Genomic DNA, 55688 nt, shown 5'->3' on the forward strand with positions numbered 1-55688 from the left:
TTTGCTCTACACCACTCAAGCCGGCCGGTAGGCCGCTGTGTTCTTGATCTGCTGTTGATCTTGATCTTAGGCGCCCCGTTAAACCACGCTGGCCGAACGCAGGTAGTACGGAGCGGGTAAACCGGCAGGACGCCGGTTTAGCCGCGACGGGGCAGGGACGCCCCGTCGCGGCGGCCCGCGTAGTACTACCGGAGCTGAGGGCACACCGAGCCCAGGCGAGGTGCCGAGTGGTGGGGCAAGAGCGTTTTGCTTACTTTTGCGCTGTTCAAAAGTGAGCCGCTGTAAGAGCGGAACCCATATCAGCCATAACAAAAACAACGGATATGCACCCAACCCATCTCAGCAGCGACGCAGATCATTTATAATCACACTGCAACTTCCCCCCCACCTTCTATCTGAACAAACTCTGAACCAGTAACAAATTAAGTCATTAAAAGTTGACATCAGACAACTGCCTGAGTAAATTCCCCGTGCCTGCAACTCAGGGCCATTTTTTAACCTCACAAAAGAAGCCAATGGACACAGTATCTAGTCGCTGTCCGATCACCGTGAATGCGGCGAATCGGGCGCAAAACCCAGAGAACATGACGGGACTCGCCTTTCCGGCCGAGTAAGCTGCGCTAGAGCCTGACGCTCCAACGTAACTGCCTCACCGGATGCCAGTCCGGTCCCGAGGTGTGTTATGACCTTTCAACTGATTGCTTTGCCTGATCTGCGTACGCTGGCCGCCGCCTTGCGTGCCAAATTGTGCCGCGAGCCCGTAGGCTTTTCGCCAACCCGCAGCGCCTTTGTTACCTCCTCCCCCCGCGTGTGCCCGGCTCCTCTGGCGCACTGGCGTATCTGCCCCACCACCGGCCACCTGGTCCAGCAATGGGACCACGCCGACCCTCAAGACCCACAGAGACGGGACGTTTCCAGCCTGGTCGCACAAGCGAGCCTGATGCTGAGCCTCTACGTGGACGCTCGCGCGGCGTAAGCCGGCTGGAAACAGCAACTTCCTGATTATCCGTTAATTGATTAGCTGGAGTTCTCTATGGACGAAGCCAGTAGTAGCCCGCTGCGCGCTAGTTAACTAACGCGCTGTTAGCGGGCCTCTAGAAAGTTACTCACACTTTATTTAAACCGATCGCGAAGTCAGCGACTCGGCATGCTTTCGCTCGCCTGTCATCAGGTAAGTACCGGGTATGTTTTGTCGAAAAATTGGCGACAGGAGTACACACAATGAGCGCAGTAAAAAACCCGAAACTGCACAAGAAAAACGGCACCGACACCAAGCTGTCGATGCGTGCCGCCCGTGAAGCCCAAAACGGCCTCTCGGCAACCCTCGCCAATGTACGGGCAACCAAGGATGGCCTGACCGAGCTGGATGCCTCTGCTCGCCTGCAACGTGAAGGCTACAACGAGGTGGCCCACGACAAGCCGCCTCACGCCATCGTGCAATTCCTCCAGGCCCTGAACAACCCGTTCATCTACGTGCTGCTGACCCTGGGCGCCATCAGCTTCTTCACTGACTATTGGCTGCCGCTGCAGGCCGGTGAAGAAGCCGACCTGACCAAAGTCATCATTATCATGACCATGGTCATGCTCAGCAGCCTGCTGCGGTTCTGGCAGGAGCACCGCTCGGCCAAGTCAGCCGAAGCCTTGAAGGCCATGGTGCGCACCACCGCAACGGTGCTGCGCCGTGAGCAAGTGGGCGCCAAGCCGACCTTGCGGGAAGTGCCGATGCGCGACCTGGTGGCCGGCGACATCGTGCAACTGTCTGCCGGCGACATGATCCCGGCCGACATCCGCCTGATCGAGTCCCGCGACCTGTTCATCAGCCAGGCCGTGCTGACCGGCGAAGCCTTGCCGGTGGAGAAGTACGACACCCTGGGCGATGTCACGCAAAAATCCGCCACCTCCACGGCAGCAGACCAGGGCAACCTGCTGGACTTGCCGAACATCTGCTTCATGGGCACCAACGTGGTCAGCGGCCGGGCGCAAGCCGTGGTGGTTGCCACCGGCCCGCGCACCTACTTTGGCTCCCTGGCCAAGGCAATTGTCGGCTCCCGGGTGCAAACCGCGTTTGACCGTGGGGTGAACAGTGTCAGTTGGCTGTTGATCCGCTTCATGCTGGTGATGACGCCGATCGTGTTCTTCCTCAACGGCTTCTCCAAGGGTGACTGGAGCGATGCCCTGCTGTTCGCCCTGGCGGTTGCGGTGGGCCTGACCCCGGAAATGCTGCCGATGATCGTCAGCGCCAACCTGGCCAAGGGCGCTACCGCCATGGCCAAGCGCAAGGTGGTGGTCAAGCGCCTCAACGCAATCCAGAACTTCGGTTCGATGGACATACTGTGCACCGACAAGACCGGCACCCTGACCCAGGACAAGATCATCCTCGAACACCACGTCAACGCCTTTGGCAACCGTGATGACTCGGTGCTGACCCTGGCCTGGCTCAACAGCCATCACCAAAGCGGCATGAAAAACCTGATGGATCAGGCGGTCGTACAGTTCTCGGAGCAGAATCCGAAGTTCCAGGTGCCGTTCGCCTACAGCAAGGTGGATGAACTGCCGTTCGACTTTATCCGCCGTCGCCTGTCGATTGTGGTCAAGGACGCGCAAAACGATCACTTGCTGGTGTGCAAGGGCGCGGTCGAGGAGATGCTGAGCATTTCCACCCACGTGATGGAAGGCGACGTTGCCGTCGAGCTGGATGATCGTCGTCGCAACGAGTTGCTGGCGATTGCCCAGGACTACAACGAAGACGGTTTCCGGGTGCTGGTGCTGGCCACCCGCAACATTCCCAAGGCTGTCGCACGCAAGCAGTACACCACGACCGATGAACGCAACCTGGTGATCCGTGGCTTCCTGACCTTCCTTGATCCACCAAAGGAAACCGCGGGCCCGGCGATTGCGGCCCTGCGCGAGATCGGTGTAGCGGTCAAAGTGCTCACCGGCGACAACGCCATCGTTACCAGCAAGATCTGCCGCCAGGTCGGCCTGGAACCCGGTGTACCGTTGCTGGGTGTGGAAATCGAAGCGATGGACGACGCCACCCTCAAGCTACGGGTTGAGGAACGCACAGTCTTCGCCAAACTGACGCCGCTGCAGAAGTCCCGTGTGCTCAAGACCTTGCAGTCCAACGGCCACACCGTGGGTTTCCTCGGCGACGGCATCAACGATGCGCCGGCCCTGCGGGATGCCGACGTGGGTATCTCGGTGGACAGCGCGACGGACATTGCCAAGGAGTCCGCCGACATCATCCTGCTGGAAAAGAGCCTGATGGTGCTGGAAGAAGGCGTGCTGAAAGGCCGCGAGACCTTCGGCAATATCATGAAGTACCTGAACATGACCGCCAGCTCCAACTTCGGCAACGTGTTCTCGGTGCTGGTGGCCAGTGCGTTCATCCCGTTCCTGCCGATGCTGTCGATCCACTTGCTGCTGCAAAACCTGATGTACGACATCTCCCAGTTGGCCTTGCCGTGGGACAAGATGGACAAGGAATACCTGGCCAAGCCACGCAAGTGGGATGCGAAAAACATTGGCCGCTTCATGATCTGGATCGGGCCGACCTCGTCGATCTTCGACATGACCACCTTTGCCCTGATGTGGTACGTGTTCTCGGCCAACAGTGTGGAAATGCAGACCCTGTTCCAGTCCGGCTGGTTCATCGAGGGGCTGCTCTCGCAAACCCTGGTGGTGCACATGCTGCGCACCCGCAAGATCCCGTTCTTCCAGAGCAACGCCGCATGGCCGGTGATGATGATGACCTGCATCGTGATCGCGCTGGGCATCTACGTGCCGTTCTCGCCGCTGGGCGCGATGGTGGGCCTGGAGCCGCTGCCACTGGCGTACTTCCCATGGCTGGTGGGCACCCTGGTCGCCTACTGCTGCGTGGCCCAACTGATGAAAACCATCTACATCCGCCGCTTCAAGCAGTGGTACTGACCGGTTTTCTGTAGGAGCGAGCTTGCTTGCGAAGGTCGTTAACGATAACGCGGGCGTCCTGGCTAAACGCAGTGCTCTCGGGTTTTTCGCGAGCAAGCTCGCTCCTACAGTGACTGCAGCCTTTGATGGAGAGAGGCGATGAACACACTCATGAGCTACCTCGACAACGCCGCACGCGCGGTGCTGGTATTCGCCCTCGCCCAAGCCGCCAAGACGGTGATGGTGCTGGGCGTGCGGCTTTACGCGCGCAACGTGCTCAGCGCCGTGGAAATGCGCTTCATGCTGGGCTTTTCCAGCACCTTGAACAGCACGTGCATCCGCTTGCTGCGCCCACGTCGATAAATGGAAATACGCACCACAAGGAAACATCACCATGCGCGTCTTGATCTGTGCAGGTCGTCATTACGCCGATGCAAAAATGTCCCGCCAGGTGCTGGACGCCTATCACCGCCTGCGCCCGGTGCAGGTGTTGATCCACGGCGGCAGTCAGTTCCTGGGCAGCGACGTGGAGGACTGGGCCCGGGAAACCGGGGTGGACGTGGTGCGTTACCCACCCAACTGGCAACGCCATGGCAAGCACGCCGAGCGCCATCGCAACCAGTTCATGCTCACCGACAGCCGCCCCGACGTGATCATCGCGCTGCCCGGTGGCGACGACACCTCGGAACTGGTGAGCCAGGCCAAGGCCTGCGGCATCCACGTACTGACCGTAGACAACTGAATCAACCCTTATTGGAGCATCCAGGCATGAACGAAGAACCCAGTTGTAGCGGCACCCCGTTGCACATCACTTTTTATTTGAATCACGGCGCGTCCCTGCCAAGTCCGGTCGGGACACGCCTCAGGCTGTTGATCGAGGTTCACCATGTACAAGAAACACACCCCTGACGGTTTCGCCAAATACCGTAACCGCACCACTCACTTCACCTTCCATCCCCTGCCCGCCTCCAAGCTACGCGCGGTGCGGCGCAACCTGATTTTCGTCGGCGTGACGGCGGGCATCGTGCTGGTACTCAGCCTGATGTCGAATGCCTACGCGGCCGGCGGCTCCTACGTGGTCGACGACGGCGCGATCAATGCCCCAGGCGAATGCAATGTCGACGCCTGGTTCACCGCCAATCGACACGACGGCTCAACCCACAGTGAAACCCTGGCGCCGGCTTGCACCTCCACCGCGATTCCCTGGTTGCAGTGGACCGCCGCTGTGTCGCGTGCCAACCATGACGGTGATGGGGAAACTCAGGTTAATCCGCAGCTCAAGGCGCAGTTGTGGACGCGGGAGGACCTGGGCCTGGAATTGGCCGCCTCTGCCGGCGTGCATTACGCCCTGAATCGTCAGCACTCGTTTGATGGCGCGGACTTTAACGTGCCGTTTACCTGGCAACCCATGGAGGCCCTGCGGCTGAACTTCAACGCGGGCTGGAGCCACGCCTATAACGACGGCGACCAAACCCATCGGCCGACCTGGGGCACCGGGTTTGAATACAACCTGGCGGACTCGCTGACGCTGATTGCCGAACGCTACGGCCAGCAGGGTGGCGACCAGGCCTGGCAAGCCGGACCCAGGGTGCATATCGGCAAGAATGTGGATGTGGACCTGGTGGTGGGGCGCAGTTTGATCGGGGATCGAAATCAGTGGCTGACAACCGGTGCAACGCTGCGGTTCTAGCCCCCAGACGATGATCACTTGTGGCGAGGGAGCTTGCTCCCGTTGGGGCGCAAAGCGGCCCTAAAACCTTCGACTGATTCCTGCCTGAAAGCACACGGTCGATTGTTTTAGGACTGCTGCGCAGCCCAACGGGAGCAAGCTCCCTCGCCACAGGTTTAGTAGTGTTTTAAACCTGCCCCTTGGCCTGCTGCTCCAGATGCACCTGCAACGCCGGATCAATCTTCAACTGCCCCGCCAGCTCATCCAGATAACTACGCTCCGCATCCTGCTGGTCATCCACCAGCATCACACTCACCAGATACACCTCGGACGCCACCGCCGGGTCCCCGGCAAACTCGGCAAAATCGGCCGCATTCAGCGGCTTGGCCACCTCGGCATCGAGCCACGCCTGCAATTGCGGATCATCCGTGTGCTTGCCGATCTCGGCCGAGATCATCTGCTGCTCCCGCTCATCAATCTCACCATCCGCTTTCGCTGCCGCAATCAATGCGCGCAGCACCGCGTGGCTATGCGCTTCGACTTGCGCGCCAGACAATTGATCAACCGTCTGCAACGCCTGCTGCGGCGCCGACGCCTGCTGCCGCTGCCAGGCCTGATACGCCTGGAACGCCATCATCCCCAGGGACGCCAATGCCGCATAGTGGGTGCCGCCTGAACGCCCTTGAGGTGCCGCACGGCTTCCACCGAGCATGCCGCCCAGGCCACCGAGCAAACCACCCAGGCCACCACCGCCGGAAGCCGAAGCACCGCCGCCGCCCAGCAAACCGCCGAGCAACCCGCCCAAACCACCGAGCCCGCCCTGAGACGCCGGTGCAGAGCCGCCCTGCTGGCTCGTCGAGCCTTGGCCCGCCCGCAGCAATTGTTCCAGTAGATCGCCGGTATTCATGGTGTCACCCTCCCAGGGCGCAGAGTTCCAGATCAACAACAATAGACCCGCTGCGCCAGAACACCATGACCGCCGGGCAGGCGCGCTTTATGATGGCGCGACACCCCCATCAAGGAAGTACCCACGTGACCCGTACCGAGCAGATTGCCTTGATGGCGACCTACAACCAGTGGATGAACCGCAAGGTGTACGAGGCTGCCGGCGGTTTGAGCGATGAGGAGTTGAGTGCCGACCGTGGCGCGTTCTTCGGCTCGATCCTGGGCACGCTGAATCACCTCGCCCTGGGTGACCGCGTCTGGCTCAAGCGCTTTGCCGAGCATCCAGCCCGGTTTACAGCGCTGGCACCGTTAAGCGCTGTGGAATTGCCGCCACGCCTGGACCAACTGGCATTCGCCAACCTCCGCGAACTGTCGGCTCATCGCGCCTGGCTCGACCAGATCATCATCGAGTGGGCGCAATCGATCAGTGAGCCGGAGCTGGACCAGCCACTGGCCTACCGCAATATGGCAGGCACGGCCATGAGCAAGAATTTTTATGCGCTGCTGGTGCACTTCTTCAATCACCAGACCCACCACCGGGGCCAGGTGACGACGCTGCTGACACAGGCCGGGCGCGACGTGGGCGACACCGACCTGCTGGCGCTGATGGACTAGTTCAACCGGCGCTGAACTCGGCGTACGCCTGTATCAGCGCGGGGAAATCCTCCCGCTCCGGGAGCTGCGCAAAGCTATGCTGCGCCGGGGTGGACGCCCATGGCAGCTTTTCACTGGTCCAGGTTTCAATGAACGGCACATAGCCGCTGACGTCATCAAACAGGGTTGGCCGCAGGTTGATCAAGTCCTCGACGCCATTGGGCCGGGAAAACATCCAACTCATGCAGTGCGGGCAGCAATAATGGCGGTCTACGCCATGCAGCCCGCCGATCACCGGGTTGCCCTGGGTGATGGTAAATCCGCTGCTGGGGATCAGCGCGCTCAGGGAGAACGCGCTGGACGACATCTTCTGGCAGCCCGTGCAGTGGCACGCCATGGTGATCAGCGGTTTTTCGCTGACAGTAAAACGCACCCGATCACAACGGCAGCCGCCTTCCTGGGACTCTTGATTGCTCATCTTCCACTCCATCTTCACATTGTGTGTGTCCCGGGAGAGTAAACGAGCGGGTGCGTCACGAACAGCGATGCCAACCTGCGCAAACGAACGCCCGGGTCAGCGAACTGTCATAAAAGACAGAGCGGTGAAATCAGCCAATGGCTGCCCGCCCTGCCCGCGCGCATCAGCAGATTACCGATGCGACGCATCCCCCAAGAAGGAGACGCTTACATGGTCATTCACTTCAAGGTCGCCGGGCATCTAGCCTGCGGTCATCACGGCAACAACCTCCCTTCCAGCACCGAGCTGAAGCGGGTCAAATGCCGTACCTGCCGTAACACCGAAGCCTACAAGGAAGCCCGCCGCACCCAACGCAACGCCGCCCGGCGCGCCGCGCGCAGATCCAAGGCGGCACATGTTGCCGGTGACTGGCGCAGCGCCTGGACACAGCGCCTGACCGACCTGCCAGGCCGTCAGCGCCTGCCGCGCGGGTTCAGCGGCCAGCCATTCGTCTAGGCTGTGCAGGCCACACTATGGCGAGGGAGCTTGCTCCCGCTGGGCTGCGTAGCGGCCCCAAGATCCGGGGAGCGCTTCGCACTCCAGCGCGAGCAAGCGCCCTCGCCACAGGTATGCATTACCCAATCACCTCCCAATAAAAAGCCTCGGACTGACCGAGGCTGTTAAGGGGTCAAGCTTGATTGGCAGCAGACCTCGACCGCGACTTGTACCCCGGCAGCGCAGCGGCATACGCCAGTGCCTGCTCGCGGGAGCCGAAGGATGCCAGGCGATCAGCTTTGGTACAGACCCGCCACGGGCCGCTGTTGACCTGCACGATGTCGTAGCCGTTGAGATGCAGCTTATTCAGCATGGGAGTGCTCATAGTCACCTCTCTCTCCAGAGATAATCCAGGTGTTTGCCCGACCTACCATACACCCGGGTAAAGCGGTGTAACCTACCGGACGTCGCACAGGCGCGCACTTCATGGAGCAGGGAAGATGATCACTATCAAACAGGCGTCGGTCAGCGATGTAGCGGTGCTGCGCGACATCGGTATCGAGACCTACACCGAGCATTTCTCGGCCATCTGGAGCCCGGCGGGCATGCAGGGTTTCCTGGACAAGGACTTCTCCGCCCAATCGCTGCAAGACACCCTTGAGCGTCCGCAAGCACATTGCTGGTTACTCGCCATGGATGAGCAGGCGCGCGCCGTCGGTTTCGCCAAGGTCAACTGGAACCGGGCAATCCCGGGCAGCGACGAAACCGGCGCAGAGCTGCAAAAAATCTACTTCCTGAAGTCCGAGGCCGGTAATGGGTACGGTCAGCAGTTGCTGGACCATATACATCAACTCGCACGTACCCGCCTGCAACCGGTGTTATGGCTCGAAGTACTCAAGACCAACGAAAGCGCCCAGCGCTTTTATCAGCGTTACGGGTTTGTACGCCTGGCAGAAATCCCTTTCAGTACTGACATCGCTGCGATCCCAATGGTGGTCATGTCTCACCGCCTGGCCCGGTAAAGGCTCATCCCACCGAACGTACCGGCAGCCCCCACGCCTGCAAGTCAAACGCCTCCAGGCTCAGCAGCCGACCATCTGCATGCAGGAACTTTTCCTGCGGCATCGCCGGGTCGGGGATTGCCACGGCATACATCCCCGCAGCCTTCGCCGCCGTAATGCCAAACGGCGAATCCTCGAATACCAGGCAGTCGGCGGGCGCCACGCCCAGCCGTTCGGCGGCCACCAGGAAGATGTCCGGCGCCGGTTTGGCGGCGCCCACCTGCGGGTCATCCGCCGTAACGATGGCGTCGAACAAGGCGAACCATTCGCGGTGCAAGGTGGTTTTCAGCTCGAAATAGTGCCGCGAAGAGCTGGTGCCCACTGCAATCGGAATACCGTGAGCCGACAAATGCCGCACCAGTACCTGGGCCCCAGCCATGGCCGCCGCTTGCGCAAACCGCGCATTCATCAACGGCGTGCGCGCCTGTAAAAACGCCTCGGGGGTCATCGGCAATCCCACGGCCTGCACGATGTAGCTGGCCAGTTCATAAGCCCCCAAGCCGATGGTGTTCTGCTTCATGCTCCAGTCAAACGTGCGGCCGTAACGGTCGGCGATCAACTGGGTGACTTCGGTGTAGATGCCTTCGGTGTCGAGCAGCAGGCCATCCATGTCGAAGATCACGGCCTTGATCGGCGCGGTTAGCGGTGCATTCATCAAGGCGTCCTCAGGTACGGCCAGCATAATGGTCGATCAAGCGGTTGAGCAAAATCGCCAGCACGATGATCACCCCAGTGATCGCCATCTGGTAGAACGAACCCAGCCCCAACAGGTTGAAGATATTGCGCAACACCTGCAGCAGCATCACCGCCACCGCCGTGCCCACCACGCTGCCGCGCCCGCCGAACAAACTGGTACCACCCAGCACCACGGCGGCAATCGCATCCAGTTCCAGGCCCTGGGCGGCGGTCGGTTGGCCGACGTGCAGGCGTGAGGTCATCAACAAGCCGGCAAACGCCGCCAGGCCGCCGCAGATGGCGAACACCGCAATCGTCACCGCACGCACCGGCACCCCGGACAGCCGCGCAGCCTCCAGGTTGCCGCCGGTAGCCAGCACATACTCGCCAAACACCGTGTAGCGCAGCACCAGCCAGGCAACGACGGTGATCAGGATAAAGATCAGCCCCAGCACCGGAAACACAATCCCGGCGCTGGGCCAGATGTCGATCATGGCCGAACCGAACGCCGTGAAGCTGGCCGGCAGCCCGCCAATCGGTGCACCGTCAGACGCCAGGAAGGTGGCCCCGCGCAGTGAAACCAGCCCGGCCAGGGTGATGATAAAACTCGGCACTTTGCCAAACACCGTCAGGCTGCCCATCAGCGTGCCAATGGCCAGGCCCACCAGCAAGGTGGCCGGCACCGCAAGCCAGCCGCTGACCTGCTGTTGCAACAGCACAGCCACCAGAATCCCGCCGAAGGCACACAGGCTGCCCACCGACAGGTCGATATTGGCCGTAAGGATGACAAAGGTCATGCCGATGGCGACGATCCCGACAATCGCCCCCTGCTGGAACAGGTTGGCGATGTTACCGAAGGTCAGGAAGTCGTCCGACAGGAACGTCGCCACCACCACGGCAAACAGGAAAATGAACACGAAGTTGTAGCGCATCACCCACTCCAGCACCGCACTGCGACGGCGGCTTGTGAGGGCGACGGGCTTATCGAAAACCGGGCTTGGATTGCTCGCAATAGTCATGGTTCTACACTCGTTTTACCGATAAGGATGGCCTGGTCGATCTGGTCGCGGCTGGCAGTCAAGGGGTCGAAGCACACTGCATTTCGTCCCTCGTGCATCACCCAGATGCGGTCGCAATTGACGTACAACTCGTCCAGCTCGCTGCTGGCAACCAGCACCGCAGCGCCTTCCTGCGCCAGGCTGCGGGCCAGGGCGTAGAGGTCGGCCTTGGCGCCGACATCCAGGCCACGGCTGGGCTCGTCGAGCAGCAACAGGCGCGCGCCGTCGATCACCCACTTGGCCATGACCACTTTCTGTTGATTGCCACCGGAGAGCTGGCGCACCGGTTGCTCCAGGTTGTCGAGCTTGGTCTGCAAGCGTTGCAGCACAGGGCCGGCGCGGTCCTTGGCCTGGCGATGGGAAAACCAGTTCAAATGCCGGGTGTGCACCAGGCAGGCGTTGCGGTAGATCGGCGCGTCCAGCAGCAGGCCTTCGGTCTTGCGGTTTTCCGGCACCAGCCCGACGCCCTGGCGGATGGCCTGGCGTGAGGTTTGCGGGTGATAAGGCTGGCCAAACAGTTCGACATCGCTGTCGTTGCGGCCCACGCCAAACAAGGCCTTGAGCAAGGTGCTGCGTCCTGCTCCGTTAAGCCCGGCAAGCCCGACAATTTCGCCCTGGCGCACTTGCAGGGCCTGCACGTCCAGGCCCTGCGGCCCTCGCAAGCGGCGAATGTTCAGCGCGAGGTTTTCCCGGGGCGCCAGACGCGAGCTGCGCTCCAGCAGGTCGCGGTGTTCGCCGACCACGGCGGCGATCAGCGCCTGGTCATCGATTTGCGCCAGGTCATGGGTTTGCAGGGTTCGCCCGGCACGCAGCACGGTAACCCGGTCGCCGATCTCGCGAATTTCATTCAAGCGGTGGCTCACATACAGCACCGCCACCCCGGCCGCCGTGATCTCACGAATCACCTGGAACACCCGCCTGAGTTCGGTCTCATTCAGCGCCGCGGAAGGCTCGTCCATCACCACCAGCCGGGCTTCACACGTCAGTGCCCGGGCAATGGCCGCCAGTTGTTGATTGGCAATCGACAGGCTGCCCACCCGGTCGGTACTCGAAAAATTCGCCCCCACCCGCAACAGCGCGGCCTTGGCCAATGCGCTGCGCTTGCCCCGGGAAATAATCCCGAAACGCTGCGGCGTGTAGCCGAGCATCAGGTTCTCTTCAACGGTCATCTGCGGGATCAGGTCGAGTTCCTGATAGATCATCGCAATCCCGGCCTGGCGCGCCTGCTGCGGGTTCTTCAATTCCACCCGCCGACCCGCCACCGACATCTCGCCGCCATCCGGGCGATGGGCGCCGGCGACGATTTTCAACAGGGTACTTTTGCCTGCGCCGTTGGCCCCTAGCAGGCAATGCACCTCCCCCGGCCGAACGTCGAGGGACGCGTCGGTCAGCGCCACCACGTTGGGCGGAAAGCGCTTGCTGACATGACGAATATCCAGGGCCAACTCACTCATGATCCTGCTCCAGCAAATAGCGGGCGGTCGCCGCGTCAGTGGCCAGCACATTCACGTAGCCGGCCTTGACGCTGGCGTGGACGATGCGGTGCTTCTGCGCGCCGACACACACGGCGATGGACCAGGCCTTGTCGCGTAATGCGGCCAATGGCAGGCCCAGGGTGCGTGCGTCGAGTTCGGGCATTACCGGCTCGCCGTCCATGCCGATAAAGCGGCCCATGATGTCGCCGACGGCTCCAAGGCGCTCCAGCTCTTCGAGCATAGGGCGGTCGATGTAACCCGACTCCATCAACACCGAATGATCAGACAACTCACCCAGGCTGAAACACGCCACCGGCGCCTGTTGGCCGAGGCGCAGTACCTGAGCGATCACCGGGTCCTGCTCCAGTGCTTCGCGGGTGTGGGCATGCCCGAGAATCGCCGGCACCGGCAGCAACGTGGCCTGGCCACGGGCAGCCTGGGCGAAGCGTTCAGCGACGTTATGGCTAGGCTCGCCCATCGAGCGCGTATTGATCGCGCCATTCAGCAGCACCACATTGACGCCCTCATTCCAACGCGGTACCAGCCACTGGGCCATTTTGGTCAGGGTGCGGCCCCACGACACGCCGATCAGGGCCGGCATCGGCTGCAGATTGCACAGGTAGCGGGCGGCGGCCTGGGTCACGACGTTCAAGGCGGTGTCGGCGTCTTCTACATCCAACACCAGCGCTTCACGCAGGCCGAAGCGCCGTTGCAACGCCACTTCCAGCTGCGGCAGGCGCGCCGAGCGGGCGACGATATCGATGCGCACCACCCCGCAATCCCGCGCCTCGCGCAGCAGGCGGCTGACTTGCCAGCGCGTCAGGCCGGTTTCCCGGGAGATATCGCTTTGGGTCTTTTCCAGGTCGTAATACAGCTTGGCCACCTGGACCATCAGGTCGTCGCGCTGGGAGTCTGCCGATATCCGCGTGGCAAACGATTCTTCAGGATGGGCACTCATGCTGCCGGCCTTACGCCGAGCGTGCGGTTCGCCGGCGGCTTGCAACTGATAGGCGCGACGCTGTCGGTGGCGGCGCGGTAACGGCCCAGCAACTCGATGTATTGCTCGTGGGCGTAAGGATCCGGCTCGATCAGCCGGCCGAGGGTGGTGAAGTCGGTCGCGGCTTCCTGCAAGTTGCCGAACTCGCCCAGGGCACAAGCTGCAGCGGCTGCGGTGCCGATCAGGGTGAGGTTGTCGTGGGGCACCATTTCGAACGGCACGCCAGTGGCATCCACTGTGGCCTGCAACCACAACGGGTTTTTCTGGAAACCACCTGCTGCGACCACACGGGTGATCTCGATGCCTTCGCAGCGCCAGGTATGAAAGATATTCGCCGAGCCCAGGGCAATCGCTTCCACCGAGGCGCGGTACAGGTCATGCCGGTCGTGGTTCAGCGACAGGCCCATGATCGCCCCGCGCATGTCCGGCGAGCGGTACGGCGTGCGGTTGCCCATCCAGTAATCGAGCACCAGCAAGCCGGTGGAGCCTGGTTTGAGTTCTGCGGCCTGGCGGATCAGCCGTTGGTGCCCGGCATCGTCGAGGCCGAACATTTTTTGCGCCAGCCAGTTGAGGATCGATCCGGCGGAAACTTGCCCGCCTTCCATCAACCATTGGCCATCGAGCAAGGCACCGGGGTACGGCCCCCAGATGCCGGGTACGTCGATACGTTGTGGGGTGTGCATCAGTTGCACCACCGAGGTACCGCCGATGAATAACAGCTCGCCGGCGCCGGTGGTGCCGGCACTGAGCATTGCCATGTGGGCATCGATTCCGCCCTGGGCCACCAGGGTGTCGCGGGTCAGTCCCAAATGGCTGGCTGCGTCGGCGCTCAATGGGCCGATGCGGCCACCGACCTTGATCACTTCCTGCGGGAGTTTTTGCGCCAGTTCCGGCACGCCCAGCTCGGCGTACAGCTCCACCGGAAAACGCTGCGCCAACGTGTCGTAATTCCACTTGCAACTGGCATTCAACTGGGAGGCGACCCAGCGCCCGGTCAACTGAAAGTTGATCCAGTCCACTGCCTCGCAAATCCGCTCGGCGCGCTGGTAAACCTGGGGCTCGTGCTCGGCCAGCCACATCGCCTTGGGCACCAGCCATTCCACCGCGTCACCGCCCTGGTTCATCATCGGGTGGCTGACGTGGGCCGTGCGCGCCGACTCGGCTGCGGCGCGGCAATCCATCCATAACAACGCCGGGGCCAGGGGTTGGCCGTCCGCCTGGGCGACCACCACTGTGGAGGCCGTGGTGGCGACACACACCGCCGCCACCTGCGGGTGCCCGGCCAGGGCCATCAACTGCCGGCAGGCCTTGCCCAGTGCCGACCACCAATCTGCCGGCGCCTGCTCGGCCCAGCCCAACTGCGGGTATTGCGTGGCGTACGGCGCCTCGGCGACGTGCACCAGTTTGTGGCTGTGCAGGTCATACAACCCGGCTCGCACCCCACCTGTTCCGAAATCCAGTCCCAACAACAAGGTCATCGGTAGTCCTCCTGCGTCTTGTTACGACGACGCTTTTTGTTTTAAGCCCGGCAACGCTCAGCGCTGTCGGGCTTGGCGACACACAACTAACAGCGTGGCTCAGGGACGGAAAATCACCTTGGCCGCCACTTCACTGCGATCGGCATACCGCTTGAACATCGCCGGCAATTCATCCAGCGGCAAGTCGTGGGTAATCATGAACTGCCACTGCAATTCACCGGAAGCCAACTTGTCGATGGAAGCCGTCCATTCGTCACCCGGGAACGGTGCCGAGAAGGAGTTCCAGGCGCCGTGCAGGGAGATTTCCTGGCGCAGGAAGTGCGAGAACGTCGCGGTGCTGAGGGCGACTTCGCTGGTAGGAATGCCGATAAACACCACGTGCCCGCCGGCCTTGGTCAGTTGCACGGCCTGATTGATCGAGCTTGGGTGGCCGGCGGCTTCAATCACCAGTTGGCAGCGTGGCAACTCGGCATCCGCCGCGCCGCTGAGCAGGGTGTGAGTGGCGCCGGCTTCGCGGGCCATGGCGAGCTTTTCTTCGGCGATGTCGATGGCCACAATATCTTTAGCACCCATGACCCGCAGCCATTGAATCGCAAACAGGCCGATCGGCCCGCACCCCACCACCGCCCCGATCTGCCCGGCCTTGAAGTCGGCTTTCCAGATCGCATGCAGGGCAATCGCCGCCGGGTCCACCAGGGACGCGGCAATCGGGTCCATGCCTTGGGGCACCTTGATCAAGTTACTCAGCGGCACGTTGACGTACTCGGCATACGCGCCGTCGCGGCGGCTGCCGAAGTAGTCGTAGCGCTCCGAGCGGGACGGAAAGCCACGGGCATATTGGTCGCTGCTGACGTCCGGAATCATCGGCGGCACGGTCACCAGCTCACCGATGGCATAACCTTCGACACCGCTGCCGATTTCTTCGATGAAGCCCGCGAATTCATGGCCGCAAATCAGCGGCATCACGTGGGCGCCCTTGCTCAGCATGCGCGGGATATCCGAGCCGCACACGCCGCAGGCCGCGACCCGGACCAGCGCGTGGCCGGCCTTGACCGCAGGTTTGGGAACATCTTCGACCCGGATATCGCCCGGTTGGTACATGACGGCAGCTTTCACAGTGAATTCCTCTGTTGAGTGACGAGTGCGTTCGAACGGGCACCTCCCGCAAGAGGTGCCAGCAAAAATCCATAGCGTGGCGGCGCAGAACCGTTAGAGCGCGCCGGGGCGGTATTCGCCGAAGGTAGAGTCATGCTTGACCTCGGCCGCGTTGGCCTTGGTCACCACCTGGGTGCCGGCATCGACAAAGTTCGGCACCGATTTGCCGGCCGCCAGGGCACGTGCCGCCTCAATGGCGACTTCGCCGAGGTAGCGCGGGTCGTTGAGGGCGGTGGCCACGTATTGATCGCCGTTCTGGATGGCATTCAAGGCCTCGGACAAGCCGTCGATCCCGGCCACCAGCACGTCTTTCTTGCCGCTTTCGGTGAGCACTTGCAGCGCGCCCATGGCCATGTCGTCGTTATGCGCGATCACGGCCTTGAGGTCGGGGTGCGCTTGCAGCAAATCCTGCATCGCCGTTACCGCGTTGGCGCGCATGTATTCGCTGTAGGGGCCGTCGATGATCTTGAAGTCGGTACCGGCCAGCGCGGTGTGGAAGCCCTTGCGGCGTTCTTTCATGACCGTGCCGCCAGCGTCGCCCTGGATCTCGATGATCTTGCCCTTGGTCACGCCACGCTGCTTGAGCGCGGCGAGCAAAGCCTTGCCGGACAATTCGCCCATCTCGGCGTTGTTGCGGCCGATGGTGGTGGCTACGGGGGCATTGATTGCGCGGTCGACGGCAATCACCGGCACCTTGGCGCGTTTGGCGGCGTCGAGGGCGGCGCCCACGGCGTCGGGGTTCACGGCATTGATGATGAGGATGTCGACCTTGCGGGTCAGCAGGTCCTGGATGTCGTTGTTCTGTTTGCTGATATCGCCGTTGGCGTCGAGGAAGATCAGCTCGTCGCCGCCCTTGGCCGCTGCGGCCTTGGCGCCATCGCGCAGTTGTACATAGAAGGGAGATTGCAGGGTGACCTGGCTGAAACCGATCTTCAGATCCTTGGCCTGGGCGTTCAGCGCCAGCGCCGAGGCCGCGACAGCCAGTGCAAGGGCCAGCACATGAACAGGTTTACGGGCTATCTGGAGCATGGTGATTCCTATTTTTATTGTTGTCTGGATTCGGGCGCAGCCTTCAGGGAGGCCACGCTCACAAATGTGAACCGCGATCACATTTGAAAAACTATGCCTTGCTCCCGAGGGTGTCAAGGCTAATTTGTTAAATTCCAAACAAATGAAATAAAAATCACAATGCTATTTGAATCAGATCAACAGGATCGCCCCGCTGTCCTTGATCACCTGCTGTTGTGCTGCGTCAAGGCCAGGGTCGCTGATCACTCGCTGGAAGTCCGACAGCTCGGCAAAGTGCGCGGCACGTACCTCGTCGAACTTGCTGTGGTCGGCCACCAGCACGCAGGTTTGCGCCCGCGCCATGACCCGGCGTTTAACCTCCACTTCGTTGAGGTTGTAGCAGGTGACGCCGTGGGCCGCGCTGACGCCGGCCGCCGAAATAAACGCCCACGCCACGCGGATGCCGTCCAGGATGCCCGCCTCTGCATGACTCTCGAACACCATGTTGCGCCGGTGAAAAGTACCGCCGCAGAGGATGATGGTGCAGTGGGGCTTTTGCTGCAGCTTGAGCAATACGTTGAGGGAATTGCACAGCGCGGTGAACTCCAGGTCATCCGGCAACGCCTCGATAATGAACGGCGTGGTGGTGCCGCAATCGATAAACACCGTGTCGCCGGGCCGTACCAGGCTGGCGGCCAATGCGCCGATCTGGCGCTTCTCGGCGACATGGCGCTGGTCCTGTTCGGCAACCTGGTAATCAGGCTCCGGCGGCCCGCTGCGGGTCACGTGCCCACCCAGCAAACGAAGGCCTTGGGGACTGTCTACCAGGTCGCGGCGCAGGGTCATTTCCGATACGCCGAGCAGCGCGGCCATGTCACGCAGGTGAATCGCCGACTCGCCCTGCAAGGCCTTGTGCATGGCCCGAAATCTTTCGCTTTTCTTTGAATCCACTGCGTTCCAACCCTCGTTGAATGCACGCCCTTGATCAGGGCAGTCACAAATTCCATTTACAATGTTATTTATTTCACATTTAATGCATCCAACTTAACACATACCGGCTTTTCCCAGCACCTCATCCTTACAGGACACTTGCCATGCCGACTAACGCGTTGCCGCTCGCGGCCTATATCGACCACACCCTGCTGGCCGCCGATGCTTCCCAGGCGAGCATTCGCCAACTGTGCGACGAGGCCCGCGAGCATGGCTTCAAGTCCGTGTGCGTCAACAGTGCCAACGTGCCGCTCGCCGCCGAATGCCTGCGCGACGCTGCCCCGCTGGTCTGTGCGGTGGTAGGTTTTCCCTTGGGTGCGGGTTTGAGTGCGGCCAAGGCTTATGAAGCCAAGCTTGCGATCGAGGCCGGTGCCGGCGAGATCGACATGGTGCTGAACATCGGCTGGCTGAAGGATGGTCTGCTGGACCAGGTACGCGACGATATTGCCCAGGTGCTGGCGGCTTGCGGCGTGGTGCCGTTGAAAGTCATCCTCGAGACCGGGTTGCTCGATGACCCGCAGAAAACCAATGCCTGCACCCTGTGCCGCGAACTGAACGTGGCGTTCGTCAAGACCTCCACCGGTTTCGGCCATGGCGGCGCGACGCTGGCAGATGTGCGCCTGATGCGGGAGGTGGTGGGCGCACAGATTGGGGTGAAAGCCTCAGGCGGCGTGCGCGACCTGGCGACGGCCCAGGCGATGATCGAGGCCGGTGCCACGCGGTTAGGCAGTAGTTCCGGGATCGCCATCGTCAGCGGTGCCAAGGCGGCCGCGGGCGCTTATTAAATTGAGCGAGAGCGAAGCAGTGGCGACCATTTAAGCTCGCCACTGCATGACGCAGCGTTATTTCACTTTGCTGCTGAGGGTGTCGACACTGCGCTTGAGGTCTTCAAGGCTGCGCTTCTGATCACTCACCGTGCTCTTGAGACTGGACAGTTCACTCGAACTGGAACTTGAGCTTGAACTCGAATTGCGCTTGAGGTCGTCAATCTCGCTTTTAAGCTTGTCGATCGTGCTTTTCTGATCAGACACGGTGCGCTTGAGCTCAGAGAGTTGGCCGTCACTGGAACCGGAACTTGAGCCGGTGTTTTTCTTCAGGTCTTCAAGGGCGCGTGTCTGACTGTCCAGCTTGCTTTTCAAGTTTTGCATCTCGGTGTCATTGCGTTTGAGCGCGTCGCGCATGGCTTGAATGTCGCCTACCGAGATGTCCGACGAATGCAGGAAATATTCGCCTCCTGCGCCCCAACTGCTCGCGGTAATCTTGTCACCGGCCGACGCACCAAAATCCCCCCATCGAGCGGGGCTGGCCGCCTGGGCCAACGGGGCCATCGCGCCGATCAACAACGACGCGACACTGGCAGCAACAACAACGAACGAGGCTTTACCCATGATGAGCATCAGTTGATTCCTTTCTGATCTGCCGAGATGGCACATCGCTATGACTGCATTTCTGAAGACTGGTTCCCGTGAAGGGCTACAGCCCCGCATACGAAAAAGCCCCGGCAAATGCCGGGGCTCCAAAATATCCAACGGGGCGATTTATCGGCATGTGGTGTGCCGTTCTTTCACACGCCTTTCACAGCCGGGCGCTTAGGGTCATCTCAGCTCCTGGTGTAAACCTTTAAGCCCGCGCTCCCCATCGCGAGCTTTTCTTTGCCTGTCATTTGCCCACGCGCCAGGGCTAAAGTCGCCGCGGCGGTGAGCCGGTGCAGGCGCCCTGCTCCAGGCAGAATACAAACGGGGCCACCACTTCAATTTGGCCATTAAGCAGCATTGAGGGTGGAGGCGCAGGCACTGGCGATGCTGCCGGAATAAATGCCTCCACTGCACCAACGAAAAGATCCGAGCCTGTATGGCTGACGATTTTGTGGCGTATCAGGTTGCCTTGGGCATCGACGACAAATTTTACTCTGACCAGGCCCGTCAGCCTTTGCAAGCGAGCGTCCTCAGGGTAGGACTTGAACCGGTTGAGGTGGGTGAGCAACTGATATTCCCATAAACGTTGCTCTGCCATTTGTTCCTGATGGTTGGGGCCGCTTGTGCAGGCACAAAGCAGTAAAACAAGTGCGATCCAGCTGTATTTCATAAACGCAGTTCCGTTGACGTTCAGGTGCGCGAAGTGAGGCTAATCACCCGACGCTATGCTGCGTCTCAGGCCGTGGTACTGACCATTGTTCCAGTAGTGCTTGCGCCCTCTGCAGTGACTGCCTGCAACAAAGCGGATGTGGCTGACTGCAAGGCCGCTGACGTTGACGCGATCTGCGTTTGAGCCGCTGCCACCGCCGCGGCTTTGGCGTCTGCGGTCTGATTGCTCGCCTGGGCTTTTTGCATGTTTTGCTGCTGCTCTTGAAGTTGCTTTTGCAACTCCGCAATTTGCTTTTTCAATTCCTTGACGGTATCGGACTCTTGCGACGTCGATGCAGACTGGCCAGCGCCTGCACCAGCCGAACTTTTAGCATCTGTGCCCGGGCTGACACTGGTGGTTCCAGTGGCTTCAGAGGCATCAGAGGCGTCAGTCTTGACGCTATCACCCGCAGTGGCGGTGCTTGGGCTGATTGATACTGAAGCGAGACTGCTAACGTTAGTCATCATGCTAAATGTCCAATTCCGGTATAGGTCTTAATTGATCGGCGCTTAAGCCGATTACTTTAGCGCTCCACGGCCTTTCTTGAAAAGACATTGACCAGGCTTCCATCAGGATCACGCAGCAATACCGTCACCGGCATTACCACGCCTGCCCTCGCGCGTTACGAGAAAGCGGGCTCTGCCCTGGCGCGAAGCCCTGCGGCAATCATCAGCACGATGGCCGGGACAATCACCACGCTGGCCGACAACATCGCCCCCTTGAACCCGGCCACCTCCAGCGCACTCCCTCCGATAATCACACCCAACCCGATCGCGCTGTTCAGCACCGCGGTATGGATCGCGGTCGCCGGCACCATGTGATCACCGGCAATCCTCAAGACCCAGGTCTGCAATCCGGTAAACAGGGCGCAAATGGCCACGCCCCAGATCACCAGCAAGATAACCACGGGCACGAGCCCCAGTAGCGGCCCGTAAATACCCAAGGTCACCAACGCCAATGCCATCGCCACCAGCGCCAGCAAAATGAACGCCTTCAAGTAGCGATCAATAAACAGCGCACTCAGCAGGTTGCCCAGAAAACCTGCGGCCCCGAAGGCAAACAGCAACACCGCAATCAAGTACGAGGTAATGCCGGGCACCTGGCCAATAAACGGTTCGACAAAGGTGTAGGCGCCAAAATGCGCGGCGGCCGTCAGGCCGGTGATGACGTACGTGATGAGGAGGTCCTTGCGCCTCAGCACCACCGCAAACCCGATACCTTTGGGCAGCGAGGGAATGTGCATGTTGGGCAGCACGAAGGCTATCGCACCGGCGCTGGCGACACACATCAAGGCCAGGCATACAAATGCCGTGCGCCAACCATCGTATTGGCCCACCAGGTTGACCAGCGGAACGCCCATGACCGTGGCGACCGTGATGCCGCCCAACACAATCGAGGTGGCCAGCCCCACGCGTTGCGCCGGCACCATATGGGCGGCGGTGGCTGCCACGATGGCCCAGAACACCCCGTGGGCCAATGCGCCCACGGCGCGGGCACCAAGCAATGTCGAAAACTCAGGGGACAATGCCGCCAAGCCGTTTGATACGGCCAGTATCAGCATCAAGACGATCAGCAGCGTCTTGCGCGCAACCCAGCGGTTCAACCCGTTGGACAGCAAGCCGCTGGCTGCGCCGATCCACGCATACAACGTCACCGTCAGCCCGACGGTAGACGGCGCTTGATCCAGGTCGTTGGCTATCTGCGACAGCAAACCAATGGGCGCGAACTCGCAAGTCACCATGGTGAACGAGGCAACGCACAGCACACTGACTGCACACCAAATCCGCAAGGCTGAGTTGATCATCGGTAATGTTCGTCCTTGTTCATTGCTGAGTCATTGTGACCCCGCACTTGACCCATGAAGGCTGATGCGGGTGTTTGCGCGTTCAGATGGTGCGGTAAACCGGTGGCCTACTTGCCCGGCTTCCAGATGATAGCCTGCGCCACTACCACGTACTCGCCGTTGAAGGTGGCAGCGGGCGAACCATAAAGCTCGTAGCCCAGCGCCAGGGCTTCTGATACCCGATGACAGAAGGAGGCATCGTCCTTGCCGGTCAGAATGCGATAGAGCGGCAAGCCTTCAGGAGGGGAACTTTGCATGGGAGTACCTGCTGGAAAAGTCATCAGTCGATGATGACATTTGTACCCTGCGCCTTCATACAGGTGAGGTTATCCTTCATCTGCTGCAAACGCTCAGGCGAATGCCCTTGCCACTTCGTCACTTCAGCGACGACCCGCAACGGATTGGCACGGGTGCCGTGAAAGTACTGACGGGTAAACATGCCAGCCGTATTTGACATGGGGTCGCGGCTCCCTGGATGGATAGAGTCGAGAGGTCTATTCATACACCATGGCCAGGTTAACTTAGGTGATCAAACACCCGCTACCCACCCAAGCCGGCTGCGCGCGTCTGCCAGGTCCGTTTGCAGGTCGTGGTTCCATAACCAGTCAAAGCGACTGGCCAGGGTGGTCGACAGAAGGGGTTCGCGGCCTCCAACCTGAAGGTCGCGCAATTCGTAGAGTTCGTCAGCTTCCCATGACGTCCGCTGCACACGGCAGGCGCGCGGCCGACGAATCGCGTCGTACACCTGCAGCACGGTTTGGACATTACCCTCCAGCACCCGGGGGTCTCCCAGCAGGCGTGCGAGCAGCCAGGCATCTTCCAGTCCTTGCCCTGCCCCGGCGCCTTGGTGCGGGAGCATGGCGTGGGCCGCGTCACCGATCAGCCCAACGCGGCCATGGGTATAGCCGGCAAGCTCGTCCAGTTCGTGAAGCGCCCACAGGGTCGGTTCGGGAATGCACTCCAGCAACACGCGAACCGCATCGCCCCACTCAGCGAAGGCCTCCAGCATCTGTGCCTGGCTGGTGCTTTTGACCCACGGCGTGCCTTTGGGCCATACCGGCTTGGGGTCGCTGCGATCAGAGACAAAGGCCACCACGTTGATCAACCGGCCCTGCTTGACCGGGAACGTGAGGATATGGGCATCGAGGCCCAGGTACATTTGCGGGACGTTGATCAGGTGCTCGTCGACGCCCGCAGCGCGATAGGCCTCGCGCAGTTGTTCGCTGTCGATCATGCCACGGTAGGCGCAGGTGCCACTGAACCTGGGCGCGACCAAAGGCTGGCCCAGCCCTTGGAGCACATAGTCGCGAAGCGAGGATTTGATGCCGTCTGCGGCGATCAGCAGGTCACACTCATAGTCCGTGCCATCGGTGAACTGAACGCGGACCCTATCGCCCGTCTCTTGTGCGCTGACCGCACGCTTGTCGAAGCGAGCGATGCCTTCCGGCAGTTGCTTGGCCAGGGCATCAAGGAAATCTGCACGGTGCACGGAGGATTGGCCGACACCCGGGGCGACGCTGGCACCGAGGTAGCCGGCGTCTGCGCCGCGACGCCATTCAAACCAGATGTCTTGCCACGGTTGCGGGGTTCGGTCAGCGATCAGTTCGTAGGGCTTGCCGATGCCCAGTCCTTCGATGGCGCGTACAGCGTTCGCACCGAACGACACCCCGGCACCGACCTCGCCAAAGGCGGCAGCGGCTTCAAATAATGTCACGTCCAGATGGGGGTGACGACAGAGATCAAGTGCCAAGGCGACGCCAGCGATACCGCCGCCAACGATGCCCACTTGCAAGACAGAATGAGGGCCAGTCATGGGAAAACCTTATGTGTTGTTTTTGGAATAGCCCGATCATGACTATTCACCAACCATTGATAAATGCTCTCCAACCCATACAAACTATCACCAACCTGAATAGGCACTAGCGACCTGAACCACACCGAGGGACAAGCCCAAATGAATCTGCGCGAGCTGGACCTGAACCTTCTGGTGATCTTCAACCAGGTGCTGCTGGACCGAAGTGTGTCAGTGGCAGCCGAGGGCCTCGGGCTGACTCAACCCGCTGTCAGCAACGCGCTGAAGCGTTTGCGGACCACGTTCAACGATGAACTGTTTGTACGTACGCCCAAGGGCATGCAGCCCACGCCCTATGCCGCGCAACTGGCAGAGCCCATCTCCCAGGCAATCGGCCTGTTGCATGGCGCGATCAACCGCCATGACGAATTCGACCCGGCAACCAGCCAGAAGCGCTTCGTGGTGGCGATGACCGACATCGGGGAAATTTACTTTGTGCCGCGCTTGATCGAAGCGCTGCTCAAGCAAGCGCCCGGGGTTTCGGTGAGTACCCTGCGCAGCCACGCCGAGCTGTCCGAAAGCCTGGCCAATGGTCAGGTGGATCTGGCAGTCGGGCTGCTGCCAGACCTGCAGGCAGGCTTCTACCAGCGCCGTCTGTTTCATCACCGCTATGTGTGCTTATGCCGAAAGGACCACCCGCTGACTGAGCAGCCGATGACGCGGGAGCGATTCTGCGAGTTCGGCCATGTAAGAATCGTGGCCGCCAGCACCGGCCATGGCGAAATTGACACCCATATGCAGCGCGCAGGCCTGCAGCGTGAGATTCGGCTGGAGGTGCCACACTTTGTTGCGGTGGGTCATATCCTGCAGAACACCGACCTGATCGCCACGGTCCCCGAGCGTTTCGCCAACAGTTGCGCAGGCCCTTTTGGCCTGACGAGCCTGCCGCTGCCGCTGCCCTTGCCCGAGATTGCGATCAACTTGTTCTGGCACGGCAAATACAATCGGGACCCGGCCAATAAATGGTTCCGACAACTGATGTTCGAGCTGTTCAGCGATTAGCCCATCACTGCCAATGCGCGCACAGCTTGACCAGTTCATCCACCACATACCTCACCTTCGGCCGCAGATGCGACACCTTCGGCCATACGGCATGCACATCTACCGCTTCCGGTTCATAGCTGTGCAGCACCTCAACCAAGCGGCCCGCTTCGATATCATCCTGGAACAGGCTGCGCGGCATCTGGCACAGGCCGGTGCCCGCAACCGCCGCAAGAATCATCGCTTCGCCATCGCCAATCTGATGGGTAGAAGGAGGCGCGTAGCGCACGGTTTGCCCTGCCTGCATGACTCGCCACGCCAACGGCTGGCCGCGCCGGTGTCCGACAATGCAACGGTGCTGGTTAAGGTCTTCGAGGGTGTGTGGCACGCCAAACCGTGCCAGGTAGCCAGGTGCTGCACAAATGGCCCAGCGCTGGCGCATCAAGCGCCGCGCGACCAGGCCGCTGGTGTCCTGCAATTCGCCGAAGCGCACCAATAAATCGATCCCTTCCTCGAATGGGTCCACCAGGTGATCGGAAAACGTCAGGTTCAATTGCAACGCCGGGTATTTATTGGCGATCTCGAAGAGCAAGGGCGCAACGACACGACGACCGAAGGCCACCGGAATATCGACGCGCAATCGCCCTGAAGGCTCGCCACCACCAGGCCCCAGGCCACTTTCGGCGGCGCCGATTTCTTCCAGCGCCGTAGAGCACGCCGCGAAATAGGCCTCGCCATCGGCGGTCAGGGAAATACGTCGGGTGGTGCGATGAAACAGCTGCACGCCCAGGCGCTCCTCAAGACGCGCGATGGCTTTGCCCACGGCAGATTTCGACAGCCCCAACCGCTCGGCAGCCTGGGTGAAGCTGGACGAACGAGCGGCGACCACAAAGGTGATAACGCCCTGAAAGGAATCAATGGGGACCATGCCGGGCTCGCTGATTGTAGAGTTTTAGTCTACCCAGATTATAGCTGGAGGCCGTTTATCGCCAGCTTGTTCGCCAGTACGATAGATTCCAGTAAGACAACGGTGCACATCGCGCGCCTCTCCCCGATCAATGTCCCAAGAGGAATACCTTATGCCCGTCGTACGAGTGAGCTGGTTCGAAGGTAAAGAACACGCGCAAAAAGCCGCTGTTGCCGCCGACATCACCCAAAGCATCGTCAACCACACCGGTACTGACGCCAACTACATCTACGTCATTTTTGAAGACGTTGCGGCGTCCGACTGGGCTGGCGCCGGCAAACTGTTCGGGGATGCGCCAGACAAGTCTTGACCCCTCCTACTCAACAGGCGCCGCCTGGCGCCTCTGACGGAAACTCATCATGCACCCCTACATTTCCTGCCTGTTCAACCTCGCGGTAAAACCCGCGGAATTCGCCGAGTTCAAGGCGCTGATCGCCACGATCGTCACGGCCACCCGTGCAGAACCCGGCACACTGGTTTACGAATACAGCGCCAACGAAGACACCAGCACCGTTCATATCCTTGAGCGCTACAACGCCGATGCCGTAGTCAGCCACGTCGACACCACGTTTGCACCGTTCGGCCAGCGGTTCCTGGAGCTATGCACCATCACCAGCCTGGTGGTGTACGGCAGGCCGGATGCTGAAATCCGCAAACGCCTGGACCCATTCGGCGCGGTGTACATGACCCCGTTCGACGGCTTCAGCCGTTGATTTGAACGAAGGCGCCAACCCTTAACGTACAGAGATCACCATGTCCGGTATTGCCGAAGTCATTAAGTCCCGAATTTCCGCCAACAGCTATGACACTGAACGTCAATTGACCGACGAGCAGATCGCTGAGCTGATCAACCTGGCCACCCACGCGCCCTCTGCCTTTAACCTGCAAAACTGGCGGTTCGTGGCGGTACGCAGCACCGAAGCCAAGGCACGCTTGCTGCCATTGGCTTTCGGCCAGCAGAAGGTGGTGGAGGCGGCCGTGACGTTTATCGTCTGCGGCACCCTCAACCCGCACGAAACGCTGCCTGCTGCGCTGAAGCCGTCCGTGGATGCCGGCATCATCGACCAGTCGATTTACGACATGTGGGTGGGTGCCGCGCAAGGCATGTACCAGGAAAACCCGCAGTTGCAGCGCGACGAAGCGATCCGTTCCGGATCCCTGGCCGCGATGACGCTGATGCTGGCCGCCAAGGGCCAAGGGTTGGTTTCGACGCCCATGATCGGCTTCGATCAGTCGGCAGTGACCACAGAGTTTGGCCTGTCGGCCACCGAAGTCCCGGTGATGCTGGTCACCGTTGGCTACCCCGGCACGACCAACTGGCCACAAAAGCCGCGTAAAGCCGTCAATGACGTCTTGCAGTTCGTTTAAGTGCATTGCGCCAGTGATAGCCAGGCGGGTCCCGGCTTCACTGGCGGTCGAGGTGAATTACAACCGCTATGACCCATCCTTCTTCCTCGTTACGAGCAATCCTGACTGCCGCGTGCCTCGGAATTCTTGTTGTACAACTGGACGTCAGCGTCGTGAACGTCGGCCTCGGTGCGCTCAAAAAGGCATTCAATAGCGACCTCACCGGCCTGCAATGGGTCATCAACAGCTATGCGCTGCCCTTTTCTGCGCTGCTGATCCTGGGCGGTGCATGGGGTGATAAATGGGGGGCAAAATCCGTCTTCGCCGTGGGTTTCGCCATATTCACCCTCGCCTCCGTCGGCTGTGGCCTGGCCAACAGCATGACCCTGCTGATCACCATGCGCATGATTCAGGGCATCGGTGCCGCCTTGCTGATACCGACCTCACTGACACTTATCCGCGTGTCTTTTAACGATCCGGACAAACGCCGCTCCGCGGTCGCGCTGTGGGGCGCTTGCGGCGGGATCGCACTGGCGGCCGGCCCAGTGATCGGCGGCCTGATGCTGGTGCTGGGCATTTACGCACGCTGGATTGCCGCGCTGGTGGTTGCACTGTTGGGCGACGCTGCCTTCGCAACGAAGTCTTCCAGCAAAGCCTGATCGACGCTACTGAGGCCACCACGCAAAGCCACCCACGCCGCTCGCCTACCGCAAGCGCCCTCCCAGTGGATACTCGACAGCCAGGCGGATCTGGTTGGCGTCCAGTTCGGCCTGGGCCGCATTGCCACGGTGCACCGCATGGCGCAGGGTAAATGCGAGGTTCTTCACCACGCCAGACTGCACCACGTAGCGCGCTTGCACGTCACGCTCCCAATGCTTGCCACCCTCGCCATAGCCCAGCCACTTGTAGCCGCCGTTGGGGTCCATGTGGCTACCGTCAATACCGCTGCCGCGCACGTACAACGCCCCGAAGGTCAGGCCTGGAACGCCATAGCCGGCCAGATCCAGGTCGTAGCGAGCTTGCCAGGACGCTTCCCGTGGCGCGTTGAAGTCGGACAGCGCAACGGCATTGCTCAGGTAAATCGCCCCGCGGGTGACATAGTCGTAAGGCGTATCGCCCGCAACCTTCTGATAACCGACGCCGAAGCTGTGGGCGCCGAGCCGATAGGTCGACAGCAGGCTCCAGGTGGTGTTGTCGATGCGTCCGGACAAGGCTTTGCCCGTGTCCTGGGTTCGGTACAGGTTGAAGTCCACGGTCAGCGCCTGGCCGGGAACCAGTGGCTGGGTGTAGATGGCGCCCAGGTAGTGCTGGCGCCAGGTGTCTTCGTAGACGGCGCTGAACAGGCTGGCACTCAGGCCCTTGATGGCCGTATTGCGTACCCCCAGCAGGTCAAAGCGGTTGCCCTGTTTGCCATTGGAGTAGTTGACGACAAATCCCTGGTCATGGCTGCTGGCGTTGCGGTCGGTGCTCTCGGTGAAGTGCCCGGCGTACATCGTGGTGGCGGGCAGCTCGCGGCTGGTCAACAGCCATCCGGTGGCCGTTTCGGGTAGCAGGCGGCTGTCGGACGAACCAAATACCGGGGTTTTCACCCGCTGCTCGCCGTAACGCAGTTCCGTCGAGGAAAACCGCAGCTTGGCCACCGCGCCGCCACGGCTGAATTCGTCCTTGGGATGGCCGTCATTGTCCACGCCCAGCAGCCGTGCCTTCCCGGCACGCCCGCCGCCGCTGTCCAGTTTCCAGCCGGAATAAACGTGGGCATCAAGGCCAAAGCCGACGGTACCGGTGGTAAAGCCGGAGGTGTAATCGGCCATTGCGCCATACGCCCATTCTTCTGCGAAATCACTGCGCTGGGCCCGGGGTTTGTAGGCGTTGCGCGCACCATTGCTCAGTGCGCCGTGCTGGTAGTCGCGGCGGTCATAGACGCTGCGGTTGAGGAGGCTCCATTGGCTGTCCTCGACAAAGCCTTTGGCGATGTCTTGTTCCGCGGCCAAGGCGAGCAGGGACTGCCCTCCCAATGCCAATAGCAGGGTGTGGGTCGATAGGGTCTTCACGGTTTGGCTCCAGAATGCTTGAGGCCTGGGTGTTCCGCCGAGCGGGGAACACCGTTGGGCACCTCAGAGGTATTTGAGGATCGCGATGTCGCGACGGCGCTGTTTGAGGTTGGCAAACCAACGCGTCGGGAAGAACAGCAACACCCCAAGGATCACGCTCCACAACCACACCATCGGCAGGTCGTCAAAGCCGTAGTAAGTACCCTGGTTGGCACCCCAGATCGCCAGCGCAACCAGGTACATGGCCTTGAGTACGTAGAGGTGCAGCAAGTAGAAAAACATCGGTGCCCCGCCGTAGATCGCGAGGGTCGCCGTTAACCCGCGGTCCTGCCATTTCTCGAACAGCGCCAACAACAGCAGCGACAGGGCCAGGGTTGGCATCAGGAACATCAGCGACGGCGGGTATTTCTTCGCGCTCATGAAACTCATGAACGTACGCAACGCGTCACCGGTCTGCACCCAAGGCTTCTCGCCGTAGACGTTCAGGTAACGGATAAACACAAACGCCACCAGCAAACCGGCGCCCAGCTTGACCAGCCGGGATATACGCTCGGCGGGCGGCATGTCCTTGCCGAACCAAGGGCCGATGCCCCAGCCCAGCAGGATCACGCCAATCCACGGCAATATCGGGTAGGTGGTGCGCGCCCGGGTGAACTCGGTGATATCGATAAACACCCGCTGATGCAGAATCGACCATGGCACAAAGGACGGCGATTCCGGCCCCACGGTCACGCCATCCAGCAGGTTATGCCCGGCGACAATTGCCACACCCAGCACCACCAGCCAGCTGCGCTTGAAGTGCAGCAACCCGGCCAGCACAATCATGCACAGGCCAATGCACCAGATCACCTGCAACCATAATGTCTTGGGCGGTAGCTCGGCATTCCAGGCAAAGCACACGAAGGTGATTTCCAGGAACACCAGGAACACGCCGCGTTTGAGCAGAAATACCGATGTCTCGCGAGCGCTGTGTTTCTGGCTATAGAGCCAGGCCGACAGCCCGGTGAGGAAGATAAACGCCGGCGCACAGATCTCGCTGAGCATGCGGGTGAAGTACAAGTCTGGGGTAACGCTCAGTGCATCGATCGGGTCGGTGACCTGGCGGTGCAGTAAAAAGGTTTCCCGTACGTGGTCGATGAGCATCAAGAGCATCACGAAACCACGCAAGGCATCGATGGCCAACATCCGCGTGGCGGCCGTGACTTTGCTGCGGGCAAGCGCCGGGGCAACAGTGCCCGCCTGACCGGCCAATCCTGAAGAAAGGGTCATATCAATCACTCATGAAGGAGGCAATGAATCAGGCCTGTTTTTTCAGCCTGGCGACTTCCGATGCCGGCAGTTGCGACGGCGCCCGAGGTAATGGGGGTTGGCCCTGCTGCCGGTAAAACGACAGCGTGGAGCTGAAGCGCTTGACGTCAAACGCCTCGGCCTTGCCCTCAAGGTTCACACGCTCGCCGGGGCTGTAGTCCTGGTATTCCACGGCCACCACGTACGTGCCTTGCCATGGCAATTCAAAGCTGACCTTGCCGGTGGCGTCGCTGCGCTGGCTGAAGACTTCACCGGATGCGGTTTCCAGCACCACGTCCTGGTCCGCCAGCGGCCTGGATGCGTAGAACACCTGGAACTGTGCCCTGCCCGTATCGGCGACGCCGGTAGGCACGATGTCCAGCGTCAGTTCCGGGGTGCGGGCGCGCAAGTCGCCGACCCAGCGGGTGGCAGGCGTCCAATAGGCCTTCAGGGTCTTGCCGGCTTCATGCAGATCAAAAATCGGGTAGTGCAGGTCCCTTGCGAGCAACGAGTCATCGCGACTGGGTTGCTGAGCGAGGGCGAACGCCTGACGCTGCAAGGTCAGGCTCAACGGCGCAGACCTGTCGGCCATCGACCAGGCCTTGAGTTGCTTGAACCGGTCCATTCCCCCCGGCGTCACTTCCAGCACATTCTTGTCATATTCCCCGTAATACAAAGCCAAGGGTTGGCCGGGAAGTTGTTCGTACCAGATCTGATGCGCCTCGCTGGTGGTTGCCAGCATGAACGCACCGTAACCCAACAGTGCTTTTGCGTTGCTCATTCGCATTTTTTTCGCTCCGATTGGTGGTGTTCAACGAAAAGCTGTTGCGGCTTCAACCGAGTTGAAAACACCGCACAACACTCCGCTCCCTCACTCTGGACGCATTACAACGCAGGCACTTTTGCGCGTTGCGCCGAATTACGCGCACACGCCGGGGCAGATGACTGTTTTAAAGGCTCAAAACAGTGCTTTATGCGGCTTGCGTCGATATGAGGCGTTTAGCGCCGCCCATGCATGAGCGTGTCCAATCGGGGTGCAACGCCAAGGCAAGACCACCCGAACCGCCTCTTTTGAGGCAGCGCAGGGGGCTTTATGCGGTGGGGTTTTTTCAGTGGCGCAGCAGTTTGCGCAGAGGGACGCCGTCTTTAAGCACCGGCGACTTGATGACGATGTAGCTGAAGTACTTGGAAATGCCGATGTTCTTGTCCAGCAGGCTTTCGACCACTTCCTGATAATGCTGAATGCTGCGGGTCATGAAGCGCACCAGGTAATCGTAGCCACCGCTGATCAAATGGCATTCGAGCACTTCATCCACCAGGCGAATGTTGGACTCGAACTTGGCGAAGTCTTCCCGCTTGTGGTCGCTGAGGGTGATCTCGGTAAATACCGTAACCGAGTCGGTAATCTTTGCCAGGTTCAAGTGCGCCTTGTAGCTGGAAATATACCCGGCCGACTCCAGCCGCTTGACGCGTTGAAGGCATGGGCTGGCCGATAAGCCAACGGCGTCGGCGAGGCTGACGTTGGTCATCCGGCCGTCCTTTTGCAGCTCGACCAGAATACTGATGTCAATCCGGTCCAGTTTCACTAGCCCTTCCATTGCGTACCTCTTGACTGCCATTTGTAAGACAATCTTCTAGCAAAATCAGCGCCGTAAAGACAGCTGATGCTGCGCCACCAGATCCGCCATGCTGTTGATGCAGTAATCCGCCGCACACGGCGTGGGCTGTTTGGCACGCTGGCGGCCGATCAAACAGCGGTCCAAACCCCCGAATGCGCCGACAGACGCTCGTGTCACATGCAGGACAGGTTCTGCTTGCAGCGCTGGGTGATTGAGCCATTCGGGGTCTTCGGCCAGGGAGATGAAATCCTCCAGCGCAATCCCCAGGCGCTCACACAACAAGGCGCGATCTTCCGCATCGCGGTCGCCGCGCACCAGCAATCGATAGAACTTGCGCAGGTAAAGCATAGCGCCTGGCGCGTCCTCAAACAGTGACCAGTTGGCAGCTGAACGCGCAAAACTCATGCCCTCCTCCCAACTGGCCTGCAAGCCCCAGCCCGCCGCCAGTTGGCGATGGGCAAAGCACAACACACCACTGAAGCCTAGCTCAGCAAAGCGTGGGTAGAGCGCCGCCACCACCGTATTGTATTCGGCCAACACCTGCTCTTTTTGCGGCTGGCCGCCACGGCTGTCGAGCAACGGCTGCAAGGCCGCCCAGACGCCCGAATCCCGGTCCACCAGCACTTCGTCGCAATCAATCAGCAACGCTCGATACGTTGTCAGCCCCATGGTGGGTCAAGCCTCCAATGCTGCATTTTATTCACCCATGCTCCCTAACGGCTCGCGTGGGTACTGGCTCAGTTCAAGACCCGTGCCAAAGCGCCCTCAAGAATCTGCAAGGCTTCGTCGACCTGGGCCTCGGTGGCAACCAGGGGCGCCAGGAAGCGCAATACGTTGCGGTACACGCCGCACTTGATCACCAGCAAACCACCCTTGCGCGCTTCATCGATCAACCGCTGATTGAGGTCAGCGTCTGGTGTGCGCGCCTCGTCGTTCTTGATCAGCTCGATGGCCAGCATGAACCCGGTGCCACGCACGTCACCGATTTGCGGATGACGGCTGCGCAAGCTCAGCAACCCCTGACGCAAACGCTCGCCCAACGTGTCAGCGCGCGCCAGCAATTGTTCTTCCTCGAAGGCATCGATCACCGCCAGCGCCGCCGCGCAAGACAAGGCGTTACCGCCATAGGTCCCACCCAGGCCACCGGGCAACGGCGCGTCCATGATCGCGGCTTTACCGACCACACCGGACAACGGCAAGCCGCCGGCCAGGCTCTTGGCCACAGTGACCAGGTCGGGCTGGATGCCGGCGTGCTGGAAGCCGAACCACTTGCCGGTACGGCCGAAACCGGTCTGGATTTCATCGAGGATCAGCACGATGCCGTGCTTTTCGGTCAAAGCACGCAGGCCTTTGAGGAACTCCACCGGCGCCGCGAGGAAACCACCGTCGCCCTGCACCGGTTCAATAATAATCGCGGCGACCCGCTCTGGTGCCACTTGGGTGGCGAGTAATTCGTCGAGTGCCGCGAGGGCCATGTCACTGGTGACGCCGCGATAGGCATTCGGATACGGCGTATGGAACACCTCCGGTGCGAACGGCCCGAAGTTCTGTTTGTACGGCTGGCTCATGCCGGTCAGCGTAGTGCCGAGCAAGGTGCGACCGTGGAAACCGCCACGAAAGGCAATCACTGCCGAGCGGTTGGTGTGGGCACGTGCAATCTTCACCGCATTTTCCACGGCCTCGGCGCCAGAGGTGAAAAACGCCGCTTTATAGGCCTCCTTGCCACCGATCATTTCGCACAGGCGCTGGGCCAGGTCCAGATAAGGCGTGTAGGCGACCACCTGGAAACAGGCGTGGGAGACCTTTTGCAATTGCGCCTGCACTGCCGCGACCACTTTCGGGTGGTTATGGCCGATGTTCAGCACGCCGATGCCGCCGACAAAATCCAGGTAGCGCTTGCCGTCCACATCCCACAACTCGGCACCTTGGGCGCGATCGATCACCAAGGGGTGAGCCGTGACCAGCCCACGGGGCACGAATTGATCGCGCTGACGGAGCAAATGAGGGGTTTCGTCGACTTTGCTATTCATGGCATTTCCCATCGTGAGTCCGGCAACCGGAAGGTGGTTGCGATGGTGTTCAGGTTACGACGTGTACGAAACGAACTAAGCCGAACTTGCCCCGTGAGAAATTCGGATCAACTGTTTTGCCCCTGCCTTTCAACAGATCCTGCGCCGGGCTTGAGCGATGATGAACGCTCCCTTTACCCGACAGGAAATGCCCATGGCCTTGCTCTACAAAGCGGATCCGGTGCGCGGCCAACACTGGCAGGCACTGTTCGCCGAACACGCACCGGATATTCAGTGGCGCGCCTGGCCAGACATAGGCGCCCCTGACGAGATCGAGTACCTGGCCGCCTGGCAGGCCCCGGATAATCTCGAACAACTGTTGCCCAATCTAAAAGTGTTGTTTGCCCTGTCGGCCGGGGTTGATCAACTGGACCTCCACCGCTTGCCGGCGCAACTTCCGGTGGTGCGCCTGCTGGACCCGGGCATCACCCAAGGCATGTGCGAATACGCCAGTTGGGCCGTGCTCAGCCTGCACCGGGATATGCTGCTTTACCGCCAGCAGCAGGCAGCACGCTGCTGGCAGGCGCATTTGCTGCAACCGGCGATGAGCCGGCGTGTCGGCGTGATGGGGCTGGGCACCCAGGCGCAGCAGATTCTGGCCACCCTCAAGCCCCTCGGTTTTGCCTTGTCTGGCTGGGCCCGCAGTGCCCATCAAGTGCCAGGCGTGGACTGTTATGCCGGCGAACAGCAACTGCCCGCCTTCCTCAGCCAGTGCGATATTCTGCTGTGCGTGCTGCCGCTGACGGAACAGACCCAAGGCATTCTCGACGCGCAGCTATTCGCCCAACTGCCCCGGGGCGCGGCCCTGATCAACATGGGCCGTGGCGGGCATCTGGTGGAAAACGACTTGCTCGAGGCGCTGGCCAGCGGGCAGCTCAGCGGCGCGGTGCTGGATGTGCTGCAAGAAGAGCCGGCACCGGCAGATCATCCTTTTTGGGCCCACCCGCAGATCGTACTGACACCGCATATTGCAGCGATGACCCAGCCACAAACGGCTTTTGGGGTGTTGTTGGAAAATATCCGGCGCCACCAGCGTGGTGAGCCGATGGTGGGTGAGGTAGATCGGCGCCAAGGGTATTGAGGGAACCGGCGATGCGGGGCATCGCCGGTTTGTGGGTGCCTAGTGCAGCTTCGCGGCAATCGCCAGCCCCACGTCCTGAGTCGAGCCCTTGCCGCCCAGGTCCGGGGTAATCGGCCCCCCGCCAATCACCTCTTCGATCGCCCGCAGAATCCCGTCGTGCGCCGCGCGGTAACGTTCATCCCCGTTACCCAGGAAGTCCAGCATCAGCGCGCCGGACCAGATCATCGCAATCGGGTTGGCAATGTTCTGCCCGTAGATATCCGGTGCCGAGCCATGCACGGGCTCAAACAACGACGGAAACCGCCGCTGCGGATCGAGGTTGGCTGAAGGCGCGATCCCGATGGTCCCGGCACAGGCGGGCCCCAGGTCGGACAGAATGTCGCCAAACAGGTTCGACGCCACCACCACATCAAACCGGTCCGGCTGCAGCACAAACCGTGCGCACAGGATGTCGATGTGCTGCTTGTCCCAGGTCACCTCTGGGTACTTCGCGGCCATCAACGCCGTGCGCTCGTCCCAGTACGGCATGCTGATGGAAATCCCGTTGGATTTGGTCGCCGCCGTCAGCCGTTTGCGCGGCCGGGTCTGTGCCAGGTCGAAGGCGAACTTCAGAATCCGGTCCACGCCACGGCGGGTGAACACCGACTCTTGCAGCACGAACTCATGCTCGGTGCCTTCGAACATTTTGCCGCCGACCGAGGAATACTCACCTTCGGTGTTCTCGCGGATCACCACAAAATCGATGTCTCCCGGTTTGCGCCCGGCCAATGGGCAAGGTACGCCTGGAAACAGCCGAACCGGGCGGATGTTCACATACTGGTCGAAGTCGCGGCGGAACTTGAGCAACGAACCCCACAGGGAAATGTGGTCCGGCACTTTGTCCGGCCAGCCCACGGCGCCGAAGTAGATCGCGTCGAAACCCTTGAGCTGTGCGAACCAGTCGTCGGGCATCATCTGCCCGTGTTCCAGGTAGTAATCGCAGTGCGCCCAGTCGAGCACTTCGATGCTTAAATCCAGCTGCCACTTCTTCGCGGCCTGCTCCAGCACCCGCAAGCCTTCCGGCAGGACTTCCTTACCAATACCATCGCCGGCAATCGCGGCGATTCTGAATACCTTGCTCATCAATCGTGGCTCCCGATGTCTGTGAATTACAGCCCGCCGATGTGGAAGGCTTTGACTTCAAGGTACTCATCCAGGCCGTACTTGCTGCCTTCACGGCCCAGGCCAGACTGCTTGATGCCGCCGAACGGCGCGACTTCCATGGAAATGATGCCGGTATTGAGCCCCACCATGCCGAACTCCAGTGCCTCACCGAACCGCCATGAACGACGCAGGTCCTGAGTGAAATAGTAGGCGCCCAAGCCATATGGCGTAGCGTTGGCCAGCGCAAGGGCTTCGGCCTCGTCGGTGAACCGCATCAACGGTGCGACCGGGCCAAAGGTTTCTTCGTTGGCCAACAGCATGCCGGCGTGGGTGTCGCCAAGGACCGTGGGCTGCACAAATTGGCTGCTGCCGTCGGGAATACCACCACAAAGCAACTGTGCGCCCTGGCTCAGCGCATCATCGATGTGCCGGGTGACTTTGCTGACGGCTGCCAGGTTGATCAACGGGCCGATGGTGACGTCGGTGTCGAGGCCATTGCCCACCTTGAGCTTGCCCACCTCTTCTACCAGCCGTTGAGCGAAGCGTTCGTAAATGCCGTTTTGCACCAGAATCCGGTTGGCACAGACACAGGTTTGGCCGGCGTTGCGGAACTTGCTGAGCATAATCCCGGCCACGGCCTGCTCCAGGTCCGCATCGTCAAACACAATGAACGGGGCATTGCCGCCCAGTTCCAGGCTCAAGCGCTTGATGTGTTCGGCACTCTGGCGCATCAACAAGCGGCCGACGGCAGTCGAACCGGTAAAGGAAATCTTGCGTACCGTCGGGTTGCTGGTCAGCTCTTCGCCAATGCCGGCAGGCATGCCGGTCAACACGTTGAACACACCGGCCGGGATGCCGACGCGCTCGGCCAACACCGCCAGGGCCAATGCCGACAACGGCGTCAGGTCAGACGGCTTGACGATGATCGGACAACCGGCCGCCAGGGCCGGCGCGCACTTGCGGGTGATCATCGCGTTAGGGAAATTCCACGGTGTGATCGCCGCGCAGACGCCCACCGGTTGCTTGAGGGTCAGCAAGCGGCGGTCGCCGCTGGGGGCCGGCATGGTTTCGCCGTAGACCCGCCGGGCCTCTTCGGCGAACCATTTGACGAAGCCGGCGCCATAGCGGATTTCGCCCTTGGCTTCGTTCAGCGGTTTGCCCTGCTCACAGGTCATGATCAACGCCAGGTCGTCGAGGTTGTCGATCATGGCCTGGTACCAGCGCTCCAGCAGCGCTGCGCGTTCGGCTGCCGGGCGTGCGCGCCAGGCGGGCCAGGCCTTGTCGGCGGCCTCTATGGCCCGGCGGGTTTCCCCGCCCTGCATGGCCGGGACCCGGGCGATCAATTGGCCGGTGGCCGGGTCGATGACGTCCAGGGTCGCGGCGTTGTCGGCGCCAATCCACTGCCCATTCACATAGGCGAGTTCTGCCAGCAGGCTGGGGTCTTTCAAACGATTCTTGAGCATGGTCGAGTCCTGATCCGAGACAGCCTCCAGTCTAGGCAGGTGCCGCGGATGAGGATGCTGAAAGCGCGCTTCCAGCAGTGTCGCGTGCTGAAAATCAACCCGGGACGGCAGGCTCTACCAGCACGCGCCTAGCCTTTCAACGAGCCGAGCAAGCCCTGCAAAAATCGCTCGCCGGCCTCCATCTGGCTGATTTCGACAAACTCATCCGGCTTGTGCGCCTGCTCGATGGAACCCGGCCCGCACACCACCACCGGCACATCCAGGCGCTGCTTGAACAAGCCGCCTTCAGTACCGAACGAGACTTTCGAGGTGCCGGTGTCCGGCGCCGCGAATTGCTTGAGGAAGTGCACCGCTTCGACACTGGGATGCGTGTCGAGACCCGGGTAGACGTTGATGGTTTCAATCTCGATAGCCGCCACGCTGGACAGCTTCTGCGCCTCACGCACGATCACTTCGGCGCGCTCGCGCATCTGTTCCAGGAACTGATCGAGGTCGTCGGCCGGCAGGTTGCGCACCTCAAAATCCAGGGTGCACAGGTTGGGCACGATGTTGAGCGCCTTGCCGCCGACAATCTGCCCGACATGCACGGTGCTGTAGGGCACGTCGTAGTCGTTGTCCTGGGCGCCATGGCGTTGCAGCTGTTGTTGGCTCTCGCGCAGGGCGCCGATAAAGTCGCAGGCGACGTGGATCGCATTCACTGAACGCGGCGCCAGCGATGAATGGGCTTCCAGGCCACGGCAGTAAGTGCGGTAAGAGCCTTTGCCCTTGTGGCCCAACACAAACTGCATATTGGTCGGCTCACCGATCATGCACAGAAACGGGCGCACCGGCGCCAGGTGCAGCACGTCAAGCAAGCGCCGCACGCCCACACAACCGATCTCTTCATCATGGGACAACGCCAGTTGTAACGGGCGGCTCAAGCGATGGTCCGCTGCATCCAGCATCGCGTCGATGGCCAGGGCAATAAAACCCTTCATGTCACAACTGCCACGGCCATAGATACGCCCGTCCTGCACGGTGGCGGCGAAGGCGGGAAAGGTCCAGGCCTGCCCCGCCGCCGGCACCACGTCGGTGTGCCCGGACAGCAGCACGCCGGGCTGGTCTTTGGGGCCGGTGCTGGCAAACAGGTTGGCCTTCTTGCCGCTTTCGTCCCGCACGATCAGCGACTCGATACCCTTGGTCAGCAGCAGGTCGCGCACGTAGTCGATCAGGGCCATGTTCGACACCGACGACACGGTGTCGAAGGCCATCAGTTGTTTGAGAATCTCGAGAACGCGGGGTTTCATGAGGCCTGGCTCCGTTGTGCGGCAGGAAGGGCAAAGCGGGTGATGGAGAACGGCTCGATCGGGGTGCTGGTGCTGCCGGTGCTGAGCAACTCGGCCATCACATCGCCGACCCCAGGGCCCAATTGAAAGCCGTGGCCACAAAAACCAAAGGCGTAGAACAGGCCGTCGACGGTTCCGCTAGGCCCCATCACCGGCAACGAGTCCGGCAGGTAGCCTTCGATGCCGCTCCATACGCGGATGATGTTGAGGTTGCCGACACCGGGAAGCAGGCGGCGCATCTGGTTGATCTGGTTGAGAATACTGCGCGGCTCGACCTGAGCGCGACGGTTGAGCATGTCCGGTTTGCTGCGGTAACCGCCGCCGATAACGATATTGCCACGAGGAATCTGGCGGAAGTAAATCACTTCCTCAGGGACCTTGGTGTACACGCCGATCACGGTCGGCAAGGCATACGGCACCGGCTCGGTCACGGCCATTTGCGGGCCATGGGTATCCAGCGGCACCGGTTCGCCGAACTGCGCCGAGAGTTTCTGGCCCCAGGCACCGGCGGTGATCAACAACTGCGCGGCATGGAACTGGCGGCCGTCGGTGGTGGTGACATGAAAATCCCCACCCACCTTCTGTACCTCGGCGACCTCGGTGCGCTCCTCGATCTGTGCACCCAGGCGCCTGGCCGCGCGGGCAAACGCCGGTGCGGCCAAACGCGGGTTCGCGTGGCCGTCGTGGGGCGCGTAGGAGCCGCCCTTGACCTGCGCGCCAAGAAAGCCGAAGCGCTGGCGCAGTTCGGCGCCGCGATAGATTTTCAGGTCCAGTTGCGCCGCTTCAGGTGCGGCGGCGTAGGCCTCAAGTTCAGCGATTTCATCTTCTCGATAACACACGCGCATGTGCCCGCTGGCGATGAATTCCAGGTCGTCGTCGATCAGTTCGGGCAAACGCTTCCACAGCGCCCAGGAACGGTTGGCCAGGGCCAATTGGCCGAGGAAGCGCCCTTGCCGGCGCACGTTGCCGAAGTTCACGCCGCTGGCGTATTGGCCAATCTGATCGCGCTCCAGCAGGATCACCGACTGGCCACGCCTGCGCAGAAAAAAGGCGCTCGCCGCCCCCATCAGGCCACCACCAACAATCACCACGTCTGCTTTTTGCACGCTCATGGAGCGACCTCCTCGGTGAGCATCGACAGCGGTTTAACGGGTGCCTGGCCACGCTGGCGGCCCACCTCCCGAACCTGCACGCCAGCAGCGGCCGCGATCACTTCCGCCCCCGCCTGGGAGCAATATCGGCCCTGGCAACGGCCCATGCCGACCCGACTGAACGCCTTGGCCCGGTTCACTTCGCAGGCGCCTTTCTCACTAACGGTGCGACGCAGATCGCCGGCGCTGATCATCTCGCAGCGGCACACAATCGCGCTGTCAGGCAGGGCCTTGGCCTGTTCGCTGGGCCAGGGGAACGCCTGCGCCAGCCCGAGGCGGAACTGGTCCATCACGTCCAGCGCCTGGCGTTGCGCGTCCCGCAGCCCGGTATCGAAAGGTTGCTTCAAATCTTCCAGCAAGGTCAGCGCCACCAGGCGCCCGGCGTGCTCGGCCGCATCGGCGCCGCGAATTTTCGAACCGTCGCCGGCCGCGTATACACCGTTTACCGAAGTGCGTCCCGCGTCATCCACCGCCAGCCACCATTGGCTTGAAGGCTCATCGAACGCCATCTTGCAGCCGGCCAGGTCGCCCAGTTGGGTTTCCGGGCGCAAGTGATAACCGAGCGCCACGGCGTCGGCCTCCACTGTCAGGGTTCGCCCGTTGGCGGTGCTGAACCGCACACCACTGACGCCGCTTGCGGCATCGCCCAGGACCTGCAACGGCTTGATCCCCAGGTGCACCGCGACTTTGGCCCGGTACAGTTGCGCCAGCAGCTTGATTCCCGTGAACAGTAAACCGGGGCGCGCCAGCAGCTTGGGCAGGGCCTTGATACGCAGGCTCATCGGCGACGTATCCAGCACCGCCGCCACCGTCGCGCCCGCTTTCACGTACTGGCTGGCGACCAGGTACAGCAAAGGCCCGCTGCCCATGAACACCACGTTGTGGCCAATCGACACTGCCTGGTTTTTCAGCGCGATCTGCGAACCACCGAGGCTATAGGTGCCCGCCAGTTGCCAACCTTCGATGGGCATCAGCCGGTCGGTGGCGCCGGTGCAGAGGATCAGCGCGTCGTAATCCACCGTGCTGTGGCGGCCCTGGCTGACGCAGCACAATTGCCCTGGCGTGAGGTTCCACACCAACGTGTCGGGACGGTAATCAATCGCGCCGCGCAGGCGATCGAAACTCTGGTGCAAGTCCTGGGCCTTGGCGGCTTCGCTGCCGTACAAGGTCGTATAGTCGCGGGTAAACCCTTCGGGTTGGCGGCGATAGATTTGCCCGCCGTCGCGGCGATTTTCATCGATCAGGATCGGTGTGATACCAGCGCTCACCAGGGTCTCGGCGCAACGAATGCCCGCCGGCCCGGCGCCCACGATGACTACCCGTGCAGTGGCCATGTCGCCTCCGGTTGTGTGGTGACAATATCCAGGCCCTCGCGGACCTCATTAGAGCAGGCTCGCAAGCGTTCGCCGTTGCGGGTCCACACCCAGCAGTCCTGGCAGGCACCCATCAGGCAGAAGCCTGCGCGACGACCGGTGTCGAACTCCGATTGACGCAACGTACTGCCCTGCGTCAGCAAGGCAACCATCAACGTATCGCCCTGCAACGCCTGGATGGGTGCGCCATCCACGGTCAGGCTGACCGTCGGCCGGCCCTGCTCGGCCAACCTCACAAAACGCCCTTTCATGCATAGGCTCCCAAAGTCATGCTGGTAACGCCCTGCTGAGTGTTCAGCAATTGGGCCGTGTCGTGGTGGCAGAGGATTTCACCGCCGTTCTCCAGGCTGCGGCGGCTCGGCGCGGTGCGGTTGCACAAGCCGTCGACCCGCACCGGGCAGCGATTGAGGAAGGTGCAGAGTTCCGGCACGTTGGCGCGCGCGCCGATGGGGGGCAACGCGCCACCGGTGGCGCCGCAGCTTTCCAGCCAACCCTGGCGCAGCTCAGGCACCGAGTGGATCAACACGTCGGTGTAGGGATGAAACGGCGGCTCGGCAAACGACTGGCGGCTGCCGGCCTGAACCTTATGGCCGCTGTACATCACCACAATGTCGTCGCACAGCGCACGTACCGTGGAGATGTCATGGCTGATAAACAGGTAGGAAACGCCCAGTTCCTGACGCAAGTCGCGCAGCAGTTCGAGAATCGCCGCGCCCACCACGGTGTCCAGGGCCGAGGTCACTTCATCGCACAGGATCAGGTCGGGCTTGGCGGCCAGCGCCCGAGCCAGGTTGACCCGCTGCTTCTGCCCACCCGACAGCTCATTGGGGCGCCGCTCGGCCATTGCGCGTGGCAGGCGCACCAGGTCGAGCAGTTCGCCAATACGCGTTTGCAACGCCGCGCCTTTGAGGCCGAAATACATTTTCAGTGGCCGACTGAGAATGGTCGCCACGCTGTGCATGGGGTTCAGTGCGGTGTCGGCATTTTGAAACACCATTTGAATCCGTCGAAACTGCTCGGGGCTGCGCTCGGACAGGCTGCCGCCCAAGGGTTGGCCATCGAATGTCAGCCCGCCGAGGGCCGGAGTCAGCAGCCCCGCAACCACGCGGGCCAAGGTGGACTTGCCGGAGCCCGACTCGCCGATCACGCCGATGGCCTGCCCGCGTCGCACGGTAAGGTCGATGTCTTCGAGCACTCGAATCGACGGCATTCCATGCAGGTTCTTGTTCCCATACCCGGCGGTCAGGCCCCGGATGGTCAGCAGCGGTACATCTTCGACAATCCCGCACGGCGGGCGGATGGTGGTATCGGGGCGCGCGGCGGCCAGCAGGCTGCGGGTGTACTCATGGGTCGGGGCTTTGAGCAGCGGCGCCGTGGCGCTCTGTTCAAAAATCTGCCCGCCATTGAGTACCACGATCTGGTCGGCCATCTGCGCCACCACGGCCAGGTCGTGAGAGACATACACCGCCGTGGTGCCCCGTTCGCGCACCACACGCTTGAAGGCGCGCAGCACGTCAATCTGGGTGGTCACATCGAGCGCCGTGGTCGGCTCGTCGAGCACCACCAACAGCGGGTCGCTGATCAGCGCCATCGCCGCCATCACCCGTTGCAGTTGCCCGCCAGAGACCTGATGGGGGTAGCGTCGGCCGATGCGCTCCGGGTCTGGCAGCGCCAAGTCGCGGAACAGCCCGATGGCTTTGGCTTGCAACTCGGCCCGGGTGCCCAGGCCGTGGATCAACGCGCCCTCCACTACTTGGTCAATGAGTTTTTTCGCCGGGTTGAACGCCGCCGCCGCGCTTTGCGCGATGTAGGACACGCGGTTGCCACGCAGGCCTTGCAGCTGTTTTTCGCTCAAGGCCAGCATGTCGTGCTCGCCAACCTGCACCACACCGCCGGACAAGCGACAGCCCCGTCGCGCATAACCGAGCAGCGCCAGGGCGATGGTGGTCTTGCCCGAGCCGGATTCACCGATCAACGCCAGCACTTCGCCTTTTTTCAGGGAAAAACTCACCCCTTTGACGATTTCAACCTCGCCACGCTCACCACCGGCGACCACGCGCAGGTCTTCCACACGAATCAATTCAGTCATTTCAATGGCCTCCCATACGTCGACTACGCCGGGACGACAGATGGTCGATCAGCAAATTCACGCCGATAGTCAGCGTGCCAATGGCCAGCGCCGGAATGATGATGGCCAGCGCGCCCTGGTTGAGGCCGCCGATGTTTTCCCGTACCAGGGAGCCAAGGTCAGCGTCTGGCGGTTGCACGCCCAGGCCCAGAAAGCTCATGCCGCTGAGCAACAGCACGATGTAGCCAAAGCGCAGCCCGAGGTCGGTCAATACGGGGTTGAGCATATTCGGCAGGATTTCCATGCACGCCACGTACAACCGGCGCTCGCCTCGGGTACGGGCGACTTGTACGTATTCCAGGGCTTCAATGTTGACCGCCATGCTGCGGGCGACGCGGAACGCGCCCGGGATATAACTGATAACGGCGGTGCAGATCAGCAGCGTCACTGACGATCCGAATGCCGACACCATGATCAGTGCGAGCATTTTGCTGGGGATCGAAATGAACGCGTCCATGATGCGGCTGATGATTTCGTCCAGCCACTTGGGCGCGACCACCGACAACAGCGCAGAACCGGTGCCCAGGGTGCTGGCCAGCAACGCCGCAACCAGCGCCAGCCCGACGGTGAACCGAGCGCCCACCAACACACGGCTAAGCATGTCGCGGCCCAGGTAATCGGTGCCAAACGGGTGTGTGAGGCTAAAGCCTTCGAAGATGTTATCGGACACCACTTCACCCACGGGGTGTGGCGCCAGCCAGGGGCCAAACAGCGCCACCAGCAACCAGGCCACGCACACCACTGCCCCCACCAGCCCCAACCAGGACGGGCCGCTGGAGACTTTGGCGAGTGCCAGGGCAGAGGACACGGGCTTCGCAATGAGATTGTTCATTGGTTTCTCAGCCTCGGGTTGGACAGGATTGCGCAGAGGTCGGCGAGCAACACCAGGCCCAGGTAAGCCGCGCAGAACAACATGGTGCAAGCCTGCACCAGCGCCATGTCGCGGTTGGTCACGGCATCCACCATCAAGCTGGCAATGCCGGGGTAGTTGAAGATGGTTTCGACGATCACCACCCCGCCCAACAGGTACGACAGGCTCAGGGCGATGGCGTTGGCAATCGGCCCGATGGCATTGGGCAAGGCATGGCGCAGCACAATACGGATCGGGCTGACGCCTTTGAGGCGCGCCATTTCCACGTAGGGGCTGTCGAGTTGATCGATCACTGCGGCGCGCGTCATGCGCGCCATTTGCGCGACGATGACGCAACACAGCGTCATCACCGGCAAGGCATAGGTGCGCATGAATTGCAGGGGTGAAGTAATGTCGCTGGCATACGACAGTGCCGACAACCAACCGAGGTTGACCGCGAAAATCAGCACCGCCAGGGTTGCCACCAGAAACTCCGGCACCGCGACCATCGCCAGGGTGACAAAGCTCAGGCAGCTGTCGATGCGCCCACCCCGGCCCATCGCCGAGCCGATGCCCAGCACCAGCGCCAACGGTACCGAGACCAGCGCCGTGGCACCCGCCAACATCAGGGTGTTGGGCACTCGCCCCGCCATCAATTCACCCACCGGCATCGCGTTGGACACCGAAACGCCCATGTCGCCGGTGAGCAGGCTCATCAACCAGTGCAAGTACCGCAACACACCGGGCTGGTCCAACCCCAGCTTCAGGCGCAGTGCCGCCACCTGTTCCGGGGTCGCGAACTGGCCGAGGGATTGTTGCGCCGCATCCCCCGGCAGTACTGCCGTGATCGCAAAAACGACCATGGACACGATCAACAAGGTCACCGCACCGGCGCCGAAGCGCCGGCAGATCAACCACAGTGTATTGCTATTCATCGCACTGCCCTCCTCAAGCGTCCAGCCACACTTGCTCGGCGAACATGTAGCCCATGAAACCACCCAGCGGGTTAGTGTCGTAGCCTTTGACGCGCTGGTCGACGCCATCGATGTTGCTGATGAACACCGGCACGCCGATACCGCAGTGGTCGTGAACCAGGGTCTGCATGTCGCCATACATTTTGGCGCGCTTGGCGTCATCGGTCTCGCCACGTGCCAGCATCAGTAACTGGTCGAACTGATCGTTCTGCCAGCCGGACTCGTTCCACGGTGCCTTGGACTGGAAGAACTGCGAGAACATCACGTCGGCATTCGGCCGAGGGTTGATGTTGCCGAAGCTCAACGGGTGCTTCATCCAGTGGTTGGACCAGTAACCGTCACTGGGCAGGCGATTGACGTCGAGCTTGAGCCCGGCCTGTTTCGCCGATTGCTGCAACAGCACGGCGATGTCCACCGAACCGGTGGCAGCGGGCGACGCCATGACCGGCATGGTGATGCTTTCCATACCGGCTTTCTTCAGCAGGAACTTGGCTTTTTCCGGGTCGTAGACCGTCTGCGGCAAGTCGGTGTTGAAGTAGCGCGAACCCGGCGCAATCGGGTGATCGTTGCCGACCACGGCAAACCCGCGGAACACCGCGGACTTGACCTGCTCACGGTCCAGCAGCAGCTTCATGGCCTGGGTGAATTCCGGGCTTTTGCCGGGCAATTGGTCCTGGCGGATGATCAAGTCAGTGTAGTTGCCAGACGGCGCATCCACGACTCGATGTTTGGCACTGGCGGCGATGCGCGTGGTGGAACGCGGGTTGACCTCGTTGATCATGTGTACGTCGCCCGACAGCAGCGCATTGACCCGCGACGGCTCGTCGGCGATAGCGATAAATTCGATTTCGTCCAGGTACGGCAAGCCCGGCTTCCAGTAGTTCTTGTTGCGCACGGCAATCGAGCGCACCCCCGGCTTGAACTCGCCAACGGTGAACGGCCCGGTGCCAATGCCTTTATTGAAGTCGGTGGTGCCCTCCGGGACGATCAAAAGATGCGACACCGCCAGGATCGACGGCAACTCGGCGTTTGGCGCGCTGAGACGAATCTGCACTTCGTTAGGACCGCTGGCCTTGATCTCTGCAAACTGCTCCATCAACGGCATGACCTTGGAACCGGTGAGCGGGTCCTTGTGCCGGTTCAGGGTGAACACCACGTCAGCGGCGCTCAGGGTCTTGCCGTTGTGGAAGGTCACGTCTTTGCGCAGGGTGATGGTCCACAGGGTGGCGTCGGTATTTTCAATACGCTCGGCCAGCTCCAATTGCGGCACCAGGTGCTTATCGAATCGGGTCAGGCCGTTGTAGAACATGTAGTGGCGCGCATAGTCGGTAGACAGCGCGCCCTTGGCCGGGTCAAGGGTATCGGCGGTGGACGTGGACATGCCGGCGACACGAATCTTGCCCCCCGGCTTGCCTTTGCCGGCGACAGGCGCGTCATCGGCAAACACCTTGCCGGCGGCGCCGAACAGGCTACCCGCACCGGCTGCGGCCACACCGGCAACGCCGAGCATTTGCAAAGCGTTGCGGCGTGACATGCCACGGTTGAGACTTTCGAACACCCGCAGGCTTTCCTGGCCGGAAATGAGCTCGGGTGTATTTTTGTTGTCAGTCATATCAAGGCTACCTGTCGATAATCGGAAGAATCGAGTGCTCACGGTTGTCCGGAGCGTCCTGGAAAAACAAACGACGGTGACGCAACAACGGCAACTCAGTGCAAATAGTCCTGGAAGCGGTAGTAGGCACCCACGAACGGCAGGAACCAGGGTTTGCCGAAGTGCCCGGGAATCGCCGGCCATTCGAGCTCACGCCAGGGGTTGGCCGCTGCGTTGCCAGCCATCACCTCGGCCATCACCTGGCCCATGTGTACCGACATCTGCACGCCATGGCCGCTGTAGCCCATGGAGTGGAACACCCCGCCATGCTGGCCGGCGCGGGGCAGGCGGTCGGACGTCATGTCCACCAAGCCGCCCCAGCAGTAGTCGATCTTCACGCCCGCCAACTGCGGGAACATGTTCAACATCGCCGCTTGCAGCACCTTGCCGCTCTTGGCATCGGAGACGCTGTCCGACATGGCAAACCGCGCCCGACCGCCAAACAGCAAGCGGTTGTCCGGCGTCAGGCGAAAATAGTTACCGATCATGCGGCTGGTCACATAGGCCCGATGCCGGGGCAGCAACTGGTCGATCAGTGCCTGGGGCAAGACTTCGGTGGCGATGACAAAACTGCCCACCGGAACGATCCGCCGGCGGTACCAGCCGAGGTCGCCATGCTGGCAAGCACCGGTGGCCAGCAGGACTTGCCCGGCATGCAGCGAGCCCTTGGCGGTAGTGACTTGATAGCCGCCCGCCTGGGCCTTCCAGTGGTTGACCTGGGTGTGCTCGTAAATCATTGCGCCGCGCCGCGCCGCCGCTTCGGCCAAACCGACGCCAAAACGGCCAACGTGCATTTGCACACCGTTGCGTTGCAGCAAGCCGCCATGGAACTGCGCCGAGTTGACTTCAGCGTGAGTCTGTTCGGCGCTGAGCAACTCGACATCGGCGTCGACTTCCTGGCGAATCAGCTCACAGGTGCGTGCAAGCCCTTCGTAATGCAGGGGCTTGGCCGCCAACTTGAGCTTCCCGTTGCGCACCAGGTCACAGGCGATCCCTTCCTGCTCGACCAGCGAGACCACCGACTGCACCGCACTCTCATAGGCCTGGTAATAAGCGCGCGCCTTGGCGGCACCGAGGCTGGCGTGCAACCCGGCGTAATCCTGGGCCACGCCGGTGTTGCATTGCCCACCGTTGCGTCCCGAGGCTTCGCCGATCACCCGGCCGGCGTCCAGCACGACCACACTGGCGCCATTACGCGCCAACGCCCGCGCCGCCGCCAGGCCGGTGAACCCTCCACCGACCACGGCTACATCGACCTGCTTGGGCAAGTCGCCCAGCTGGGCCCCGGTAAACGCCGGTGCGGTGTCTAGCCAATAGGATTCACTGCCCATGTCTTACCCCTTGGTGTGCAGTTACAGGCCGACCAACGCTGGCAGCCCACCGATATCGGTGATCTGTTGGTAGCCATAGAAGGCATTGCCCGGAACTTCGTGGCCACGGGCAACGAACGCTTTGTTCTTGATCTTCATGTCATGGGCCGGCATCAGGTCATAACGGAAGCTCGAAGACACATGCAAGATGTCTTCCGGGCCGCAGCCGAGGTTGTCGAGCATAAATTCGAAGGCGGCCAGGCGCGGCTTATAGGCCTGGGCCTGTTCGGCAGTGAACACCTTGTGGAACGGCGCGCCGAGCTTGTCGACGTTGGACATGATCTGGCTGTCGCTGGCATTGGAGAAGATCACCAGGGGGATCTTGTCGGCGATCTTCGACAAACCCGCCGGCACGTCCGCATGGGGACCCCAGGTCGGCACGGCGTCGTAATACAGCTGGCCTTCCTCGCGATACTCGATACCCCAGCGCTTGCAGGTACGGGCCAGGGCAGTCTTGAGGATTTCGTCATACGGCCTCCAGTCGCCCATGACCTGGTCGAGGCGGTAGGCCGAGAAATCCTTGACGAACTGGTCCATCTGTTCGGGCTTGATGCGGTCGGCGAAAATCTCGCGGGTCATGGTGCCCATATGAAAGTTGGTCAGCGTACCGTAGCAGTCGAACGTAATGAATTTGGGGCGAAGAAAGCTCATTGAGTGCGGTCCTGAAGTTCGTTGAGTGTGACAAGCGTTCGCTGCCCTGGTGGCACGTCGGCCTCGTTGCAGCACAGCTTCATTACACCACTGTGAAATCAGCATATGACGTCTAAAACGACCTGCGCTCAATACAAACCACCGTTTTGGTGGCTGGCCTCAGCAGAGTTTGCGGTGCGCGCCAGGCTTGGGCAGGCCCCGCTTTTATGCGCTTTTATGGGCCTCTGGGGGTGGCGAGGCTCAAGAAAGGGCATGGCGGGCGGCAGTCACTGTGCTGCAAGCAGTATTTTGTGCGGTTGGCCGATCGCGCGCGTCAGCGAATGGACAGTGCTCTATAGAGAAGAGAGCAAGTCTGCGCCCATACCGGCCGCTGCGGTCATAAATACTGCCCGCCCGCGCCTGGAAAAACGCCTGGCATTTGCTGCTGACCTCGCAGCCCAATTAAGTAGTAACTGTGGTGATGTGGGGTGCCGCACACGGAATCTGCCGAATGTTCCAGGCCCCCTTGCCAGCCTTTATGGCAGGTGGGATACAGACGCTCTCACGATGCAAAAAACAACCTTCCATGGAGACTCGCCATGTCCGCCCTGCCACACCCTGCTTATGTCTACCGTCCGATGACGGTGGCCGACCTACCGGCCGCCCATGCCTTGTCGGTAATGCTGAAATGGCCCCACCGCCTGGAAGACTGGGCGATGTTGCAACGGGTCAGCGACGGCTTCGTGGTGGTGGATGGCGAGCGCCTGATCGGCAGCGCCTTCACCTGCCCTCAGGGTGATTACGCAACCATCGGCCTGGTGATCGTCAGCAATGACTACCAAGGCCAGGGCATTGGGCGCCGCTTGATGGAAAAGGCGCTCGACGCTTGCCAGTCGAGCACCCCGATACTCAACGCCACCCTCGCGGGTGCGCCACTTTATGCAAGCCAGGGGTTTGTCGAATTTGGGCAGGTGCAGCAGCATCAAGGCCAGGTGCTCGTGCCCGCCCTGGAGGGCCTGGGCGCTGGCGAAACCTGCCGTGCGCTACGCGCCGATGACCATGCCGCGCTGCTGGCCCTCGCCAATGCCGGCAGCGGCCTGGACCGCCGTGAAGTGCTACCGGAACTGCAGGTAGAGCATGCCGTGGGGATCGAGCGCGAGGGCAAGTTGCACGGCTTTGCCCTGCTGCGACCCTTTGGTCGTGGGCGCTGCATCGGCCCGGTGGTGGCAGAAAACCTCGAGCAGGCAAAACACCTGATCAGCGAATTATTGGCGCGGGTACCGGACGCCTTCGTACGCATCGATATCCCCGCCGATTGCGGCCTCAGTGACTGGCTCGAACAAGCCGGCTTGAAGCACATCGACACCGTCACACAGATGGCCAAAGGTAAGCCGCCCCAGGCCAGCCAAGGCATACACCCTTTTGCCCTGATCACCCAAGCGATCGGCTGATTTTCCTTCTGGAGCAGTGCCCATGTCATCTCCCCGTATCCTGCTGTTGGCCCGCGCCGACGGTAGCCGCGTTACCACGCCTTTGAACACTGCTGCCCTAAGCGCGCTCGATCCATTCGGCGATGCGCGCCAACTCGCCTGGCTGGGCGACGATGGGGTGTCCGCCGGCTTGGTGCAGTTCAGCGGCGACGCCACGATCGAAGACTTTCCCCACAGCGAGACGCTGGTGGTGCACGCAGGCCATGTCGTGCTGCACACGGCAGACCAGCGCCTGGAACTGAAGGTGGGCGACAGTGCCGTGATCGGCCGTGGCACACGCCTCTCGGTGCAGGCGAGCGCCGGCAGCCGATGGGCATTCTGCGCTGTCGACCTGACCGATGCCCCCCTGCAACACGGCCTGACCTTGCTGGACCCGCGTACCCTACTGAACCCTTCTGCCGCACCCGAACCGCAAATCCTGATCGGCCCTACCCCACAGTGCCGGGCACTCAGCCTGTTTGATGATGCCAGCACCGAGCTGCGCGTCGGCATTTGGGACTCGACGCCGTACGCCCGTCACGGCCGCCCGCACAAACTGAATGAGTTGATGTACCTGCTCGAAGGTAGCGTCACCCTGCAAGATGCCGAGGGTGGCGAGGTGACGATCAACACCGGTGACACGGTGTTCGTGGCAAAAGGCGCGCCGTGCGCCTGGACCAGCACGGTCTATGTACGCAAGGTCTATGCCGTGAAATAGGCAGGCATGCCCAGTCGGTTGTCAGGTTTTCAACGCGTCTTCCAGAAAAGCCACCAATGCCTGCACGCGCGAACTGCGAAGTTTGCGCGAAGGCACCAGCAGGTTGACCGGTGCGCTGTCGAAGCTCCAATCCGGCAGTACCCGTATCAGGCTGCCGCTGGCGATTGCATCACTGACATCCCACTGCGAACGCAGCACCAACCCCAAGCCTTGCTCGGCCCAACGCCGGGCGACGCTTCCATCGTTGCTCAACAATACCGGTTCGATGCGCAGGGTTTTACGCTCCTGCCCCTTACGCATATGCCACAGCGTGACATCCTCATCATTTTCACGGATGCAAATGCAGCGATGGGCAGCGAGCTGGTCCGGCGACGACGGCACACCCTGCTCTTGCAGATAGGCTTCGCTCGCGCATAACCACCGCTCGTTTTGCGTGAGCTGCCTGGCCGTCCACAGGCTGTCGTTGAGGTGACCAATGTGAATCACTGCATCGCTGTCATGGCGATCGGGCCAGGGTGTCTCGCGCAAATCCAGGTGCAGGCAAAGCTGCGGATGCAGCCTTGCAAAACGTGCCAACAGTGGCGCGATGCGCTGTCGCCCATAGCCAAACGGCGCCGCCAACCTCAATGTACCAACCAGCCTTTCGTCCTTTTGCTTGAAAGACTCCGGGAGCGCCTCCAGTTGCTCCAGCAAAAGCGCACTTTCACGCGAGAACCGCTCACCGTCGGCCGTAAGGCTGAGGCGCCGTGCGTCGCGATTAGCCAGGGTCAGCCCCAGCAACGCCTCCAGTTTGCGCAGGCGCATGGAAAGCGCCGGCGGTGAAACATTCAGCACTCTGGCGGCGGCACTCAGCGACTCAGAACGTGCAAGCGTGACGGCCAGCCGCAGGTCTTCGATGGAAATCATTCAATTTTACTTAATGATTGATGAGATCTTATTGAACCATAACTTAACGATAGCTGAGTAGAGTGCAGCCTGTACCCAGCCACTTGAGTTCCGCCATGTCAACGCCGCTTGCCTCTCTCGACACTCCCGTTGCGCTAGTCGATGTCGCGCAAATGCAGCGCAATATCCAGCGCATGCAGCAACGCATGGACACCCTCGGCGTACGTTTGCGCCCGCACATCAAAACCAGCAAGTGCCTGCCCGTTATCAAGGCACAGATGGCTGCAGGTGCCAGCGGTGTCACGGTGTCTACCCTGAAAGAAGCCGAGTACTGTTTTACGCAAGGCATCAGTGACGTGTTCTATGCCGTTGCGATAGCCCCGGGCAAATTACACACGGCACTGGCACTCCGGCGCAAAGGCTGCAATCTGAGCGTACTCACCGACAGCGTCGCAGGGGCTCAAGCGATCGTCGACTTTGCACAGCAGCACGACGAACGCTTCGAGGTGTGGATTGAAATCGATTGCGACGGCCATCGCTCGGGCCTGGCCGTTGAAGACAATGCACTGGTAGACGTCGCGCGCACCCTGAGCGAAGGCGGCATGCAACTGCGCGGCGTGATGACCCACGCCGGGTCCAGTTACGAGCTGGACAGCCTTGAAGCCCTGCAAGCGCTGGCTGAACAGGAACGTTTCCTGTGCGTACGCGCCGCCGAAAGAATCCGCGAAGCCGGCTTGGCATGCCCCGAGGTCAGCATCGGCTCCACCCCCACTGCACTCTCGGCACTGAACCTGCACGGCGTCACTGAAGTGCGCGCAGGCGTCTATGTGTTCTTCGACCTGGTCATGCACAACATCGGCGTGTGCCGGGCAGACGAATTGGCGTTGAGCGTACTGACCACCGTCATCGGCCATCAGCAGGATAAAGGCTGGATCATCACCGACGCAGGCTGGATGGCCATGAGTCGCGACCGTGGCACGCAGCGCCAGCGCCAGGATTTTGGTTATGGCCAAGTGTGTACCGAAGCGGGCGACTGGATCGAAGGCGCGCTGGTCACGGGTGCCAATCAGGAACATGGCATCATCACCCTGGGAGGTGACCAGAGTGCTGACAGTGTCGAGCGCTTTCCCATTGGCAGTCGCCTGCGCATTTTGCCCAATCATGCCTGCGCCACCGGCGCGCAGTTTCCGGATTATCACGCCCTTGACGTCGAGGGCGTCATACACACATGGAGCCGCCTTCATGGTTGGTAGTCTTAAGGTGATTCATACCGCCAATGCTGCGGCACCGGGCGGGCACTATTCACAGGCGGTATCGCACGGCGGCGTCCTGTATGTGTCCGGGCAACTGCCCGTGCGCGCCAATGGTGATCACAGCGCCGATCAACCGTTTGAGGTTCAGGCGTCAATTGCCCTCGACAACCTGGTGGCAATCCTCAGCGCAGCCGGCCGAAGCCCTCGTGACCTGCTTAAAGTGACGGTATATGTGGTTGGGATAGAACACTGGCCCGCCTTTGATCGACTGTATGCAAAGTACCTGGGCGAACACCGGCCGGCCCGGGCCGTGGTGCCGGTTGCGGTCTTGCATCATGGTTACTTGATCGAAATCGAAGCCTTGGCTTGTGCCGGACACAACATCATTGAGGAGCCCTCATGAAACCGCAAAAAAGCGATGTGTTGATTATCGGCGGCGGCATCATGGGTTCGACGTCAGCGTTTTTCCTGAGCCGGCGCGGACACTCAGTCACCCTGCTGGAGCGTGACCAGATTGGCCAGTACGCCAGCGGCGTCAACTTCGGCAATGTGCGGCGCCAGGGGCGTTACCTGGGGCAGTTGCAACTGGCTAACCGCTCCTGGGCCTTGTGGAAGCGCCTGCCGGAGCTGATCGACGACGACCTTGAGTTCATCGCCAGCGGCCATATGCGCGTGTGCTACCGCGAGGACGAGGTCGCTGAGCTGCAAGCCTACGCCGAGGCTCCGGAGGCCCGTGAGCTGGATTTGCAGATCCTTACCGGCAAAGCCTTACATGCCCGCTTTCCGTTCCTGGGCCCGGAAGTCAAGGGCGGCTCCTACGCCCCTCACGATGGTCATGCTAACCCGCGCCTGGCGGCGCCGGCGTTTGCCCGAGCGGCCAGGCGCCTGGGTGCCCGGATCGAAGAGCGCATCGAAGTCGCCGAGGTGCAGAAGGTAGGCGGTGAATTCCACGTCACGACCACCGATGGCCAACTCTTCGTCGCTGAGCAACTGCTGATCACCGCGGGTGCGTGGGCTGCCAAACTGGCTGAGCAATTCGGCGAACCGGTACCGCTGGAACCCAATGGCCCGCAGATGTCGGTGACCGAACCGGTACCGTATGCCTTGCCGACGGTGATCGGTGTATTTACCAAGATCAAGGAAGAGGTGATCTACTTCCGCCAGATCCCGCGCGGCAACATCATCATCGGCGGCGGCAACCGCTGCACACCGGACATGCTCAACCGGCGCGCCTTCTTCAAGCCCGAAAGCCTGCTCAACCAGATGCGACAAATGCGCCGCCTGCTACCGGGTGCCGAGAAGCTGAACATCATCCGGGTGTGGAGCGGCATCGAAAGCTACACGCCGGACTCTTTGCCGGTCATGGGCCCCAGCGGGGCCGTCGATGGCTTATTTTATGCTTTCGGCTTCTGTGGCCATGGTTTCCAGCTTGGCCCGGGCGTCGGCGATGTGATGGCCGAACTGATCAGTACCGGCAGTACCAGCACCTTGATCAGCCCATTCGATATCCGCCGGTTCACGAACCCCAGCGCGATAGAAATGCCTTTGTCTGCAAGCCTCCTCAACACAGGCAAACTTATATGAGCCGCGCACCACAACGCCCTGACTGCTCTACGCAAAACCGTCAACTTCAAGGAGGCTCCATGCCCGCAACGTCAGAGTCCACCTATCTGTACCGTGCTGTTACCGCGGCGGATATGCCCGCAGCACACGCGCTCTCCGTCCACCTGAAATGGCCTCATCGAGAAGAAGACTGGGCCATGGTACAGCGCACTTCGGAAGGCTTTGTCGCGGAGCATAAGGGTCAGCTGGTGGGTGTAGCGTTTACTTGCCATCAAGGTGCTTACTCCTCCATCGGCCTGGTGATCGTGAGTGATGAACACCAAGGAAAGGGGATCGGGCGTCAACTGATGAACCTGTGCCTGGCAGCCACTGCACCACGCACGCCGATTCTCAATGCCACCGAGTCGGGCGCACCGCTCTACGCAAGCATGGGATTCGTCGACTTCGCGCGTATCCAGCAGCATCAAGGCGTGTCACAGACACCTGAGCAGATTCCTTTGATCAACGGCTCGCAGTGTCGTGCATTGCACCCTGCTGATTACCCTCGGCTGATTG

At 61.4% G+C, this 55688-nt stretch carries 59 protein-coding genes (1 of these 59 running past the window's edge); 21 read left to right on the top strand and 38 right to left on the bottom strand.

Translation table 11 applies throughout. From position 1 onward, the window contains the following. The first annotated feature begins 682 nt into the window (after positions 1-682). From CEC48_RS02150 to CEC48_RS02170, 5 genes are all read left to right on the top strand, one after another. Complete coding sequence (locus CEC48_RS02150; protein ID WP_088422231.1) at positions 683-976, top strand: hypothetical protein; 294 nt, start codon at positions 683-685, stop codon at positions 974-976. 245 nt (positions 977-1221) lie between these two features. Beyond that, entirely contained in the window at positions 1222-3930 is a 2709-nt protein-coding gene (gene mgtA, locus CEC48_RS02155) for a magnesium-translocating P-type ATPase (RefSeq protein ID WP_088422232.1), read from the top strand. A gap of 138 nt (positions 3931-4068) precedes the next feature. Continuing rightward, on the top strand, positions 4069-4272 hold the full coding sequence (locus tag CEC48_RS02160; protein ID WP_256579647.1) for a hypothetical protein: 204 nt from the start codon (positions 4069-4071) through the stop codon (positions 4270-4272). Positions 4273-4303: 31 nt separating this feature from the next. Further along, positions 4304-4651 carry a DUF2493 domain-containing protein gene (locus CEC48_RS02165; RefSeq protein WP_088422233.1) on the top strand — a complete coding sequence of 116 codons (348 nt, stop codon included), beginning with the start codon at positions 4304-4306 and terminating at the stop codon, positions 4649-4651. 144 nt (positions 4652-4795) lie between these two features. Further along, a complete protein-coding gene (locus CEC48_RS02170; protein ID WP_088422234.1) occupies positions 4796-5599 on the top strand; it encodes a hypothetical protein in 804 nt (267 codons plus the stop codon). A gap of 166 nt (positions 5600-5765) precedes the next feature. On the opposite strand, the gene CEC48_RS02175 is transcribed toward CEC48_RS02170, so the two are convergent. After that, positions 5766-6485: a tellurite resistance TerB family protein gene (locus CEC48_RS02175; RefSeq protein WP_088422235.1), complete on the bottom strand. Its 720-nt coding sequence runs from the start codon at positions 6483-6485 to the stop codon at positions 5766-5768. 125 nt (positions 6486-6610) lie between these two features. Here CEC48_RS02175 and CEC48_RS02180 point away from each other — a divergent pair, with 125 nt between their 5' ends. Beyond that, positions 6611-7138, top strand: coding sequence for a DinB family protein (locus tag CEC48_RS02180; RefSeq protein ID WP_088422236.1), 528 nt, complete (start codon positions 6611-6613; stop codon positions 7136-7138). A gap of 1 nt (position 7139) precedes the next feature. Here the strand turns inward: CEC48_RS02180 and CEC48_RS02185 are convergent, their stop codons facing one another. Continuing rightward, positions 7140-7595, bottom strand: coding sequence for a GFA family protein (locus CEC48_RS02185; protein WP_088422237.1), 456 nt, complete (start codon positions 7593-7595; stop codon positions 7140-7142). A gap of 210 nt (positions 7596-7805) precedes the next feature. On the opposite strand from CEC48_RS02185, the gene CEC48_RS02190 reads away from it, so the two are divergent. Then, the gene (locus CEC48_RS02190; protein ID WP_088422238.1) at positions 7806-8090 is read left to right on the top strand and encodes a hypothetical protein; all 285 of its coding nucleotides are present in this window, start codon (positions 7806-7808) and stop codon (positions 8088-8090) included. Between the two features lie 172 nt (positions 8091-8262). Here CEC48_RS02190 and CEC48_RS02195 read toward each other — a convergent pair whose 3' ends face one another. Continuing rightward, complete coding sequence (locus CEC48_RS02195) at positions 8263-8454, bottom strand: DUF2188 domain-containing protein (RefSeq protein WP_088422239.1); 192 nt, start codon at positions 8452-8454, stop codon at positions 8263-8265. Between the two features lie 115 nt (positions 8455-8569). Between CEC48_RS02195 and CEC48_RS02200 the strand changes: the two genes are divergently transcribed. Next, positions 8570-9091 carry an N-acetyltransferase gene (locus tag CEC48_RS02200; protein ID WP_088422240.1) on the top strand — a complete coding sequence of 174 codons (522 nt, stop codon included), beginning with the start codon at positions 8570-8572 and terminating at the stop codon, positions 9089-9091. A gap of 4 nt (positions 9092-9095) precedes the next feature. Here the strand turns inward: CEC48_RS02200 and CEC48_RS02205 are convergent, their stop codons facing one another. From CEC48_RS02205 to deoR, 8 genes are all read right to left on the bottom strand, one after another. Continuing rightward, the gene (locus CEC48_RS02205; protein ID WP_088422461.1) at positions 9096-9785 is read right to left on the bottom strand and encodes an HAD-IA family hydrolase; all 690 of its coding nucleotides are present in this window, start codon (positions 9783-9785) and stop codon (positions 9096-9098) included. Positions 9786-9795: 10 nt separating this feature from the next. Then, the gene (locus tag CEC48_RS02210) at positions 9796-10824 is read right to left on the bottom strand and encodes an ABC transporter permease (protein ID WP_088422241.1); all 1029 of its coding nucleotides are present in this window, start codon (positions 10822-10824) and stop codon (positions 9796-9798) included. Then, on the bottom strand, positions 10821-12317 hold the full coding sequence (locus tag CEC48_RS02215) for a sugar ABC transporter ATP-binding protein (RefSeq protein ID WP_088422242.1): 1497 nt from the start codon (positions 12315-12317) through the stop codon (positions 10821-10823). The genes CEC48_RS02210 and CEC48_RS02215 overlap by 4 nt, the downstream gene beginning before the upstream one ends. After that, positions 12310-13296, bottom strand: coding sequence for a sugar-binding transcriptional regulator (locus CEC48_RS02220; protein ID WP_088422243.1), 987 nt, complete (start codon positions 13294-13296; stop codon positions 12310-12312). The genes CEC48_RS02215 and CEC48_RS02220 overlap by 8 nt, the downstream gene beginning before the upstream one ends. After that, a complete protein-coding gene (locus tag CEC48_RS02225; protein ID WP_088422244.1) occupies positions 13293-14813 on the bottom strand; it encodes a ribulokinase in 1521 nt (506 codons plus the stop codon). The genes CEC48_RS02220 and CEC48_RS02225 overlap by 4 nt, the downstream gene beginning before the upstream one ends. A 99-nt stretch (positions 14814-14912) precedes the next feature. After that, positions 14913-15929 carry a galactitol-1-phosphate 5-dehydrogenase gene (locus CEC48_RS02230; protein ID WP_256579648.1) on the bottom strand — a complete coding sequence of 339 codons (1017 nt, stop codon included), beginning with the start codon at positions 15927-15929 and terminating at the stop codon, positions 14913-14915. Positions 15930-16022: 93 nt separating this feature from the next. Then, complete coding sequence (locus CEC48_RS02235) at positions 16023-16997, bottom strand: substrate-binding domain-containing protein (RefSeq protein ID WP_088422245.1); 975 nt, start codon at positions 16995-16997, stop codon at positions 16023-16025. 171 nt (positions 16998-17168) lie between these two features. Next, complete coding sequence (gene deoR / locus CEC48_RS02240; RefSeq protein WP_088422246.1) at positions 17169-17927, bottom strand: DNA-binding transcriptional repressor DeoR; 759 nt, start codon at positions 17925-17927, stop codon at positions 17169-17171. Positions 17928-18070: 143 nt separating this feature from the next. Between deoR and deoC the strand changes: the two genes are divergently transcribed. Then, complete coding sequence (deoC, locus tag CEC48_RS02245) at positions 18071-18751, top strand: deoxyribose-phosphate aldolase (RefSeq protein WP_088422247.1); 681 nt, start codon at positions 18071-18073, stop codon at positions 18749-18751. 57 nt (positions 18752-18808) lie between these two features. On the opposite strand, the gene CEC48_RS02250 is transcribed toward deoC, so the two are convergent. From CEC48_RS02250 to salA, 7 genes are all read right to left on the bottom strand, one after another. Further along, positions 18809-19363, bottom strand: coding sequence for a hypothetical protein (locus CEC48_RS02250; RefSeq protein WP_088422248.1), 555 nt, complete (start codon positions 19361-19363; stop codon positions 18809-18811). Between the two features lie 283 nt (positions 19364-19646). After that, positions 19647-20051: a TonB family protein gene (locus tag CEC48_RS02255; protein WP_088422249.1), complete on the bottom strand. Its 405-nt coding sequence runs from the start codon at positions 20049-20051 to the stop codon at positions 19647-19649. A gap of 65 nt (positions 20052-20116) precedes the next feature. Beyond that, complete coding sequence (locus tag CEC48_RS02260; protein WP_088422250.1) at positions 20117-20557, bottom strand: hypothetical protein; 441 nt, start codon at positions 20555-20557, stop codon at positions 20117-20119. Between the two features lie 155 nt (positions 20558-20712). Next, positions 20713-21894 carry an MFS transporter gene (locus CEC48_RS02265; protein ID WP_088422251.1) on the bottom strand — a complete coding sequence of 394 codons (1182 nt, stop codon included), beginning with the start codon at positions 21892-21894 and terminating at the stop codon, positions 20713-20715. 107 nt (positions 21895-22001) lie between these two features. Further along, positions 22002-22190 carry a DUF1737 domain-containing protein gene (locus tag CEC48_RS02270; RefSeq protein WP_088422252.1) on the bottom strand — a complete coding sequence of 63 codons (189 nt, stop codon included), beginning with the start codon at positions 22188-22190 and terminating at the stop codon, positions 22002-22004. A gap of 23 nt (positions 22191-22213) precedes the next feature. Next, positions 22214-22390, bottom strand: coding sequence for a hypothetical protein (locus CEC48_RS31470; protein ID WP_176438647.1), 177 nt, complete (start codon positions 22388-22390; stop codon positions 22214-22216). Between the two features lie 72 nt (positions 22391-22462). Further along, positions 22463-23746 (bottom strand): salicylate 1-monooxygenase, encoded by a 1284-nt coding sequence (gene salA, locus CEC48_RS02275; protein ID WP_088422253.1) that lies wholly within the window; start codon positions 23744-23746, stop codon positions 22463-22465. Between the two features lie 141 nt (positions 23747-23887). On the opposite strand from salA, the gene CEC48_RS02280 reads away from it, so the two are divergent. Beyond that, on the top strand, positions 23888-24787 hold the full coding sequence (locus CEC48_RS02280) for a LysR family transcriptional regulator (protein WP_088422254.1): 900 nt from the start codon (positions 23888-23890) through the stop codon (positions 24785-24787). 4 nt (positions 24788-24791) lie between these two features. Here CEC48_RS02280 and CEC48_RS02285 read toward each other — a convergent pair whose 3' ends face one another. Then, positions 24792-25694, bottom strand: coding sequence for a LysR family transcriptional regulator (locus tag CEC48_RS02285; protein WP_088422255.1), 903 nt, complete (start codon positions 25692-25694; stop codon positions 24792-24794). A gap of 151 nt (positions 25695-25845) precedes the next feature. On the opposite strand from CEC48_RS02285, the gene CEC48_RS02290 reads away from it, so the two are divergent. From CEC48_RS02290 to CEC48_RS02305, 4 genes are all read left to right on the top strand, one after another. Continuing rightward, a complete protein-coding gene (locus CEC48_RS02290; RefSeq protein WP_176438648.1) occupies positions 25846-26043 on the top strand; it encodes a 4-oxalocrotonate tautomerase family protein in 198 nt (65 codons plus the stop codon). Between the two features lie 49 nt (positions 26044-26092). Further along, a complete protein-coding gene (locus CEC48_RS02295; protein ID WP_088422257.1) occupies positions 26093-26446 on the top strand; it encodes a putative quinol monooxygenase in 354 nt (117 codons plus the stop codon). Between the two features lie 40 nt (positions 26447-26486). Then, positions 26487-27101, top strand: a complete 615-nt coding sequence (locus CEC48_RS02300; RefSeq protein WP_088422258.1) for a nitroreductase family protein — start codon at positions 26487-26489, stop codon at positions 27099-27101. 68 nt (positions 27102-27169) lie between these two features. Further along, on the top strand, positions 27170-27739 hold the full coding sequence (locus tag CEC48_RS02305) for an MFS transporter (RefSeq protein WP_256579649.1): 570 nt from the start codon (positions 27170-27172) through the stop codon (positions 27737-27739). Between the two features lie 45 nt (positions 27740-27784). Here CEC48_RS02305 and CEC48_RS02310 read toward each other — a convergent pair whose 3' ends face one another. The 6 genes from CEC48_RS02310 to gabT form a co-directional block, all read right to left on the bottom strand. Continuing rightward, positions 27785-29131: an OprD family porin gene (locus CEC48_RS02310; protein ID WP_088422259.1), complete on the bottom strand. Its 1347-nt coding sequence runs from the start codon at positions 29129-29131 to the stop codon at positions 27785-27787. A 63-nt stretch (positions 29132-29194) separates the two neighbouring features. Further along, positions 29195-30400 (bottom strand): DUF1624 domain-containing protein, encoded by a 1206-nt coding sequence (locus CEC48_RS02315; protein ID WP_088422260.1) that lies wholly within the window; start codon positions 30398-30400, stop codon positions 29195-29197. Positions 30401-30428: 28 nt separating this feature from the next. After that, the gene (locus CEC48_RS02320; protein WP_256579650.1) at positions 30429-31199 is read right to left on the bottom strand and encodes a DUF4198 domain-containing protein; all 771 of its coding nucleotides are present in this window, start codon (positions 31197-31199) and stop codon (positions 30429-30431) included. A 328-nt stretch (positions 31200-31527) separates the two neighbouring features. Then, complete coding sequence (locus CEC48_RS02325; protein WP_003174918.1) at positions 31528-32016, bottom strand: Lrp/AsnC family transcriptional regulator; 489 nt, start codon at positions 32014-32016, stop codon at positions 31528-31530. 45 nt (positions 32017-32061) lie between these two features. Continuing rightward, positions 32062-32706, bottom strand: coding sequence for a 2-haloalkanoic acid dehalogenase (locus CEC48_RS02330; protein WP_088422262.1), 645 nt, complete (start codon positions 32704-32706; stop codon positions 32062-32064). Between the two features lie 68 nt (positions 32707-32774). Next, a complete protein-coding gene (gabT, locus tag CEC48_RS02335; RefSeq protein ID WP_088422263.1) occupies positions 32775-34067 on the bottom strand; it encodes a 4-aminobutyrate--2-oxoglutarate transaminase in 1293 nt (430 codons plus the stop codon). A 193-nt stretch (positions 34068-34260) separates the two neighbouring features. Between gabT and CEC48_RS02340 the strand changes: the two genes are divergently transcribed. After that, on the top strand, positions 34261-35187 hold the full coding sequence (locus tag CEC48_RS02340) for a glyoxylate/hydroxypyruvate reductase A (protein ID WP_088422264.1): 927 nt from the start codon (positions 34261-34263) through the stop codon (positions 35185-35187). A 39-nt stretch (positions 35188-35226) separates the two neighbouring features. Here the strand turns inward: CEC48_RS02340 and CEC48_RS02345 are convergent, their stop codons facing one another. From CEC48_RS02345 to CEC48_RS02400, 12 genes are all read right to left on the bottom strand, one after another. Continuing rightward, positions 35227-36309: a tartrate dehydrogenase gene (locus tag CEC48_RS02345; protein WP_088422265.1), complete on the bottom strand. Its 1083-nt coding sequence runs from the start codon at positions 36307-36309 to the stop codon at positions 35227-35229. Between the two features lie 26 nt (positions 36310-36335). After that, positions 36336-37793 carry an NAD-dependent succinate-semialdehyde dehydrogenase gene (locus CEC48_RS02350; RefSeq protein ID WP_088422266.1) on the bottom strand — a complete coding sequence of 486 codons (1458 nt, stop codon included), beginning with the start codon at positions 37791-37793 and terminating at the stop codon, positions 36336-36338. A 128-nt stretch (positions 37794-37921) separates the two neighbouring features. Further along, positions 37922-39079 (bottom strand): acetylornithine deacetylase, encoded by a 1158-nt coding sequence (gene argE, locus CEC48_RS02355; RefSeq protein WP_088422267.1) that lies wholly within the window; start codon positions 39077-39079, stop codon positions 37922-37924. Beyond that, on the bottom strand, positions 39076-40230 hold the full coding sequence (locus CEC48_RS02360; protein WP_088422268.1) for an FAD-binding oxidoreductase: 1155 nt from the start codon (positions 40228-40230) through the stop codon (positions 39076-39078). Before CEC48_RS02360 ends, argE begins: the two co-directional genes overlap by 4 nt. Further along, entirely contained in the window at positions 40227-41603 is a 1377-nt protein-coding gene (locus CEC48_RS02365) for an NAD(P)/FAD-dependent oxidoreductase (RefSeq protein ID WP_088422269.1), read from the bottom strand. Before CEC48_RS02365 ends, CEC48_RS02360 begins: the two co-directional genes overlap by 4 nt. Further along, entirely contained in the window at positions 41585-41893 is a 309-nt protein-coding gene (locus CEC48_RS02370; protein WP_088422270.1) for a (2Fe-2S)-binding protein, read from the bottom strand. The genes CEC48_RS02365 and CEC48_RS02370 overlap by 19 nt, the downstream gene beginning before the upstream one ends. Further along, positions 41890-43731 (bottom strand): ABC transporter ATP-binding protein, encoded by a 1842-nt coding sequence (locus tag CEC48_RS02375; protein WP_088422271.1) that lies wholly within the window; start codon positions 43729-43731, stop codon positions 41890-41892. The genes CEC48_RS02370 and CEC48_RS02375 overlap by 4 nt, the downstream gene beginning before the upstream one ends. Before the next feature lies 1 nt (position 43732). Continuing rightward, the gene (locus CEC48_RS02380) at positions 43733-44602 is read right to left on the bottom strand and encodes an ABC transporter permease (protein WP_088422272.1); all 870 of its coding nucleotides are present in this window, start codon (positions 44600-44602) and stop codon (positions 43733-43735) included. Further along, the gene (locus CEC48_RS02385) at positions 44599-45555 is read right to left on the bottom strand and encodes an ABC transporter permease (protein WP_088422273.1); all 957 of its coding nucleotides are present in this window, start codon (positions 45553-45555) and stop codon (positions 44599-44601) included. Before CEC48_RS02385 ends, CEC48_RS02380 begins: the two co-directional genes overlap by 4 nt. Before the next feature lie 13 nt (positions 45556-45568). Beyond that, positions 45569-47206, bottom strand: a complete 1638-nt coding sequence (locus CEC48_RS02390; protein ID WP_088422274.1) for an ABC transporter substrate-binding protein — start codon at positions 47204-47206, stop codon at positions 45569-45571. 95 nt (positions 47207-47301) lie between these two features. Beyond that, positions 47302-48576: an FAD-binding oxidoreductase gene (locus CEC48_RS02395; RefSeq protein ID WP_088422275.1), complete on the bottom strand. Its 1275-nt coding sequence runs from the start codon at positions 48574-48576 to the stop codon at positions 47302-47304. 21 nt (positions 48577-48597) lie between these two features. Continuing rightward, the gene (locus CEC48_RS02400; RefSeq protein ID WP_088422276.1) at positions 48598-49266 is read right to left on the bottom strand and encodes a haloacid dehalogenase type II; all 669 of its coding nucleotides are present in this window, start codon (positions 49264-49266) and stop codon (positions 48598-48600) included. A 578-nt stretch (positions 49267-49844) separates the two neighbouring features. Between CEC48_RS02400 and CEC48_RS02405 the strand changes: the two genes are divergently transcribed. Next, positions 49845-50696 carry a GNAT family N-acetyltransferase gene (locus tag CEC48_RS02405; RefSeq protein ID WP_088422277.1) on the top strand — a complete coding sequence of 284 codons (852 nt, stop codon included), beginning with the start codon at positions 49845-49847 and terminating at the stop codon, positions 50694-50696. A 22-nt stretch (positions 50697-50718) separates the two neighbouring features. After that, entirely contained in the window at positions 50719-51432 is a 714-nt protein-coding gene (locus CEC48_RS02410) for a cupin domain-containing protein (RefSeq protein WP_088422278.1), read from the top strand. Positions 51433-51453: 21 nt separating this feature from the next. Here the strand turns inward: CEC48_RS02410 and CEC48_RS02415 are convergent, their stop codons facing one another. Next, positions 51454-52338 (bottom strand): LysR family transcriptional regulator, encoded by an 885-nt coding sequence (locus CEC48_RS02415; protein ID WP_088422279.1) that lies wholly within the window; start codon positions 52336-52338, stop codon positions 51454-51456. Between the two features lie 95 nt (positions 52339-52433). On the opposite strand from CEC48_RS02415, the gene CEC48_RS02420 reads away from it, so the two are divergent. The 4 genes in view from CEC48_RS02420 to CEC48_RS02435 are tightly spaced (at most 59 nt apart) and all read left to right on the top strand, a layout consistent with a single transcriptional unit that may run on beyond the window. Then, complete coding sequence (locus CEC48_RS02420) at positions 52434-53570, top strand: DSD1 family PLP-dependent enzyme (RefSeq protein ID WP_088422280.1); 1137 nt, start codon at positions 52434-52436, stop codon at positions 53568-53570. Beyond that, positions 53560-53973, top strand: coding sequence for a RidA family protein (locus tag CEC48_RS02425; RefSeq protein WP_088422281.1), 414 nt, complete (start codon positions 53560-53562; stop codon positions 53971-53973). The genes CEC48_RS02420 and CEC48_RS02425 overlap by 11 nt, the downstream gene beginning before the upstream one ends. Further along, positions 53970-55154, top strand: coding sequence for an FAD-binding oxidoreductase (locus tag CEC48_RS02430; protein WP_088422282.1), 1185 nt, complete (start codon positions 53970-53972; stop codon positions 55152-55154). The genes CEC48_RS02425 and CEC48_RS02430 overlap by 4 nt, the downstream gene beginning before the upstream one ends. Before the next feature lie 59 nt (positions 55155-55213). Next, positions 55214-55688: the 5' portion of a GNAT family N-acetyltransferase gene (locus tag CEC48_RS02435; RefSeq protein ID WP_088422283.1), read on the top strand. 383 nt of this gene lie beyond the right edge of the window; 475 of the gene's 858 nt are visible here — the first part of the coding sequence; the start codon lies at positions 55214-55216; its stop codon lies off the right edge, out of view.

The organism is Pseudomonas sp. K2I15 (assembly GCF_002204795.1).
Lineage (GTDB): Bacteria > Pseudomonadota > Gammaproteobacteria > Pseudomonadales > Pseudomonadaceae > Aquipseudomonas.

Excerpts from the sequence above, each read along its gene's own strand:
- CEC48_RS02150 (WP_088422231.1), top strand. The coding sequence starts at position 683 with ATGACCTTTCAACTGATTGCTTTGCCTGATCTGCGTACGCTGGCCGCC.
- mgtA (WP_088422232.1), top strand. The coding sequence starts at position 1,222 with ATGAGCGCAGTAAAAAACCCGAAACTGCACAAGAAAAACGGCACCGAC.
- CEC48_RS02160 (WP_256579647.1), top strand. The coding sequence starts at position 4,069 with ATGAACACACTCATGAGCTACCTCGACAACGCCGCACGCGCGGTGCTG.
- CEC48_RS02165 (WP_088422233.1), top strand. The coding sequence starts at position 4,304 with ATGCGCGTCTTGATCTGTGCAGGTCGTCATTACGCCGATGCAAAAATG.
- CEC48_RS02170 (WP_088422234.1), top strand. The coding sequence starts at position 4,796 with ATGTACAAGAAACACACCCCTGACGGTTTCGCCAAATACCGTAACCGC.
- CEC48_RS02175 (WP_088422235.1), bottom strand. The coding sequence starts at position 6,485 with ATGAATACCGGCGATCTACTGGAACAATTGCTGCGGGCGGGCCAAGGC.
- CEC48_RS02185 (WP_088422237.1), bottom strand. The coding sequence starts at position 7,595 with ATGAGCAATCAAGAGTCCCAGGAAGGCGGCTGCCGTTGTGATCGGGTG.
- CEC48_RS02190 (WP_088422238.1), top strand. The coding sequence starts at position 7,806 with ATGGTCATTCACTTCAAGGTCGCCGGGCATCTAGCCTGCGGTCATCAC.
- CEC48_RS02195 (WP_088422239.1), bottom strand. The coding sequence starts at position 8,454 with ATGAGCACTCCCATGCTGAATAAGCTGCATCTCAACGGCTACGACATC.
- CEC48_RS02200 (WP_088422240.1), top strand. The coding sequence starts at position 8,570 with ATGATCACTATCAAACAGGCGTCGGTCAGCGATGTAGCGGTGCTGCGC.
- CEC48_RS02205 (WP_088422461.1), bottom strand. The coding sequence starts at position 9,785 with ATGAATGCACCGCTAACCGCGCCGATCAAGGCCGTGATCTTCGACATG.
- CEC48_RS02210 (WP_088422241.1), bottom strand. The coding sequence starts at position 10,824 with ATGACTATTGCGAGCAATCCAAGCCCGGTTTTCGATAAGCCCGTCGCC.
- CEC48_RS02215 (WP_088422242.1), bottom strand. The coding sequence starts at position 12,317 with ATGAGTGAGTTGGCCCTGGATATTCGTCATGTCAGCAAGCGCTTTCCG.
- CEC48_RS02220 (WP_088422243.1), bottom strand. The coding sequence starts at position 13,296 with ATGAGTGCCCATCCTGAAGAATCGTTTGCCACGCGGATATCGGCAGAC.
- CEC48_RS02225 (WP_088422244.1), bottom strand. The coding sequence starts at position 14,813 with ATGACCTTGTTGTTGGGACTGGATTTCGGAACAGGTGGGGTGCGAGCC.
- CEC48_RS02235 (WP_088422245.1), bottom strand. The coding sequence starts at position 16,997 with ATGCTCCAGATAGCCCGTAAACCTGTTCATGTGCTGGCCCTTGCACTG.
- deoC (WP_088422247.1), top strand. The coding sequence starts at position 18,071 with ATGCCGACTAACGCGTTGCCGCTCGCGGCCTATATCGACCACACCCTG.
- CEC48_RS02250 (WP_088422248.1), bottom strand. The coding sequence starts at position 19,363 with ATGCTCATCATGGGTAAAGCCTCGTTCGTTGTTGTTGCTGCCAGTGTC.
- CEC48_RS02255 (WP_088422249.1), bottom strand. The coding sequence starts at position 20,051 with ATGAAATACAGCTGGATCGCACTTGTTTTACTGCTTTGTGCCTGCACA.
- CEC48_RS02260 (WP_088422250.1), bottom strand. The coding sequence starts at position 20,557 with ATGATGACTAACGTTAGCAGTCTCGCTTCAGTATCAATCAGCCCAAGC.
- CEC48_RS02265 (WP_088422251.1), bottom strand. The coding sequence starts at position 21,894 with ATGATCAACTCAGCCTTGCGGATTTGGTGTGCAGTCAGTGTGCTGTGC.
- CEC48_RS02270 (WP_088422252.1), bottom strand. The coding sequence starts at position 22,190 with ATGCAAAGTTCCCCTCCTGAAGGCTTGCCGCTCTATCGCATTCTGACC.
- CEC48_RS31470 (WP_176438647.1), bottom strand. The coding sequence starts at position 22,390 with ATGTCAAATACGGCTGGCATGTTTACCCGTCAGTACTTTCACGGCACC.
- salA (WP_088422253.1), bottom strand. The coding sequence starts at position 23,746 with ATGACTGGCCCTCATTCTGTCTTGCAAGTGGGCATCGTTGGCGGCGGT.
- CEC48_RS02280 (WP_088422254.1), top strand. The coding sequence starts at position 23,888 with ATGAATCTGCGCGAGCTGGACCTGAACCTTCTGGTGATCTTCAACCAG.
- CEC48_RS02285 (WP_088422255.1), bottom strand. The coding sequence starts at position 25,694 with ATGGTCCCCATTGATTCCTTTCAGGGCGTTATCACCTTTGTGGTCGCC.
- CEC48_RS02290 (WP_176438648.1), top strand. The coding sequence starts at position 25,846 with ATGCCCGTCGTACGAGTGAGCTGGTTCGAAGGTAAAGAACACGCGCAA.
- CEC48_RS02295 (WP_088422257.1), top strand. The coding sequence starts at position 26,093 with ATGCACCCCTACATTTCCTGCCTGTTCAACCTCGCGGTAAAACCCGCG.
- CEC48_RS02300 (WP_088422258.1), top strand. The coding sequence starts at position 26,487 with ATGTCCGGTATTGCCGAAGTCATTAAGTCCCGAATTTCCGCCAACAGC.
- CEC48_RS02305 (WP_256579649.1), top strand. The coding sequence starts at position 27,170 with ATGACCCATCCTTCTTCCTCGTTACGAGCAATCCTGACTGCCGCGTGC.
- CEC48_RS02315 (WP_088422260.1), bottom strand. The coding sequence starts at position 30,400 with ATGACCCTTTCTTCAGGATTGGCCGGTCAGGCGGGCACTGTTGCCCCG.
- CEC48_RS02320 (WP_256579650.1), bottom strand. The coding sequence starts at position 31,199 with ATGAGCAACGCAAAAGCACTGTTGGGTTACGGTGCGTTCATGCTGGCA.
- CEC48_RS02325 (WP_003174918.1), bottom strand. The coding sequence starts at position 32,016 with ATGGAAGGGCTAGTGAAACTGGACCGGATTGACATCAGTATTCTGGTC.
- CEC48_RS02330 (WP_088422262.1), bottom strand. The coding sequence starts at position 32,706 with ATGGGGCTGACAACGTATCGAGCGTTGCTGATTGATTGCGACGAAGTG.
- gabT (WP_088422263.1), bottom strand. The coding sequence starts at position 34,067 with ATGAATAGCAAAGTCGACGAAACCCCTCATTTGCTCCGTCAGCGCGAT.
- CEC48_RS02340 (WP_088422264.1), top strand. The coding sequence starts at position 34,261 with ATGGCCTTGCTCTACAAAGCGGATCCGGTGCGCGGCCAACACTGGCAG.
- CEC48_RS02345 (WP_088422265.1), bottom strand. The coding sequence starts at position 36,309 with ATGAGCAAGGTATTCAGAATCGCCGCGATTGCCGGCGATGGTATTGGT.
- CEC48_RS02350 (WP_088422266.1), bottom strand. The coding sequence starts at position 37,793 with ATGCTCAAGAATCGTTTGAAAGACCCCAGCCTGCTGGCAGAACTCGCC.
- argE (WP_088422267.1), bottom strand. The coding sequence starts at position 39,079 with ATGAAACCCCGCGTTCTCGAGATTCTCAAACAACTGATGGCCTTCGAC.
- CEC48_RS02360 (WP_088422268.1), bottom strand. The coding sequence starts at position 40,230 with ATGAGCGTGCAAAAAGCAGACGTGGTGATTGTTGGTGGTGGCCTGATG.
- CEC48_RS02365 (WP_088422269.1), bottom strand. The coding sequence starts at position 41,603 with ATGGCCACTGCACGGGTAGTCATCGTGGGCGCCGGGCCGGCGGGCATT.
- CEC48_RS02370 (WP_088422270.1), bottom strand. The coding sequence starts at position 41,893 with ATGAAAGGGCGTTTTGTGAGGTTGGCCGAGCAGGGCCGGCCGACGGTC.
- CEC48_RS02375 (WP_088422271.1), bottom strand. The coding sequence starts at position 43,731 with ATGACTGAATTGATTCGTGTGGAAGACCTGCGCGTGGTCGCCGGTGGT.
- CEC48_RS02380 (WP_088422272.1), bottom strand. The coding sequence starts at position 44,602 with ATGAACAATCTCATTGCGAAGCCCGTGTCCTCTGCCCTGGCACTCGCC.
- CEC48_RS02385 (WP_088422273.1), bottom strand. The coding sequence starts at position 45,555 with ATGAATAGCAATACACTGTGGTTGATCTGCCGGCGCTTCGGCGCCGGT.
- CEC48_RS02390 (WP_088422274.1), bottom strand. The coding sequence starts at position 47,206 with ATGACTGACAACAAAAATACACCCGAGCTCATTTCCGGCCAGGAAAGC.
- CEC48_RS02395 (WP_088422275.1), bottom strand. The coding sequence starts at position 48,576 with ATGGGCAGTGAATCCTATTGGCTAGACACCGCACCGGCGTTTACCGGG.
- CEC48_RS02400 (WP_088422276.1), bottom strand. The coding sequence starts at position 49,266 with ATGAGCTTTCTTCGCCCCAAATTCATTACGTTCGACTGCTACGGTACG.
- CEC48_RS02405 (WP_088422277.1), top strand. The coding sequence starts at position 49,845 with ATGTCCGCCCTGCCACACCCTGCTTATGTCTACCGTCCGATGACGGTG.
- CEC48_RS02410 (WP_088422278.1), top strand. The coding sequence starts at position 50,719 with ATGTCATCTCCCCGTATCCTGCTGTTGGCCCGCGCCGACGGTAGCCGC.
- CEC48_RS02415 (WP_088422279.1), bottom strand. The coding sequence starts at position 52,338 with ATGATTTCCATCGAAGACCTGCGGCTGGCCGTCACGCTTGCACGTTCT.
- CEC48_RS02420 (WP_088422280.1), top strand. The coding sequence starts at position 52,434 with ATGTCAACGCCGCTTGCCTCTCTCGACACTCCCGTTGCGCTAGTCGAT.
- CEC48_RS02425 (WP_088422281.1), top strand. The coding sequence starts at position 53,560 with ATGGTTGGTAGTCTTAAGGTGATTCATACCGCCAATGCTGCGGCACCG.
- CEC48_RS02430 (WP_088422282.1), top strand. The coding sequence starts at position 53,970 with ATGAAACCGCAAAAAAGCGATGTGTTGATTATCGGCGGCGGCATCATG.